General features: G+C 67.5%; 34 protein-coding genes. 17 read left to right on the top strand and 17 right to left on the bottom strand.

Annotated features, from left to right (window positions below; genetic code table 11):
- The 3 genes from VGK32_04840 to VGK32_04830 all read left to right on the top strand — a co-directional run.
- The coding region (locus tag VGK32_04840; protein ID HEY3381071.1) for a 6-bladed beta-propeller at window positions 1-986 on the top strand (986 nt) is incomplete at its 5' end.
- 7 nt (window positions 987-993) lie between these two features.
- A complete protein-coding gene (locus tag VGK32_04835; GenBank protein HEY3381070.1) occupies window positions 994-2,835 on the top strand; it encodes a cytochrome c3 family protein in 1,842 nt (613 codons plus the stop codon).
- A gap of 42 nt (window positions 2,836-2,877) precedes the next feature.
- A complete protein-coding gene (locus VGK32_04830) occupies window positions 2,878-3,999 on the top strand; it encodes a 6-bladed beta-propeller (protein ID HEY3381069.1) in 1,122 nt (373 codons plus the stop codon).
- A 75-nt stretch (window positions 4,000-4,074) separates the two neighbouring features.
- On the opposite strand, the gene VGK32_04825 is transcribed toward VGK32_04830, so the two are convergent.
- The 3 genes from VGK32_04825 to VGK32_04815 form a co-directional block, all read right to left on the bottom strand.
- On the bottom strand, window positions 4,075-5,865 hold the full coding sequence (locus VGK32_04825; protein ID HEY3381068.1) for a hypothetical protein: 1,791 nt from the start codon (window positions 5,863-5,865) through the stop codon (window positions 4,075-4,077).
- 362 nt (window positions 5,866-6,227) lie between these two features.
- A complete protein-coding gene (locus tag VGK32_04820) occupies window positions 6,228-6,815 on the bottom strand; it encodes a DUF4337 domain-containing protein (GenBank protein HEY3381067.1) in 588 nt (195 codons plus the stop codon).
- A 411-nt stretch (window positions 6,816-7,226) separates the two neighbouring features.
- Window positions 7,227-8,309, bottom strand: a complete 1,083-nt coding sequence (locus VGK32_04815; GenBank protein ID HEY3381066.1) for an ATP-dependent 6-phosphofructokinase — start codon at window positions 8,307-8,309, stop codon at window positions 7,227-7,229.
- 130 nt (window positions 8,310-8,439) lie between these two features.
- On the opposite strand from VGK32_04815, the gene VGK32_04810 reads away from it, so the two are divergent.
- Window positions 8,440-9,054, top strand: coding sequence for a hypothetical protein (locus VGK32_04810; GenBank protein ID HEY3381065.1), 615 nt, complete (start codon window positions 8,440-8,442; stop codon window positions 9,052-9,054).
- A 1-nt stretch (window position 9,055) separates the two neighbouring features.
- Here VGK32_04810 and VGK32_04805 read toward each other — a convergent pair whose 3' ends face one another.
- On the bottom strand, window positions 9,056-10,150 hold the full coding sequence (locus VGK32_04805) for a M24 family metallopeptidase (protein ID HEY3381064.1): 1,095 nt from the start codon (window positions 10,148-10,150) through the stop codon (window positions 9,056-9,058).
- 95 nt (window positions 10,151-10,245) lie between these two features.
- Here VGK32_04805 and VGK32_04800 point away from each other — a divergent pair, with 95 nt between their 5' ends.
- The gene (locus VGK32_04800) at window positions 10,246-12,495 is read left to right on the top strand and encodes a S9 family peptidase (protein HEY3381063.1); all 2,250 of its coding nucleotides are present in this window, start codon (window positions 10,246-10,248) and stop codon (window positions 12,493-12,495) included.
- A 100-nt stretch (window positions 12,496-12,595) separates the two neighbouring features.
- Window positions 12,596-14,578, top strand: coding sequence for a glycoside hydrolase family 97 protein (locus tag VGK32_04795; GenBank protein HEY3381062.1), 1,983 nt, complete (start codon window positions 12,596-12,598; stop codon window positions 14,576-14,578).
- A gap of 34 nt (window positions 14,579-14,612) precedes the next feature.
- Here VGK32_04795 and VGK32_04790 read toward each other — a convergent pair whose 3' ends face one another.
- Both VGK32_04790 and VGK32_04785 read right to left on the bottom strand, forming a co-directional pair.
- On the bottom strand, window positions 14,613-17,846 hold the full coding sequence (locus VGK32_04790) for a hypothetical protein (protein ID HEY3381061.1): 3,234 nt from the start codon (window positions 17,844-17,846) through the stop codon (window positions 14,613-14,615).
- Between the two features lie 662 nt (window positions 17,847-18,508).
- A complete protein-coding gene (locus VGK32_04785; protein ID HEY3381060.1) occupies window positions 18,509-21,004 on the bottom strand; it encodes a right-handed parallel beta-helix repeat-containing protein in 2,496 nt (831 codons plus the stop codon).
- Window positions 21,005-21,383: 379 nt separating this feature from the next.
- Between VGK32_04785 and VGK32_04780 the strand changes: the two genes are divergently transcribed.
- Window positions 21,384-23,399: a tetratricopeptide repeat protein gene (locus tag VGK32_04780; protein HEY3381059.1), complete on the top strand. Its 2,016-nt coding sequence runs from the start codon at window positions 21,384-21,386 to the stop codon at window positions 23,397-23,399.
- A 36-nt stretch (window positions 23,400-23,435) separates the two neighbouring features.
- Here VGK32_04780 and VGK32_04775 read toward each other — a convergent pair whose 3' ends face one another.
- The 3 genes from VGK32_04775 to VGK32_04765 are packed head-to-tail and all read right to left on the bottom strand — an operon-like array spanning window position 23,436 to window position 27,551.
- Window positions 23,436-24,659 (bottom strand): glycosyltransferase family 4 protein, encoded by a 1,224-nt coding sequence (locus VGK32_04775; protein ID HEY3381058.1) that lies wholly within the window; start codon window positions 24,657-24,659, stop codon window positions 23,436-23,438.
- On the bottom strand, window positions 24,656-26,029 hold the full coding sequence (locus tag VGK32_04770) for a hypothetical protein (protein HEY3381057.1): 1,374 nt from the start codon (window positions 26,027-26,029) through the stop codon (window positions 24,656-24,658). Before VGK32_04770 ends, VGK32_04775 begins: the two co-directional genes overlap by 4 nt.
- Window positions 26,016-27,551 (bottom strand): DUF362 domain-containing protein, encoded by a 1,536-nt coding sequence (locus tag VGK32_04765; GenBank protein ID HEY3381056.1) that lies wholly within the window; start codon window positions 27,549-27,551, stop codon window positions 26,016-26,018. The genes VGK32_04770 and VGK32_04765 overlap by 14 nt, the downstream gene beginning before the upstream one ends.
- Window positions 27,552-27,926: 375 nt before the next feature.
- Between VGK32_04765 and VGK32_04760 the strand changes: the two genes are divergently transcribed.
- From VGK32_04760 to VGK32_04750, 3 genes are all read left to right on the top strand, one after another.
- Complete coding sequence (locus VGK32_04760; protein HEY3381055.1) at window positions 27,927-28,469, top strand: hypothetical protein; 543 nt, start codon at window positions 27,927-27,929, stop codon at window positions 28,467-28,469.
- A gap of 95 nt (window positions 28,470-28,564) precedes the next feature.
- Entirely contained in the window at window positions 28,565-32,068 is a 3,504-nt protein-coding gene (locus tag VGK32_04755; GenBank protein HEY3381054.1) for a carboxypeptidase regulatory-like domain-containing protein, read from the top strand.
- 7 nt (window positions 32,069-32,075) lie between these two features.
- The gene (locus VGK32_04750; protein ID HEY3381053.1) at window positions 32,076-34,202 is read left to right on the top strand and encodes a VWA domain-containing protein; all 2,127 of its coding nucleotides are present in this window, start codon (window positions 32,076-32,078) and stop codon (window positions 34,200-34,202) included.
- Between the two features lie 22 nt (window positions 34,203-34,224).
- Here the strand turns inward: VGK32_04750 and VGK32_04745 are convergent, their stop codons facing one another.
- The 3 genes from VGK32_04745 to VGK32_04735 all read right to left on the bottom strand — a co-directional run bounded on the left by VGK32_04745 (window position 34,225) and on the right by VGK32_04735 (window position 36,584).
- The gene (locus VGK32_04745; GenBank protein ID HEY3381052.1) at window positions 34,225-34,578 is read right to left on the bottom strand and encodes a hypothetical protein; all 354 of its coding nucleotides are present in this window, start codon (window positions 34,576-34,578) and stop codon (window positions 34,225-34,227) included.
- Between the two features lie 100 nt (window positions 34,579-34,678).
- A complete protein-coding gene (locus VGK32_04740; GenBank protein HEY3381051.1) occupies window positions 34,679-35,386 on the bottom strand; it encodes a hypothetical protein in 708 nt (235 codons plus the stop codon).
- 133 nt (window positions 35,387-35,519) lie between these two features.
- Window positions 35,520-36,584: a penicillin-insensitive murein endopeptidase gene (locus VGK32_04735; protein ID HEY3381050.1), complete on the bottom strand. Its 1,065-nt coding sequence runs from the start codon at window positions 36,582-36,584 to the stop codon at window positions 35,520-35,522.
- A gap of 342 nt (window positions 36,585-36,926) precedes the next feature.
- Here VGK32_04735 and speA point away from each other — a divergent pair, with 342 nt between their 5' ends.
- Window positions 36,927-38,837, top strand: coding sequence for a biosynthetic arginine decarboxylase (gene speA, locus VGK32_04730; protein ID HEY3381049.1), 1,911 nt, complete (start codon window positions 36,927-36,929; stop codon window positions 38,835-38,837).
- A gap of 31 nt (window positions 38,838-38,868) precedes the next feature.
- Here the strand turns inward: speA and VGK32_04725 are convergent, their stop codons facing one another.
- Window positions 38,869-41,082: a S46 family peptidase gene (locus tag VGK32_04725; GenBank protein ID HEY3381048.1), complete on the bottom strand. Its 2,214-nt coding sequence runs from the start codon at window positions 41,080-41,082 to the stop codon at window positions 38,869-38,871.
- Window positions 41,083-41,938: 856 nt separating this feature from the next.
- Here VGK32_04725 and VGK32_04720 point away from each other — a divergent pair.
- Both VGK32_04720 and VGK32_04715 read left to right on the top strand, forming a co-directional pair.
- Complete coding sequence (locus tag VGK32_04720) at window positions 41,939-44,392, top strand: ABC transporter permease (GenBank protein ID HEY3381047.1); 2,454 nt, start codon at window positions 41,939-41,941, stop codon at window positions 44,390-44,392.
- A 188-nt stretch (window positions 44,393-44,580) separates the two neighbouring features.
- Window positions 44,581-47,307: a hypothetical protein gene (locus VGK32_04715; GenBank protein ID HEY3381046.1), complete on the top strand. Its 2,727-nt coding sequence runs from the start codon at window positions 44,581-44,583 to the stop codon at window positions 47,305-47,307.
- 412 nt (window positions 47,308-47,719) lie between these two features.
- Here the strand turns inward: VGK32_04715 and VGK32_04710 are convergent, their stop codons facing one another.
- Together VGK32_04710 and VGK32_04705 are read right to left on the bottom strand one after the other, a co-directional pair.
- Window positions 47,720-49,774: a hypothetical protein gene (locus VGK32_04710; protein ID HEY3381045.1), complete on the bottom strand. Its 2,055-nt coding sequence runs from the start codon at window positions 49,772-49,774 to the stop codon at window positions 47,720-47,722.
- 188 nt (window positions 49,775-49,962) lie between these two features.
- Window positions 49,963-50,223, bottom strand: a complete 261-nt coding sequence (locus tag VGK32_04705) for a hypothetical protein (protein ID HEY3381044.1) — start codon at window positions 50,221-50,223, stop codon at window positions 49,963-49,965.
- Window positions 50,224-50,792: 569 nt separating this feature from the next.
- On the opposite strand from VGK32_04705, the gene VGK32_04700 reads away from it, so the two are divergent.
- Together VGK32_04700 and VGK32_04695 are read left to right on the top strand one after the other, a co-directional pair.
- Window positions 50,793-51,758, top strand: coding sequence for a hypothetical protein (locus VGK32_04700; GenBank protein HEY3381043.1), 966 nt, complete (start codon window positions 50,793-50,795; stop codon window positions 51,756-51,758).
- Between the two features lie 116 nt (window positions 51,759-51,874).
- Window positions 51,875-52,789: a hypothetical protein gene (locus tag VGK32_04695; GenBank protein ID HEY3381042.1), complete on the top strand. Its 915-nt coding sequence runs from the start codon at window positions 51,875-51,877 to the stop codon at window positions 52,787-52,789.
- A 251-nt stretch (window positions 52,790-53,040) separates the two neighbouring features.
- Here the strand turns inward: VGK32_04695 and VGK32_04690 are convergent, their stop codons facing one another.
- Both VGK32_04690 and VGK32_04685 read right to left on the bottom strand, forming a co-directional pair.
- Window positions 53,041-53,268: a hypothetical protein gene (locus VGK32_04690; GenBank protein HEY3381041.1), complete on the bottom strand. Its 228-nt coding sequence runs from the start codon at window positions 53,266-53,268 to the stop codon at window positions 53,041-53,043.
- Between the two features lie 54 nt (window positions 53,269-53,322).
- Window positions 53,323-54,318, bottom strand: coding sequence for a DUF4365 domain-containing protein (locus tag VGK32_04685; GenBank protein ID HEY3381040.1), 996 nt, complete (start codon window positions 54,316-54,318; stop codon window positions 53,323-53,325).
- A 201-nt stretch (window positions 54,319-54,519) separates the two neighbouring features.
- Between VGK32_04685 and VGK32_04680 the strand changes: the two genes are divergently transcribed.
- Window positions 54,520-55,107, top strand: coding sequence for a DUF6088 family protein (locus VGK32_04680; GenBank protein HEY3381039.1), 588 nt, complete (start codon window positions 54,520-54,522; stop codon window positions 55,105-55,107).
- The coding region (locus VGK32_04675; GenBank protein HEY3381038.1) for a nucleotidyl transferase AbiEii/AbiGii toxin family protein at window positions 55,107-55,606 on the top strand (500 nt) is incomplete at its 3' end. The genes VGK32_04680 and VGK32_04675, both read left to right, overlap by 1 nt.

Here is a 55,606-nt window from a genome sequence, read left to right as displayed (position 1 = left end):
CTGTTGGCGCCGGTTCCGCGGCGTGGTCACCGCCGGCCGGGCAGGGACCTGTCTGGCCCGCCGCGCCCGATCCTGCCCGCGTGCGATTCGTCACCGCGATCAGCGGGCCGCACGACGTGGGCGCCGGCCGGTCATGGCTCGCTCGTGCGCTGGCCGTCGTGGTGGGCGGACGGCGCCAGCCCAGATTCCTGCACCCCCGCGGTCTCGCCACGGATGCGGCGGGGCGCCTGCTGATTGCGGATCCCGACCAGCGCATGGTGCACGTGGTGGACGTGGGCGCCCGCAAGTACTCCTACCTGGAACCGGCGCCGTTCGTGTCGCCGGTCGGCGTGGCGGTTGGCGTCGATCAGGACATCTATGTCGCGGACTCGGCAAAGCGGCGCATCTACCGGTACGGTCCGGACGGGAAGCGGAAGACGGTACTTGGCGTCGTGAACGGCGAGGCCATCTTCTCGCGGCCCACGGGCATCGCCGTGGCGCCAGACGGCCGCCTCTTCGTTGTGGACACACTGGCGTGCCAGATCACGGTGCTGAGTCCAGGGGGACGCGTCCTGCAGGTCTTCGGCCGCCGGGGGGCCGCTGCGGGAGAGTTCAACTACCCGACGGACATCACGGTCGCCCGCGACGGTCGTCTCTACGTTGTCGATTCGATGAACGCGCGGCTCCAGGTGTTCGCAGCCGACGGCACCTACTTGCATGAGTTCGGCAAGCGGGGCAACGGCACGGGCGACTTCGACAAGCCGAAAGGGGTGGCCGTGGATTCCGACGGCCACATCTACATCGCCGAGGCGATGCACGATGTCGTGCAGATCTTCGGTCAGGACGGAGCCCTGCTGCTCGTCGTTGGGCAGAGCGGAACGGCGGCCGGCGAGTTCTCGCTGCCGAGCGCCCTGCACATCGATTCGTCGAACCGGATCTTCGTCGCCGACACGCTCAACGGGCGAGTGCAGGTGTTTCAGTATGTCAGTCGGCCAGATGCGCACTGAAGGTCGGATGAGGCGCGCCGGAGCGGTCGCGATCGCGGCCGTCCTCGCCGCGACGGTCGCGGGCGGCCAGGGAAAGCCGAGCGACGTGGTCGGCTCCAAGCACGACCTCTCGGTGACTGGCGGCGCCGCGAGCCGGGCGACGCTGGAGACACAGCCGTGTGTCTTCTGCCACACGCCGCACAATGCCTCGCCGGCACGCCAGCTCTGGAACCATGCGCCGAGCGCCGCCAGCTACACGACCTACGGCAGCAGTTCCTACCAGTCCGGCACGACCGCGGGGACATTCAACACGTTCCCGGGCACGAGCGCTCCACAGCCGTCGGGATCGGCCAAGCTGTGCCTCAGTTGCCATGACGGTACCATCGCCGTGAACGCGACCGTCAACAACGGAACCATCGCGATGGCCGGAGGACCGTTCGTTCCGGCGACTGCCAGTCTCGGGACCGACCTGTCCAACGACCACCCCGTGTCGTTCGCTCGAAACCCGGCGAACACGGAGGTCGTCGATCCGCCGTCGAGCGACGCCGTGCGCCTCGAGTCCGGCACGCGGATGGTTCAGTGCGTCGCCTGCCACGACCCGCACAGTCAGCGACTCGATTCGACGACAGGCAAGTTCCTCGTGAAGGTGAATCAAGGATCGGCCCTGTGCGTGACGTGCCACCGGCGCAGCGGCAGCGGCTGGTCGTGGACGTCGTCCTCGCACGCCACGTCGACGAAGAGTTACACGACGGCGAGCACGGGCGGCATCGCCGGCTTGGGTGCACACACCGGCTATGGGACGGTCGGCGACAACGGCTGCGAGGCCTGCCATCGCCCCCACTCGGCGCCGCAGGCAGAACGCCTGCTGAAGGCCGTCAATCAGCGCGACGTCTGCTTCCAGTGCCACGGGAGCACGGCGGTGGCCGCCAAGAACCTCGCGCCGGTGTTCGCCAGGACCTACAGACACCCCCTCGAGACGTCGACCGCGACCATCGTCCACGATTCGACCGAGGTCCGCACCTCGCCGTCCAACTTCTCCGGCGCCCGGCGGCACGTGGACTGCGCGGATTGTCACAACTCGCACGGCGCCTCATCCGGGCTGCACGCATCGGGAGTCAATTCGATTGCCTCGGGGGTGCTTGCGGGCGTCTCTGGCGTGGAGCCGGCCACGTACCCTGCCGCGCTCCCGCTGACCGGCACCTACCCGATGACCTCTGCGTCGCAGTCCGGCTATACGATCAGTGGTTCGGCGGCGCGCGAATACCAGATCTGCTTCAAGTGCCACTCGTCGTACGCATTCGGCCCGACGCCGCCGAACGCCCCGTCGGGCGGTCCGGAAACCGACGTCGCCGCCGCCGTCAATCCGAACAACCGGAGCTACCACCCGGTCGTCGGTCCGCCCCACCTGCGAGTGCCGGCCACCAACCTTCTTGCCCCGTGGAATACCACGACGAGCGCGACGAGGATGTACTGCACCGACTGCCACGGGAACAACGAGACGACGGGGGCCTCGGTCCCGCAGGGCGCGCACGGCTCGACCAACGCCTACATGCTCCGGTTCGCCAACGCCACCTGGAACACCACCAGCCCGACGATATCGGTGGCTACCGGGTTCTGTTTCAACTGCCACAGCGCGTCGACGATCCGAAGCACGAACACCGTCCACAACGTCAGCAGCCACGCGTCGCGCCCGTGCCAGGCGTGTCACTCGGCCTCCCCGCACGGCAGCTTCCGCCCGTTCCTGATCGCGCTCAGCTCCGATCGGGCCCCCTTCAACAACGGCGCGGCCCGGATCACGGCGTTCACGGCCGCGGCGTCGCCGAACGGATATCAAATGAGCAACTGCACGACGGCCTCGGGCTGTCATTGACGACTCGCGAGCGCGTACGCGCCGGCGTTGGGGAGCGACAGGATGATGATGAGCCACGACAAACAAGACACGACGAACCTCGCACTGCGGAAGGAACTGCCGCTCGTGGCGTTTCTATTCGTGGGACTCGTTGGGATGGCCGCCTCCGAGCGGAAGGCCCCGGCGCCGGATCTCAGGACGACGCCTGTTCAGACCGTGTGGCCGGGACCTCCCGACGAACCACGAATTCGCTACGTCAGGACGTATGCCGGCGGTGATGACGTCGGGGCCGTTCGCAAGCCCAAGACGATGTCGCTCAAGGAGGCGCTGCTCGGGAAGGACCGATTAGCCGGCGAGAACCGGAACGCGAACGGCTTCATGAAGCCGTTTGGCGTCGCCGTGGACGGCTTCGGCCGGGTCATCGTCAGCGACACGGCCCAGGCCGCCGTCTTCGTCATGGACGCGGAGCGGCGCTCGTTCACGGCCATCGGGGCAAAGTCGGGCCAGGCGATGTTCCGGGTGCCGGTCGGTCTGGCGGTGGACGCGTCGAACAACATCTACGTGGGCGACAGCGGCCTCGGTCGGATCCTCGTCTTCGGTGCCGACCTCGGCTTCCGGACCGCCATCGGCCAGCGGGCGGAACTCGTCGCCCCGAGCGGGCTCGCGGTGGACGATACCCGGGGCCGTTTGTACGTCGTCGACTCTCGGCGGCACGCGCTGCTCGTCTTCGAACTCAGTTCCGGCAGACTGCTTCGAACCGTCGGCCGGCGTGGCACGGGCCTGGGCGAGTTCAATTTCCCGACGGGCGTCGCCAGCGGTCCCGACGGCCGCGTCTACGTGACGGATACCATGAACTGCCGGGTGGAAGTGTTCGACGTCGACCTGCACGTGATCGCGAGCTTCGGATCCCTTGGCGTCCGCCCCGGACAGTTCAGGCGGCCGAAGGGAATCGCCGTGGACGCCGAGAATGTCGTGTACGTCGTGGACTCCGACTTCAACAACTTCCAGATGTTCACCACTGACGGCCAGCCGCTGATGTGGGTGGGAGAACTCGGGGAACGGCCGGGGCAGATGCAACTCCCCGCCGGCATTGCCGTGGATCGCGCCCGCCGGCTCATTCTCGTGAGCGAGCAGGTGAACAAGCGGATCCAGTTGTTCGAACGCATCCCGGCGTCGCTGCCCTGATTCGCGCGGTCGTGCCTGCGGGCCCGCTGCTGGCGGCCATCGAGCCCCAAGGGGCTGCGGGCGACGCGGTCGGAATCACGGGTGACATTCGAGGCAGGTTCGGCCGACCTTGAGCCGCATCGCGGTGCCCCAGCCCGCCGGGAACCGGCCGGTCTCGACCTTGTGGCAGGCGCGGCACGGAAGGTGCGCGTGCGTGGCCACGCCGAACAGGTCGTCCAGGCCCGAGTGATCGTAGGCGGCCAGTGTGAACGAGGTCAGCGTGTGGCACCGCGCGCAATCGGGATCCGCCTGGCCCATGTGCGGGTCCTGGTGACAGGACCGGCAGTCTCGCGCCACCGGCCTCAGCCGCATGGCCGTCCCGGCGCCAGCCGGGAACACGGCGGTCTGGAGAGGGTGGCACTTCGCGCATGCAATGCTCGCGTGCCTGCCCGCGAGCCGGAACGATCCGCCGTCGTGGGAGAAGCGGGTGGGCGCGAACTTCGCGGCATCCACTGCGTGGCATCGCTCGCACGGCGCCTCCACCTGGCCGAAGTGCACGTCCACGTGACACCCACTGCAGGCCATCGATGGCGGCAGCGCCTGCCCCCGGCCGGACACCGGCTCGATGCGGGCGCCGCGAGGATCGGACGCGCGCACGTGGCACCGCACGCACGCCAACCCCTGATGTCGGCCCGCGAAGAACCCGGGTGAACGCGGGTGCACGAACCCTGCGGCCTTGAAAGTCGCCGGTCCGTGGCATGCGTTGCACACGAGACCGAACTCGCCCTTGTGCTGGTCCCTGTGACACGACGCGCAGCGGCCGGTCGCCCCGCGGAAGTCCAGCACCTTGAGGGCGAGCGGCACGTCCGGGGCCGACAGCCCCGTGTGGCACTTGCGGCACGGGAGCCCCTCGTGCCGCCCGGCGAGTGCGAACCCCGTCCGGGCCCCGTGATCGAAGCTGGCCTTCCGGAAGCTCTCCTCGTCATGGCACTTGTGGCAGTCCTCTCGCACGCTGGTGCGGTGCGCGTCCGCGTGGCAGGCGGCGCATCGGTCGTGCGCCAGCGGGGTCCGCACGCCCGCCACGTGACACTTCGCGCACGCCATCCTCGCGTGCGCGCCGGCCAGCGCGAAACCGGCCTTCGCGTGCTCGAACCCGCGCGCGGCGGTCGCCCACCGTTCGGTGACGTGGCACGACCCGCAGGTCGGCCCCAGCGACCGACGGTGAGAGACCTTGTGGCAGCCCGAGCAATCCTCGAACTTGAGGCCGCGAAACACGCCACCGGCGTGACACTTCTCGCACGCCGCCACGAGGTGCGCCCCGGTGAGGACGAACCGCGCGCCGGCGTGGTCGAAGTCGTTCCGCGTCTGCTTGAATGGAACCGTCGTCCGGTGGCAAGGCGTGCAGGTTCGCCCGAGCGTGCCCTTGTGCGCGTCGGCGTGGCACGAGCCGCAGTCGGATCGGACGTCGACGAAGCTGCGACTCTTGTGGCAGGAGGTGCAGGTGACGCCGCTTCGCGCGTGCTGGCCGTCGAGCACGAAGCCGGTCTCGGCAGCGTGGTCGAACGTCTGCCGGTCGAGGCGCCGCAGATCGCCGTCGACGCCACGGTGCTCGGTGTGACACCGCCGGCAGTCGTCGGTCACTCCGCGGTGCACGCCCTTCCTGCGCACGATTCGATCGGCAATCGGCTTGTGACAGGCAAGGCAGCGCTCGGCTGCCAGCCCGCGGGCCGGATCGTGGCATCGCCCGCAGTTTGCAAGGTCGTCGAGCTTGGCGTGCGCGGCAGAGAGCGGACCAGGCGACACGCGCACCTGGGGTGCGCCCATGGTCCGTGCGGGGGTCGCGGCGAACAGCGCCAGCGCCATGACCGCGGCCAATCCCGTTCTCATCGGCGCGCCTTTCCTCGCCACGGTCGTCTCCCGGGATGCAGCGATCTGACGAGGTACGCGGCCGGCCGGGGGCAGGCTGGGCCAGAGCGGGGGGCGCTGGACTCTGAGCATGGGCTGTGCCAGATCTGGGCGACGGCCAATCAGCCACTGTCATCGACATTCCCGGTCGGTAGTGGCCGGTCGCGCTGCCAGGTCCGCGTCCACGTTCGGTCTGGTTGGCCGAGGCAATCGCGTCTGCCAATTTCGGCGGCGCGGTGTCGGAATCGTCAGTCGCGGATCGGCCCGCCCGACCAGTCTGTCGGGATCGGGTGTGAAGGCTTCACACCCCGCGACGCTCGTTGGGGGCGAGTCGTTCGTGGCTGCTAGGCCAACCCCAGCAGCGTCACGAGCCCCAGGGCAAGCCCGGCGATGCCGATGCCGACAGAGCCGATCCAGACGAACCGGTTGCGGGTGAGTGCCGCGACGGCCCCAAGCGCAATCGACACCTGGAAGAGAGCCACGGCGTCGGCGTACCGGTGATGGTGATGGAGCAGGGCGTCTGCCTCGCGCTCCTTCTGGTCGCGCTCCCGCTGCTTCTCCTCGGCGGCCTTCTTAATTTCCTCCTGCTCACGCGCGTAGCGGGCCTGCAGCTCGGCATAGGAGGCCGGGGGTTCCTTCCCGATCGCGAGCCAGGATGTGCGCGACGCCTCGGCAACCGCCGACTTCACGCCCTTCGCCTGGTAGTAGGCCCATTGATCGGAGGCTTCGGCCTGCAGGCGCGTGGCATCGGCTTTCAGCAGAAGCGCCTCGTTGATGGTTCCGCCTGCCTCGAGTGCGGCGACGGCCGCGCACGCGGCGAGCAACGCTGTCGTGAGTGCGGCCAGCTTCAGCAGCCGGCCACCCTCGTGTTCGAGTTCCTCCTGGATGGCCTCGTGCAGCTTCTCGGTCGGGACTTCAACTTCTTCGGGCACGGCGTCCTCCTCCGCATGACATGCAGTCGACCAGGTTCACATCGTAGCGCAGACCAGCAGTTGCCCGTGAACAGCCCCGGCGTCGCCGCCGGCTGTCCGACGACCCGCTCTTCGGCCTCATGGCGTACGGCGGCACCTTGACGGAGCAGGGCGGCCAGACCAGCGTCGTACCGCGCGACGGTCTGCGCCAGAGGTTCTGCGCGATGCTCTCCGGCGGCTCCCCTGTCCGGACGCTCCGCCTGGAACTCGATCGTGACGGCTTTGCGGCGGACGCCCCGATCGTGTTCGATCGTGCGCTCGGCCGCGTCTCGGCGACGCTCGAGAATCGAACCGCGGATCGTCACCGAACGGTACTTCGGCTGGAGGTGCCGCCGGGCGCGTCGTACGAACTGCGGGTGGAGGGCCGACGCGTCAGTCGCCGAGGCAGATGCCGAGCGCGCGCGCGGTGAGTGACATGTCGCTGCCGGGAGGCACGGTCTTCAGCTTCGCGACGGCGCGGGCGATGGTGATCGCGCCAACGTGCGTGCCGAGATACGCGACCATCTTCCCGAAGTCTCCGGCCACTACGAGGTCCATCGCTTCGGTGCCGAACATGGAGCACAGCGCGCGGTCGAATGGCGACGGCGTGCCTCCGCGCTGCAGGTGGCCGAGCACGCAGACGCGCGATTCCTTGCCAGTCCGACGCTCGAGTTCGGCCGACACGACGGCGCCGATGCCGCCGAGTCTCGCTTCGCGGTTCTGCGGCTGTTCGGTCAACGTCACGAATCCGCCGCCCTTCTCCCGCGCCCCCTCGGCGACGGCGACGAGAGTGAAGTGCTTGTTCCTGGCCTCACGCTCCTGGACCTTCGCGACGATGGCGTCGTAGCTGAACGGCACTTCCGGGATGAGGATGACGTCTGCGCCCCCCGCGATGCCGCCGTAGAGTGCGAGCCATCCCGCATACCGGCCCATCACCTCGACGACCATCACGCGGCCGTGGCTCTCTGCGGTCGTGTGCAGCCGGTCGATCGCGTCGGTGACGCAGTCCACGGCCGAGGCGAATCCGAACGTGAACAAGGTCCCGCCGACGTCGTTGTCGATCGTCTTCGGCACGCCGACCACGGGGATGCCGTATTCGTGCATCTGTTGCGCGATCGACAGCGACCCGTCGCCGCCAATTGACACCAGTGCGTCGATGCCGAGCGCCGCCATGCTCCGCCTGGTTTCCGCGAGCAGTTCAACGGGCAGTTGGCGCTCCTGGCCGTGGCCGGTCTTCGCCGAGAATCGTCCGCGGTTGGCCGTGCCGAGGATCGTGCCCCCGCGCACCAGCAGGCCGTCGAGCGCGTGGTAGTCGAGGGGCAGGGTGCGGGGCGGCTCGAGCAACCCGTCGTACCCGCCGATGATGCCGATCGCCTCCCATCCGCGGCGCGCCGCCGCCTTCGCCACGGCCCTGATCACGGCATTGAGGCCCGGGCAATCTCCGCCGCCCGTGACGATCCCGACTCTCTTGTCCATGTGTGGTCCTCACCGGTCTCTGCCCGAGAGTGGATTATAGCGTCGGCGGCGGGACATTTGCGGGGCCGGCCGCGCGGCTCTACAATCGATAGGTTTGAAACTGCCTTCACCGGCCAGGAGGATCGGTCACATGCGCGACGAGATGGTGCTGTGCTTTCCGCGGGCGTTGCTCGACGAGATCGGGTCCTTCCATGGCATTCGGACCGACGTGGCCGCCTACATCCCCCGGATCCTCGAGGCCCAGCACACGCGTTTCGTGCCGCGCTCGAAAGCTGAAGAGGATCCCTCCCTCAAGCAGATCATCCCGTACGTCCTGATCAAGAAGGCCAGGACGCTGCTGCACTACGTGCGCGGCAAGGGCTCAGGTGAGAAGCGGCTGGTGTCCATGGGATCGATCGGCATCGGCGGCCACATCAACCATCGCGATGAGAGTCTGTTCGCGGCGGGTCTCGACTTCTACGAGGAAGCGCTCCAGCGGGAACTGCACGAGGAATTGCGCATGGACGGGCACTTCCGCACGCGGCCACTTGCGCTGTTGAACGACGACACGACGCCGGTAGGCCAGGTGCACTTCGGCGTCATCCACCTGTGCGAACTGACCGACGAGAACGTCTCCAAGGGCGAAGCGTGCATCACCGATCTGCGCTTCCTCACGCTGCCCGAGTTGCTCGAACGCCGCGAGCAGATGGAGACCTGGTCGCAAATATCCCTCGACCACGTCGTGGCGGCGAACCTGCTCGGCTGACCTATTCGATCGCGACGACCTCGATCTCATAGACGAGCGTCGTCTCCGGCGGGATCACGAACCGCTTCTCGCCCACCCGCATGCCGAGGAGGGCCTCGTCGAGAGCGGGAGTGATGCGCGTCTGGCCCTCCTTGGCCACGGCACGTTGCCCCGGCGACGCACGACGTACTTCACCGCCGTTGCCGGCGTCTTCGCGCCCCGCCACCGGCGTCTTCTCGAACTCCAGCTGCAGCGTGATCAAGCCCTTGCTCGTGCGGAGTTCGGCGTACAGGCCATCCTCGTACGGTGCCCGCGCCGGCGCGCTCGATCGGATCACGTAGAACGTCTCCTGCCGCGGCCGGAAGAACTTCCATCCCTCGTCTGTCAGGCAGGCCGGATCCTCGGCCATCACGGTGACCTTCTGTCCGTTCCATTCGGGCAGCGGTGCCTGGGTGTTGAGTTCCATCGCCAGGAAGGACCCCTTCCGCAGCGTCTTCGGCGCGGCCTTCGGGTCGCGTGCCGCGGACCGCATGTCGACCGATGCGCCGAGTCCGTGCCCCTGGTTTCCGAGTGGGTGCGAGTAGATCTGTGCCGTGATGCCCTTCGCCTGCATCTCCGCCATCGTCTCGTCGTAGACCTGGCCCGCCGTCTTGCCGGGCCACGAGATCCGGGCGAGGGTGTCCTGGCGCGTGTTCGTGTCGGCCATCGCGCGCTTCAGGCCGTCGGGCACGTCGGTTTCCCCGTCGCGCAGCACGTACGCCATCTTCTGCCAGTCGCTCGACAGGCCCATGTAGGTCAGGCCGAAGTCGAGATGCAGCACGTCGCCCACTGTCGTCTGGCCGGGCGTGATGACCTCGTTCGACAGTGCGCGCCGCGCGAGGTGCTCGGCCCACTCCACGATCAGGTTGTAGTGCGACGTTTCATCCGGGATTCGGGTGTCGAGGAACTCCTCGATCAGGGGCTCGGCCGGGACGATTCGCCTGGCCGTTTCAGCGCCCGGCGCCTCGACGATGAAGAGATAGCCGTCGTGGGTGAGGCTATGCGTGACACCGCGACCGCCGCCGCCGCGAGACCCAGCACCAGGACGATCCGACGAGACGACAGGGATCTTGCGCATGCGGGCATAGGTGTCACCTCGATGTGCATCGGGACTCCGGCGCCGGAGTGTAGCACGCTACAATAGCGCTCCAGCGATTCCGAGCGAGGACCCTTATGACGATCCGACCCGCACTGCGCCCCGCCCTCGTCGTCCTGGTCACCACCGCCGCGCTCCTCGGAGCGGTTCCAGCGACGGCGCAGCTCTCGAAGAACATGGAGGCCATGATTGGCCGGGTGAATGCCGAGTTCGGCGCACGGCCCCGCCGCGCCGGTGCGGGCGGACGATGGGTGGATGGCGGGCAGGCCTACGAGGCGGTGGAACGCGACGCTGCCGGCGCCATGGAAATCGTCCGGTACGACCCGGCAACCGGGGCACGATCCGTCGTGATGACGGCGGCGCACTTGACGCCGCCGCAACTCGGCAAGCCGCTGGCGTTCGACGACTACCGCGCGAACTCCGATGGCCGCCGCATCCTGTTCACTGCCAACGCGCGACGGGTACTGATCCGAAAGACGGCGTACGACTGCTGGGTCCTGGATCGGACGGACCAGTCGTGGCGGCGGCTCGGGGGCGAATCGAAGTCGGGGCTGCTCTTCGCCAAGCTCTCGCCGGACGGCACACGCGCCGCGTATGTTCGCGACAACGATCTCTACGTCGAAGACGTCAAGACGAGCGCGGTGACCCGGCTCACGATCGATGGTTCGGGTCACATCATCAACGGCGCCTCGGACTGGGTCTACGACGAGGAGTTCTCGCTGCGCGACGGATTCGACTGGAGCCCAGACGGTCGCCAGATCGCCTATTTCCAGTTCGACCAGAGCGGCGTGCCTGAGTTCGCACTCATCAACTACACCGACTCCCTCTACCCGGTCATCACCCGGTATCCCTATCCCAAGGCGGGGCAGACGAACGCGGCAGTTCGCGTCGGCGCGGTGAGTGCGACAGGCGGGGCCACTCGGTGGGTGAAGGCCCCGGGGAACCCGCGCGACATCTACATTCCGCGAATGGCGTGGGCCGGCAACTCGCAGGAACTGGTGCTGCAGCATCTGAACCGCCTCCAGAACACGAACACCGTCCTCATCGCGAACGTCGCGACCGGCGACGTGAAGGAAATGTTCCGAGACCACGACGACGCCTGGGTGAACATCAATGAGTCCTTCGTGTGGCTCGAGAAGGGTGCGCGACTTCTCTTCGTGAGCGAGCGCGACGGCTGGCGCCACGCGTACGCCGTTTCGCGGAACGGCCAGGCGCGACTGGTCACGACGCAGCCCTTCGATCTGATGTCGATTGCCGGCGTGGACGAGGACGGAGGCTGGTTGTATTTCATCGCGTCGCCCGACAACGCCACCGAGCGCTCTCTCTATCGGGCGCGGCTCGACGGCAGCGGGAAGACCGAGCGTGTGACGCCGGCCGGCGCCGGCGGCACGCACAGTTACACGATGTCGCCAGACTGCCGCTGGGCGTTCCACAATCACTCGGCGTTCGATTCCCCGGGCGAAGCCGACCTGGTGCGGCTGCCCGGGCACCAGGTGGCGCGGGTGTTCCAGGACAACGCCGACCTCAAGGCGAAGGTCGCGCCGATCCTCGCCGGCCGAACGGAGATGCTCCAGGTCGACATCGGGGACGGCGTGAAGATTGACGGCTGGCTGATTCGTCCCTCGAACTTCGATCCGTCGAAGAAGTACCCAATCGTCGTCAACGTCTATGGCGAGCCGGCCGCGACCACGGTCAACAACAGTTGGGGCGGGGCTGCACGGATTCTCGCCGCAACGCTGGCCGACGATGGGTATCTGATCGCGAGCTTCGACAATCGGGGGACGCCGGCGCCAAAGGGGAGGGCGTGGCGGAAGATCATCTACGGAGAGGTCGGCGTGCTGGCATCGAAGGAGCAGGCGGCCGCGGTGCGGGCCCTGGCCGCGTCACATTCGTACGTGGACCTGTCCCGCGTCGGCGTCTTCGGCTGGAGCGGCGGCGGGTCGATGACGCTCAACCTGCTGTTCCGCTCGCCCGATCTCTACAAGGTGGGCGTGGCTGGCGCGCCGGTGCCGGACCAGTCGCTCTACGATTCGATCTACCAGGAACGCTACATGGGGCTGCCGCAGGACAACCCGGATGGCTACCGGAACGGCTCTCCCATCACGTTTGCCGAGGGCCTGCAGGGCAAGCTGCTGATCATCCACGGGTCGGGCGACGACAACGTCCATTTCCAAGGTACGCAGCGGCTGCTGAACAGGCTGATCGACCTCAACAAGCAGTTCAGCTTCATGGAGTACCCGAACCGGCAGCACGGGATCAGCGGCGTGCACCTCGAGACGCTGCGCTACGGGTTTTTGGAGCAATATCTGCCGGCCGGGCCGAGATAGCACACGGTTCCCGACCGAGGGCACGCAGAGCGCGCAGGGGCGATTCACTCGCCCGGCGCCCGAGCCGGATGGAATCGGGCCTTCCAGAGGAGGAACGCCAATGACGGTGCGCACACTGGGCCGGATGGTGATGTGTTCGATGATGGCGATGATGGCGGCGGTGTCCGCCGTCAGCGCGGCGCCACCGGCACGGCCGCTGACGGTCGCGTCGCCGAACGGAGCGATCGTGGCGACGGTCGAGGCCGGCGAGGCGCTCACCTGGGCGATTGCCGTTCGCGGCCGCGAGGTCCTCCGGCCGTCCCGGTTGACGCTGACACTCGACGGCAACCGGGTGCTCGGCTCGCACCCCTCGGTCGTCGGGACAAGCACTCGCACCATCGACCAGACGCTCCGGCCCGTCGTCCAGGTCAAGCGCGCGGAGATCCGCGACCGGTTCAACGAGCGCCGCGTCGACTTCGCCGGCGACTTCTCTCTCGTCGTTCGCGTCTACGACGACGGGGTCGCGTACCGGTTCGTGTCGAAGCTGCCCGGCGAGATCGAGGTGCGCGGTGAGGAGGCGACGTTCTGCTTCGCCGGCGACCATCGCCTCTACTTCCCGGAGGAGACGAGCCTGATTTCCCACCAGGAACGCTCCTACAAGCGGATCCGCATCAGCGAGGTCGGCGAGAAATTCTCCTCGCTGCCCGCGCTCGTCGAGGTCGGTGACGGACTGAAGGTGGCGATCACCGAAGCCGACCTGCTGGACTATCCGGGCATGGACCTGACGACGGGACCCGAGCCGAACAGCCTCAAGGGACAGTTTCCCTATCATCCGGTGAAGGTTCAGCTCGAACGCGACCGCACGGAGAAAGTCCTCGAGCGCGCGCCCTACATGGCCCGCACGCGCGGGGCGCGCGAATTCCCCTGGCGGGTGCTCGTCGTCGCCGAGCGGGACGCGACGCTGCTCGAGAGCGACATCGTCTACCGCCTGGCGTCGGAGAGCCGCGTGGCCGACACGAGCTGGATCAGGCCGGGGAAGGTCGCGTGGGACTGGTGGAACGCGAACAACGTGTTCGGCGTGCCGTTCCGCGCGGGCGTCAACACCGACACCTACAAGCACTACATCGACTTCGCGGCCGAGCAGAAACTCGAGTACATCATCCTCGACGAGGGCTGGTATCCGCTCGGTGACCTGCTGGCGGTCGTGCCGGCGATCGACATGGAGGCCATTGCCGCGCACGCAAAGGCCAGGAACGTCGGGTTGATCATGTGGGTGGTCTGGAAGACTCTCGACGATCAGCTGCAGCCGGCGCTGGACCTGTTCCAGAAGTGGGGCGTGAAGGGGATCAAGGTGGACTTCATGCAGCGCGAGGACCAGTGGATGGTCAACTTCTACGAACGGGTGGCGCGCGAGGCCGCAAAACGCCGGTTGCTCGTCGACTTCCACGGCGCGTACAAGCCGACCGGCCTCTACCGGACGTACCCGAACGTGCTTACCAGCGAGGGCGTGCTCGGCCTCGAGCAGAGCAAGTGGAGCGAACTCGCCTCACCCGACAACGCCGTGACCTTCCCATTCATGCGGATGCTGGCCGGCCCGGTGGACTACACGCCGGGCGCGATGATGAACGCGACGAAGGCCGACTTCAAGCCGATCTTCAACCGCCCGATGAGCCAGGGCACGCGCTGCCAGCAGCTCGCGATGTACGTCGTGTTCGAGAGCCCACTGCAGATGTTGGCCGATTCGCCGTCCAACTACCGCCGCGAGCCGGAAAGCCTCGCCTTCCTCTCGGCCGTCCCCGTCGTCTGGGACGAGACACGGGTGCTGTCTGCAGCGGTCGGGTCGCACATCCTCGTCGCCCGCCGCACGGGACGGGACTGGTACGTCGGCGCGCTGACCGGCTGGGAGCCGCGCGACCTGGATGTCGACCTGTCGTTCCTCGGTGCCGGCGGATGGCAGGCGGACATCTACCGCGACGGTCCGAATGCAGACCGGGTCGGCGTGGACTATGCGCGTGAGGCTCGCGGCGTGGCCGCCGGCGATCGCCTGCGGATTCACCTCGCGCCGGGCGGAGGCTGGGTAGCGCGGATCACCCCGGCACGGTGACGTGCGGGGGTGGTCCGCGCCGCCTCAGGCTTGTTCACTTCAACGGTGCGAGCTTGGCGGCCCTCAGCGCTGCATTCAACCTGGAGAGATCCACTGCGCGTAGCGCGCTCCACCGCGACATCACGCGCATGGCCGCGCCTTCCGCCGCCTTTGCCGCCTCGAGCGTCGCGGCCGTTGGCGCCACGTCAGCCGCCTGCATGGAGTTCATGCGAGCGGCCAGCAGCGCGCCAAGCGCCCACAACGTGTCGGGCGGCGGAGCCGGCAGCTGGGCAGCTCCCGGCGTCGCGCCGCCGCCCGGGCCGCGAGCCCCGCTGTCTGCGGCTGGCCGCTGCCCCTCGAGGGCCGCCGCCGCCGTCTCGAACGCCGCCAGCGCCTGGGCCGTGGCTCCCTTGGCGTTCGGCACGAGCGCCGCGACCTGTGACCGCAGCGCCGCGAGGTCCATCGCCGCCACCTGTGCATCCACGGCGTGGAAGTACATCGACCGCGTCAGCGCGTAGGCCTGCTGCATCACCAGCGATGGCGTCTTCACCCGCGGATCCTGCTTGACGGTGATGGGCTGCGTGCTGGATTTGCCGTTGACCGTCAGCGTCACGGTGTAAGCCCCGGGCGAGACCCACGGGGTGGAGGGCGCAGCGCCGCTTTCGTGCGGGATCGCGCCGATGGGCAGGCCGCCCCGCCCACCGCCGCCCCCGCCGGCCGGCAGCGGCTGATAGTGGACGTCCCACAGGAACCGGTGAATGCCGGCGCTCGCGCTCAGTGTCTGCGGCGGGCGATACCAGTAGAGGGGCACCGCGGCAGCCGCCGCGTCAGGCAGCTTCGGCATCGGGTCGTCGCTGGCATACCTTCGGACCAGCTTGCCGTCCCGCTCACGAATCTCGAGCGTGACCGGTCCGTTCGCCGGCGACTTCAGGTAGTAGTCGATGATCGCGCCGTCCGGTGGATTCGGCCCGGTCGGTTCCTCCAGCGGCCAGGGCATGTCGGGGCTCATGTTCCAACGGACGCGCCACGCCGTCGTCGGCTTGAAGAGGATCGCCTCTTGCTGGTCCGATGTCGCGGCCACCTGGCGCAACGGCGTGATGTCGTCGAGAATCAGGAATCCTCGACCGTGCGTGGCTGCCGCGAGATCGTCGTCTTTCACGACGAGATCGCGAACCGACGTGACCGGCATGTTCAGACGCAGTGACTGCCAGTGCGTCCCGTCGTCGAACGATACGTAGACGCCGCGCTCGGTGCCCGCGAACAGCAACCCCTCGCGCACGGGATCCTCCCGAACCGCGTTCACCGTCTCGCCGTTCGGGATGCCCGCGACGATCTCGGTCCACGTCTTGCCACCGTCGTGCGTCCGGTAGATGTGCGGGCGCAGGTCGTCGAGCCGAAGCGTGTTGACCGCCGCATAGGCCGTGAGCGGGCTGAAGCGCCCGGCGTCGATGAGCGACACCTTGGCCCAGGCGCCGAGTCCGGCAGGCGTGACGTCCGTCCACGTCAGCCCGGCATCCGCGGTCGCGTGGATCAGCCCGTCGTCGGTTCCCACCCAGACGTGCACCATGTCCTGGTAGGAGGGCGCGACGGTGTAGATCACCCCTCGCTGCTGGGGTTTCGCCGTCGGATCGTCGCTGTACTGGCCGACGCTCTTTGGCGTCTCCCAGGTAGCGCGCGTCAAGTCTCCGCTGATCTGCTTCCAGTGCGCGCCACCATCGACCGTCTTCCACAGATGGTTGTTCGCGAAGTACAGCGTGCGCTTGTCCACCTGAGAGAAGACCACCGGCATCGTGCGCACCGAGCGGAAGCCCGCCTGCCCGACGCGGCCTGCCATCGGGCCGACCGGCGACACCTGGCCGGTCCTCCGATCGAAGCGGGTCACGCTTCTCCCGCCGTAGACGATGTCGGGGTCGAGCGGGTCGGGGGCGACGTAGCCGTACTCGTCCACGCCGACAGGCAGCCAGTCGCGGTCCGAGATTGCGCCGTAGTTGCCGCGGCTTGCGATGCACACCGAACCGCTTTCCTGCTGGCCGCTGCAGACGCGGTAGGGGAAGGCATTGTCCGCCACGACGTGGTAGAGCGCTGCCGTGGGCTGGTTGTACCAGGAACTCCAGGTATCCCCGCCGTTCAGCGTCACGACCGCTCCCTGGTCCACGGTGAGCAGCATGATGGCGGGATTGTCGGGGTTGATCCATCCGTTCTGATAGTCCTCGCCGCCAGGCGCGCCCTTGAACGGGGCCCAGGTCCTGCCTGCATCGATCGATTCCCAGGACACCGTGCTCGCCACGACGATCCGGTCCGGGTTCTTCGGGTCGGGAAGCGGCATCGGCAGATCGCCTCCGCCGATTCGACCCGCGGGCCGCGCGTCGTCGGTCGCCTTCACCCATGTGGCCCCCGCATCGTCGCTGCGGTAGATGCCGGTGGTGCCGCGGCCGGTCACGCTGCCGCGGGCGGCTCCAGCGGCTACGCTCGCGTAGAGACGCTTCGGGTTCGACAACGAGATGGCCAGGTGTGCCTGCACGACGGGCGGCAGGCCCTCGGTCAACGGTCGCCACGTGGTGCCGCCGTCGGTGGACTTGAAGATGCCGCCATTCATGCCCGCCCAGGCCGCATTCTCCCAGGGCCCCTGCCGCTCCTCCCACAACGTCGCGTAGACGACGTCCGGATTGGCAAGGTCGATGTCCACGTCGTTGCCGCCGGTGTTCTCGTCCTTGTAGAGCACCTTCTCGAACGTCCGGCCGCCGTCGGTGGAGCGGAAGATCCCGCGCTCCACGTTCGGCCCGTAGGGATGGCCGAGCGCGGCGACGAACAGGCGGTCGGGGTTGCGGGGATCGACGTCGATGCGAGGAATCTGTTGCGCGTCGCGCAGACCGAGATGCGTCCACGTCCGACCGGCGTCGATCGACTTGTAGATGCCGTCGCCGGTGGAGAGGTCGGGGCGGTGCAGCCCCTCGCCGCTGCCGACGTAGACGATGTTCGGATCGGATGGCGCGACCGCGATCGCGCCGATCGAGCCGGTCGGCTGGTCGTCGAAGATCGGCTTCCACGTCCGCCCGGCATCAGTGGTCTTCCACACGCCGCCGTTGACGGCGCCCATGTAGAAGGTGAATGGCTGTGCGCGATGACCGGCGGCCGCCACCGTGCGGCTCGCCCGGTGCGGGCCGATCGCCCGCCACTTCATGGCATCGAAGAGGGAAGGGCTGACTGGCGCCGGTTCCTGTGCGGGAACGGACGCGAGAAGCCCGGCAACCATCAGCACGACAGCAAGAACCACTCGGCGCATGAACATCACGGCTCTCCTCGGATGGCCGGAGTATATCAGCGCCGCCCGTCGATCACCGGTCTGCACGGAGACCCCCGAGCCCGAGAGCCCGCGGAGAACCCGGCCACAGAGGCACGAAGCGCACCGAGGGTCCAGTCCCAGGCCGACGGGCAGGCCTTTCCCTACCGATGGTCGACGGCCAGGGAATCCCCGCCGCGGTCGGAACAGGTTTCCGAGGCCATGGATCATCGGTCGGACATGGCTCCAGCCATGCCCGAGGGGCGCTTGGACGACCTGATGCAAGGAGATACGTGCCGGCCATCGTCACCGAAGCGCCGCCGAGCGTGGAGCCGCGCGCCGAGTGGATGGCCATCAGCGTCGGCCCGGACCCGGCCCCGACGATAACCGTGCCGGAGTGGCGGGATCCGTCCGTGAAGGTGCGGGCGCCCGCCTCCGCGAATTGCCGGTGGGACACCTGGCTCGGCACGAGTGTCCCGCTGTCGACGCCCGGCACGCTCGTGACCGCGGTGAACGGCGTGCCGTCCTTCGCGTTCGCCGCGGCTTGCAGCACCGGGTTCTCGGTATGGGTCATCACGTCGGCCGCAGACGCGGTGTCGGACAGCGACGAGATCCACTCGACGGTCCCGCCCAGGGGATTGACCGGCTCGCCGGTGTCATGCCCGCGGGCGTCAGCGGCACATTGGCGTGCCACCAGCCACCGGGCTCGGCGGCGTGTAGGCGGGTGCCCGCCTGCCCTCATGGGTGTAGACGTCGTCCAGTGCAGCGCGCATCTCGGTCAGATGCGCCACCTTGATGACGATGACGCCCGGGACCAGGGTGTCATCGGTCCAGGGATGGGTCCCCAAGCCAACGCGCGTCCGTAGCTGATCGATCCGCTGGCGTAGTTCGTTGAGGTGCGCCCCCTTAATGCGCGTGGCGCCGGCCGAGGCCGTCAGGGTCCCCCCCGTTCCGTCCGTGAGCGTGAAGTCGGCGGTCGCCTGGTTGGTAATCGTCTTGCGGACATCCTCCGGGCCCGCCTCGCCCACGATGCTCGCCCACGCAATGCCTCCGGGAGCCAGGTTCGTAGTGGCGTGCCACGAAAGGTCGCTGCCGGCGCGGGCAAACGACATGCCGGACGCGTGGCTCTCGCCGCTGAAGACGAGGTCTGCCGGGAACGTGTCGGTCATCGAGAACGACGCGGACGTCGGAGCGGTCGTCGGGTTCGACAGCGCGATGAGGAACTCCTGACCGATGCGGTGCGAGGGGGCCGACGCGTTGTCCGGCCACCAGGTGAGGAGCCGTGGCTTCGATGCCGTTTTGGTCAAGCCGAACGCCGCACCGGTGTACGGCCTCGAAAACGGCGATTCGTCGGCTCCGATATCCGGCGCGCGGCCCTGCGGCCGTTTCGGCACCGCTCCGTCGATGTCGTCGATGACACCGACGTCCGACCCGGCGTCCACGGCCGCCGACGTCGAGGTGAGGTGATACCCGTCCACATCGAAGGCAGCCGGGCCATCGATGTGGCCCACGTCCTCGGTGACGCTTCCGCTGATGTCAGCCCCGTTGCCGTCGAAGAGCGTCTGACGCAGGGACAGGCGCTTGAGGTACTGATTCCGGACATCGAAGCCGAGCGTGCTGCCGGCGACAATGTTGTTACGGAAATCGGCCGTGCCCGACCACACGTAGACCGCCGAGTTCCCTCGGGACCCGGCGATCGTGTTGTGGTTGAACGTCGTCAGCGGGTCGTTCACGGTGGCCCAGTTTCCGTGGTGGATCGCCGTGCCGTCCGCCCCGTCGCTTCCGTTGTTCAGGAACAGGTTGTTCTCGATGAGGCCGTATCCCTTGTTGCCAATGCCGATGCCGCCCCCCGGGTTGTCCGTCATGAGATTCCGCCTCACCGTCACGGTCCCGGTCCACGAGATCACGGCCCCGACGTTGTTGATGAATCGGTTGTCCGTGACCTCCACCGGTCCGGCCCCCGTTCCCGACACGACGATCACCGTGCCTCCGTTGTTGGGCGGGGCGCCTCCGTTTCTCGAGAAGGTGTTCTCGACCAACGTTGCCGCGGTGCCGCCGGTGTAGACGGTCCCGACCGGCGTGTAGTAGCCCTGCCAGCCGCTCTCTCCGCCGCCGAGGTTGTCGAGGAATTGATTGTGGCGGGCAACCAGGACGCTGTTCTGCACGTAGATCGCGTCGCCCGAGCCGTAGAAACGCGTGTTGGAGTTGTTGGCGCGAAGGACGGAATCGGTCAGTGTGACATTGCTGGCCGTGGCGAACAGCCCTCCACCGGCCCCGTTCTGCTCGCCGTTCCAGGGGATCAGCGCACCGGAACCCTGCGAGTAGGCGTTGCTGCCGATGTTGTTCTCGATCCGCAGGGTGTGCAGCATCACCGTCGCGTTCGCGATGTAGATGCCGCCCCCCGACCCGCCGTAGGGAGCAGAGAAGCCGAACGGACAGGTGCCGCTCTCCGTCGAATTGCCGTGGATGAGCTGAAGACCATCGACGGTGACCGTGGCGCCCATGATCGTGACCAGTCGCCCCACCATCAGCAGCCGCTGGCTCACGATCGTCGCCGTCGCACCAGAGGTCGCGCCGGTGATGAGTTCGTTGTTCTGAAACGACCCGGACGTCACCGCAATCGCGACGCGGTTGCCGACGACGTCGACGTAGTTCCCAACGGCGCCTGACGTGCCGCCGGTCACCGTTTCGGAGAGCTGGAAGGTGCCCGTCCCAGGCGTCAACGTGTAGGCATATCCGACCTGGGCGGTGGCTCCCGAGGTGCCGCCCGTGACGGTCTCATCCGCCTGGAGCGACCCAGCCAGTGGGACAATCGTGTAGATGAAGCTGCCGTCGAGGATCACGGGGTTCGCGGCCGCGTCCGGGGTCGTCCAGTTCGTGGTCGTGTACCCACCGGTGATGGTCACGGCGTTCTTGATGCTGACGACCTGTCGCTGTGTGCCGTCCTCGTGGGTGGCTGTGTAGAGATCGGCTGCGACTTTGACGTGGTCGCCCGGCGTGGCCTGGTCAACCGCGTACTGGATGGTTCGACACGGAGTTGAGGTGCATGCACCGCTGTCGGCACCAGCCGTCGAAACGTAGCGGGTCGTCTGTGAACTGGCCGGGCCGGCGATTCCGAGCGCACAGCCCAGTGCCACCAACGACAGGACGCGAGAACTGGTGCCCATGGCTGGTCTGGCTCCTCGGGCTGCGCCTCGAACCGTCGTCAGGCCGTCAGCGCCCGGCGGCGCAGAATAGGCCGTTGACCCGGTGTGCGAATCACGGTTCACGGAGGCAACATCGTGCCCACGGATCATGAGATCAACCCTGAGGACGCATGTCGACCATAGCTGGAACCGCGGTGCCCTCGGTGCCTCTGCGGTCTGGTTCTCTGCCGCGTGCGGCCGCGATCAATGTGCGCCAAGGGGTCGGGCGGCGTGAGGATCCGGGGGGTAGTACCACGGCAAAACCAGGGAATCCGGAAGAATCGCCAGCGTGGGGCGGTCCACGGTAGAATGCGGATCCGCCGATCGACGACCCTGGGCTTTCGCCTGGGGGCATCCACCGATGGCCGGGCCAGAGATGGGGCAGATCATGGGCTTTCGCGGAGCGCCGGGGGAGGGTGACCGTCGGGGCCAGGCCCCGGACGCCGGCCCGCCCACGCCTGGCGAGGTGCGTGCCGCGCTCGAGGCCGTCCTGGCCTGCACGCCCCTCAAGGGGTCGGAGCGGCTGCGCCGGTTCCTGCAGCTGGTCGTCGAGGAGACCCTCTCCGGCCGCGGCGACCGGCTCAAGGAGTACGTGATAGGAGTCGAGGCGCTCGAGCGGCCGGCGTCGTTCGATCCGCGGACCGATCCGGTGGTGCGAGTCGAAGCCATGAGACTCCGGGCCAAGCTGGCCGACTACTACCGCGCGGAGGGAGCGAACGATCCGGTCATCATCGATCTGCCGAAGGGCAGCTACGTGGCCTCGTTCAACCGGCGGCCTGGCGAGTTCCTCGCGGCATCCCGGCCGGACGAAGTCGGCAGGGCTCCTGCGCCGGACGCCGGGGTGGCGCCAGCGGATTCGCCGTCAGGCGGTCCACTCCGGATCGGTCCGCCGTTGGCGCGCCACCGCCCGCGTGCTTGGTGGGTAGGCCTCGCGATTGGCCTGACCGTCGTGCTCATCGCCGTGGCCGCCTCTCTGTTCATCGGCCGACAGCGATTGCACTCGCCGGCCGAACCCACGATCGCGGTGCTGCCGTTCGCGAACGCGAGCGTCGATCGTGACAACGACTATTTCTGCTTCGGCCTCGTCGAGGATCTGACGACCGCGCTGGCACAAACACGGGGGTTGCGGGTCATCGCGCGGACCTCGTCGATGCAGTTCACGCGGAACGTGGATGTACGGGAGATCGGCCGCCGGCTCAAGGCCGACTTCATCGTCGAAGGCAGCGTCCGCAAGGTGGCCGGCCGGCTTCGCATCAGCGCACAGTTGATCGATGCCGGCGACGGGGCGCACGTGTGGGCGCAGGTGTATGACCGCGACGTGCGGGACCTGCTTGCGACGCAGACCGAGATCGCGCGCGCCATCTCCGGCGCGCTCGGCCCGCGGATGGTCGCCACGCCGGCGGCGGCGGTGGCGCCGCTCGATCCGGACGCACAGGAACTCTTCCTCAAGGGCCAGTACTTCCTGAACACGATCGAGCGTGGCGCGCCCGAAAAGGCTCTCGGCTATCTCCAGGAGGCCGTGCGCCGCGCACCCGGGTACGCCCCTGCGCACGCCGCGCTGGCCGCCGCGTATGCGAAGATCACGCTCGATCGGCCAGAACCCCGCCCCGAGGAGATTTCCCAGGCGAAGGCGTCCGCCCGCCGGGCGTTGGAACTTGATGAGAACCAGGCGGATGCGCATGCGTTGCTCGCGTGGATGGCGTTCTTCCACGACTGGAACTGGCCCGAGGCGGAGCGAGGCTTTCGGCGCGCGCTCGAGGTCAATCCGAACTCCGCCGTCGCCTATCACCGGTACTCGGTGCTGCTGATGGCCGAGCGTCGCTTCGACGAAGCGCTGACGCTGTCGCGGAAGGCGCTGGACCTCGACCCGCTGTCGGCGCTGTCGGCCAGCAACCGGACGCTGATCTTCCTGTGCGCCCGCCGCTTCGATGAGGCGATCGCGCAGGCGCGGGATGCGATCGAACTCGCGCCGAACGCCTACGCCACTCAGATTCTGCTCGGTTCGAGCTACGCGGAGAAGGGGATGGTGGCCGAGGCGGTGGCTGCGTACCGGGCGGCCCTGGCGGCCGCTCCGGGGGACACCGACGCGGCCGCGAGCCTCGGCTGGACGCTGGCCCGCGCCGGCCGGCGCGACGAGGCGCTGACGATCCTCGCCGACCTCGAGAATCCCGCCCGCGCCATCCGGCCGTCGCACTACCAGAGGGCGTTCCTCCAAGCCGCGCTCGGCCGGGCCGACGCCGCGTTCGCATCGCTCGATGCGGCGCGCGCGCGCCACGAGACCGAGTTGCTCTATCTCAACGTCGATCCGTTGTTCGACGGGCTGCGCGCCGACCCGCGCTTCAAGACCTTTCTCGACGACCTCGGTCTTCCGCACTGATCGGGAACCACGGCCGGGACTGTCTTCTCGAGACGCTTACAGACTGGTCGTGTCGACAAGCGGTCCGCCGCGCTTGGCCCGGACGCCGTCGCGATAGAGCGCCGTCAGTCGGCGAATCAGGTGTTCGCTCTGGTAGGTTGCGGCGGCCCGTCGACCGGCTTCGCCGAGTCGCCGGCGGTACTCGGCTGACTCCGCCATTCGAACCATGGCGTCGGCGAGCCGCGCGGGATCCCCGGCGGGCACGAGCAAGCCGGTTTCGCCGTGCTTGACGACGTCCGGCACGCCGCCCACCTCGGTGGCAATGGTCGGCCGCCCCGCCGCCATCGCTTCGATCAGCGCCACCGGGGTTCCCTCGTTCCGAGAGCTGAGGGCAACGACATCGAGCCCCGTGTAGACGGTCAACAGATCACGCCGCCAGCCCAGGAAGCGGACGGTATCCTGCAGTCCGAGGCTGACGGCCAATTCCTCGAGCGCATGACGCTGATCGCCGTCGCCCACGATGGCCAGTCTGACAGCCGGTGCCCGCTCGCGCGCCAGCACCATGGCACGGAGCAGCGTGGGGACGTCCTTGATTCTCACCAGCCGTCCGATACACCCGAAGAGCAAGGCATCCTCGGGGAAGCCGATCGAGCGACGGAACTGCGGGTCAGGGCCGCCGATCGACAGGAACGGATCGAGCTCGAGGCCCAATGGCACGATCGACACGCGGTCGGGCGCGGCCACGAGGAACCGTCCAACCAGTTCCTCCCGCTGCCGTTCCGATATCGTGATGATGCGGTCGGTGAGGCGGCCCAGCAGCCGCTCGCTCACGCGAACAGCACGCGTGGCCCACGGCCCGAAGTAGCCCTCGAGCACGTGGCCGTGGAACGTGTGCACGATGAGGCACCGGTTCTTCGACGTTCGCGTCAGGTTGTAGAGTGACGCGACCAGGCGACCGAGCGTCCCGGCTTTTGCCGTGTGCGTGTGGACGACGTCGGGATGCTCACGGAAGACGAGCCGCAACAGGCTGGCGAACGCGCGGACGTCGCTCAGCGGGCGGATCGTCGCACCGAGGTCGCGCACCTTCTGCGACACCAGGCCCCGGCTCTGGAGCAGATCCTCGAGGCTCGCCTCGGCGGGACCGACCGATCCGTGCACCAGAACCGTCTCGAACCCCTCCCCGCGCAGGCGGTCGTGCAGGAGGATTGCCTGGCGGGCCGGTCCGCCCACGTTCAGCCGCGCGATAACGCGCACGATCTTCGGTCGCGACAGTTCCTTCATTGGGGACGCGCGGGGCCGGCCGGGGATCTCCACTCGATCCCGGGATGCCGTTTGAGGTACAGGACCTTACCGCCCGCCTCGGGTTCGATGCGATCGACGAGCGCAAACTGCAACTCCATGCCCGGCCCGACGCGCTCGGCCAGCCCCTCGCGCAGCACCTGCAGGTGTTCCTCGGCAAAGCCCGCCCGGTCGGGAACGAGGCGCACCACCAGCGTCCGCGCCTCGACCTGTTCGATCTGCGCCTGCTTGACCACCGGCGGTATCTTCTTGAAGATGTCGATCAGGCCGACTCCCACCATGCCGCGTTCGGGCGACACAATGTAATCCTGCTCGCGCCCCGCGATCGCGCGAACCACGGGGTTCTCGTTTCCGCAGTCGCACGCACCGGGCGTCAGATCGATCTGGTCCCCGATACGATATCGCACGAGCGGCGTCCCGTGCGTGGTGAAGCTGGTCACCAAGACGCTGCCCTCGCCAGGTTCGATGACGCCCGTCCGGAGATCGTAGTGCAATTGTCCCTTTCGGCACTCGACGACGAACGGCGCCCCTTCGGCGGACGCATACTGGTTGCGGGCCTCGCACCGGAACGCTGTCCGAATGATATCGCGCTGGAAGCCGTACAGGTTCTCCGAAGTGGAAAAGACCGCCCGGGGCCGGACCGCGGTCGTTCGGCCGGAGGCCACGATGTGGCCGGCCACTGCGGCAATTGCCGAAGGAAACCCATCGATCGTCTCCGGCTGGAACCTCTCGAGGTCGCGGACGTAGGCGTCGAGATTCTGGTTCGCCAGATGGAAACAGGAATACAGGCGCTGGCGCAGGATCAGGTTCGTGCGCGCCAGCGATCGGTGCCCATCCTGTCCCGGGGGGACCACTATCCGGCCCGAAAACGTCGCACGCCGCCCGAGCCGCGTGGCTCCGTGCGTCGCACGCCAGGCGTCGAGCGTGGCAAATCGTTCCTGGAGGTCGCGCCCGAAGAACACGACCTCGAGCGGCTTGCCCGTCGTCCCGCCCGTGTGGACCTTCACGCCCCTGTCCGTCGTCCGGATGCGCGACAGGTTCACCCGGAAGGTTTCCTTGTCGGTGACCGGAAGCCGCGTCAGGTCCCGCACGCCCCGCACGTCGATTCCCGCGAGTCGATCGCGGTAGAACGGGCTGTTCTTCGACACGAACGCGAGAAACTCGCGCAGTCGCTCGGCCTGGTAGGCCTCGAGCCGCTCTCGCGGCCACGCCGCACTCTCCTCGAGGAACCGCGTCCATCGCCAGTAGCGGCGGCCGCGGCGGATTGCGGCGAGCTTCACGCCGTACGCCGTCACCATCAAGGTCTGCAGCCAGATCGGCGCACGTGCGTAGAGCCGTTCACCGCCGGTCATGCGCGGTTCCTGCGTGACGAATGGGGGGGGGCAGGATGTCGCAAGCGGCGGCGAGCTGCACCAGGAACTCCGGCCGAACCGAATGCCGCAGGCTCGGCCAGCCGCGAGGTGGTTCGAACGCAAAGTGGGCCGCCCCGCGCAGTCGCTCGGCGAGTTCGGGATTGACCGTCACTGGCGTCGCCTCGAGACTGCCCGACGTCGAGAGGCCGTACGACGGCGCGAAGGCCTCCCGAATCTGCGGAATCCGCTCGGGGTCGAACCCCATCAACGCGGCCATCGTGCCGTCGATGGCCGGGGCATCTGTGCCGTGCAGGAGGACGCCCAGGGCGCGAGGGCGCGGCTTCAACGGTCCCTCGCCTTCGCCCGCCACGATGCCGTCCACGATGTGGTAGAGCCGGCGGCGCGGCTCCGCGTGCAGCCGCTGGTCACGAGCGCCGAAGCGCGCAATCCGATTGATGTCGACGACCATCCGCCAGATCGTGTCATTGCCTTCCCAGCTTCCGCTGAGCAGGCCGTACCTGGCGTCGCCACCTCGTCGCCGTCGCAGGCCGCGCTGCGCAAGTTCCGCGGTCCGGCGAAGCGCTCGCCAGACCTGCAGGGGCACGCGCTCCTGCAGCCGTGCGCGCGCCACGGCCGCGAGCCGGTTGTAGGCAGACCGCGGGAACTCGTCCCCGTCGGGTTCTGCGCCCATGCGGAAGTGCGGCAGATAGTCCTTGCTCGTGTTCATGCCCACGACGTTCTTCAGCGCGCCGCTGACCCCGGCCTTCTGGTGGGTCTTCATCTTCGCCACGTTCAGCACGACGTCGGCGTCGAGCACGGTGTTGGAGAAGCGGTAGCGGTGCCGGCCCGGACCGTGGTTCTCGCTCGTGAAGAGCGCCCGGTAGTCGCCCACCGCGAGCCGCGTGCGCGGACCTGAGATCGGATCGAGCGCGCTGTCGTCCGCGAGGTCGAAGAGCGTGGCGCCAGCCGGATCGCCCGGCAGCGGCACTCGCTCCTGGATGAAGGCCGACCGATCGTCCACCCGCGCCCACTCCGATCGCAGGTCGATCAGCGAGACATCGAGACCCGACTGGCTGAAGCACCCTTCCACGATCCGGTCGAGCCCGGACTGCTCGACCAGACGGCCGAAGTCCGCGCCCTGGATCGGCGCGTCACACACGACGATGCGGCCGCTCCCTTGGAGGGCGATGCGCGTGTAGTCGAGCAGACAGCGCACGACGGCGCCGTGCGTCCGGACGTCGGCGACACCCTCGCGGTCGTGGATGACGAGATTCGGCTTGATGACGACGACGTCGCCGGGGGCCACCAACCGGCCGAACGGGTTCCATCCGGCCGTGCCAAAATGATCTCGGTCGTAGCAGATGAACGCGTCCCGGACGAGGCCGTAGGCGGTGTTCTCGGGATCGATCCGTGCGGCAAGACCGTGCAGTTCCGGGTACGCCCGGTCGGGATCGAACGGGGCCCGTCCGTACCGGGCACCCTCGCGTTGAACCGCGACAACAGGGCGTAGACTCTCGGACAACGCCTCCGCCTCCCCAATTCTCGGCTGTCCCCTCGGCAGGCCGCTGAAACACTCCGACCCGGCCGCCCAATCTCGAACGGAGAATGGAGGGCGCCTTCTCCAGCACCCTGGCCAATCGCCGTCTCCACTCGCGCGTGTCTGCGGCGGATGAGGACCCACACAGCCCAAACCCGTTGAGTCCCGATAGTGGCGACTATCTTACCGCAGGGAATCCCGGCCAGCGCACGGCGATTGCACTTCCGCGGTCGGGGTGCGAAGCGCCTTCGACGCGCCGCGTCGCGACGGCAGAGCATGGAGCGGTGGGACGCGGGCCGGCCTGTCGGCATCCTGCTAGAATGTCCGCGGGCCTATATCTGGAATCGACAGGAGGACCCTATGAAGAGAGTGGTGATCGTGGGTATCGCCGTGCTGGCACTGACTACGTTGGCCTCGGCGCCGCGCGCCCAGGACAAGGGAGCGTCGGGCATGTCGGTCCGGCCGGTGGCGCAGACGCCGGAATGGCAGAAGCTCCGGACGTTGGTGGGTGAGTGGGATGGGTCGATGGAGGAAGGTGGCAAGAAACTCGCGGCGCACGTCGACGTGCGGATGACGGGCGACGGCTCCGCCGTGATGCACGTGCTCGGCCGGGACACGCCGCACGAGATGGTGACCATGTTCCACCCGGACGGGCAGCGGTTGCTGGCGACGCACTACTGTGCCGCGCACAACCAGCCGCGGATGGAACTCATCAAGGCGCCCGCAGCCAACCAGGTGGCCTTCGAGTTCGTCGACGGGACGAATATCGGACCGGGGGACGGCCACATGAAGCGGCTGGTGATCACGTTCACGGATCCCGATCACCACGACGAGGCGTGGACCTCCGAGGTGGGTGGAAAGGACATGCCCACCGCCGTGTTCAGCTTCACGAGGAAGAAGTAGGGCGCCGCACCGAGGCTCGGCCGTCACGTGTCTTCGCGTTGTCACCCTACTGTCACAGTCCTGACACGAGTGGATCGTAAGGAGAGGATGTGCGGGTGACAACCGACTGGATTGTATCGCGTGCGGCGCGTGCGCTGTCGATCTGGACCGCGGTAACGCTCGCGCCGTTCGTTGCCTCTGATGCCCGCGGGCAGGTGCCGGTGCCAACCGGTTGGCCTGGCGCCGCCTCGACACGGCCGTCATGTTCGCTCACCGGGATCGTGACGGCCGGACAGTCCGGGCAGTCCGGGCTGCCAGGCGTGGCCATTTCAGTCAAACAGCACGACGCAGCCGCGGCGGCGGTCGCCACCTCCACGAACACCGACGGTACGTTTTCCCTCGCACCTCCGGGGCCGGGTCGGTACGTCCTGTCGGCCGAATTCGCCGGATTCGCACCCGTCAGCAAGGAACTGACGGTCGATGCGTCGTGCCAGGTCCGCATCGAACTGGCGATGACGCTCGCCTCTCGCGTGGCACCACCGGCGCGGCCGGTCGGACCGGAGGTGACGCCCCCGGGCGTGCCGTCCGCGACTGTCAAGCCGCGTCCCGAGGCCACGTCGGGCCTCCCAGCGCGAGCCCAGCCGTCGGGTACCGGAGCGGCCCGCTTCCAGCGTGTGACGCCAGCCGCCGGGATCGCTTCGGGTGCTGGCAACGGTCCGACCGACCAACTTGGAGCGTCGGCGGACGACGCCCGGGCGCTGGCCGAACACCTGAGCCTGCCACCCGGCTTCACCCCGGAGACGATGTCCGACACCGTGACCGCATTCGGCAGCGCGGGCCAGACGAACGAGATGATGCTGTTCGGGCCGCGGGGCGATGGCCTGCTCGGCGGCTTGCCCGGCCAGCCGGGTTCGGGGGAAGACAGGCTGCCTGGAGTGGGCGCGGCCTTCGGACCGGGCGCCGGGGCAGGCGGATTTGGTGGACCGGGCGGGCGGGGTGGGATGGGCGGCGGCCGCCCGGGAATGGCCGGCCCAGGTGGACAGCGGGGCGGCCTGAACGAACGACTGGCGATGGCCAACCGCTTGCGCCAGGACCAGCCGCACGGCCAGGTGTCCTACACGGTGGGCGGGTCGCCGTTCGACGCGGCGCCCTACTCGCTCAATGGACAGTCGACGCAGAAGCCCGACTACCTGCAGCAGCGCCTGGCGGCAACCATCGGCGGTCAGTTCAAGATCCCACGTCTCTTCGATCTCGGACCGCGCACGTACTATTTCCTCAACTACACCGGCAATCACTCGGCCAACGCGTACAGCGCGTACTCGACCGTGCCCATTGCCGCTCAGCGTGCCGGCGACTTCTCCTCGTCGCCCGTCCTGCTCGTAGATCCGCTGACGAACCTGCCGTTTGCGGGCAACCGGATCCCCGCCAACCGGCTGAGTCCATCGGCGCAGGCGCTTCTCCAGTACATCCCACTGCCCAACCAGGACGGAACCGCGCGAAACTACTACTACTCGACCACGAATACGACGTCTGCTGATGACCTCAACTTCCGGTTCGTGCGGACGTTCGGCGCCACAGAGAACCGGCGGGGCGGGCGGGGCGCCGGAATGATGGGTGGACCGGCCGGGGGAGGGCGCGGCGGGCCGATGGGCGGCGGGACCACCTTCAACGTGGCGATTCACTACCACCGGCAAACGAGCACACAGAGTGCCGCGTTCCCGACGATCGGCGGCGAGTCGTCGCAATCGGGCTGGGACATTCCGGTCGGATTCTCCTTCACGGCGTGGCACATCGTGCACGCGGTCCGCACGCAGTTCAACCGCAGCGATTCGACGACGACGAACCGGTACGCCTATCTCGCCAACGCGGCGAATGACGCCGGCATCACGGGAGTGGCCGCCGATCCGTTCGACTGGGGCGTGCCGAACCTGTCGTTCTCAGGGTTCACCGGCCTGCGCGACATCACGCCGTCCACGCGGTCCACCCAGACGCTCACCTGGGCCGACTCGATGATGCGCGTGTACAAGAAGCACAACGTCCGCTGGGGTGTCGGCTTCAAGGACGAGCGGCTCGACAGCCGTACGGACAGCAGCGCGCGAGGCGCGTACACGTTCACCGGCCTGTTCACGGGCGGCAGCACGGCGCGCCTCAGCGGTGCGGACTTCGCCGATTTCCTGCTCGGAATGCCGCAGCAGGCGTCGGTCCAGTTCGGGCCGGGACTGGTGCGATTCCGGTCGCAGTCCTGGAGCGCGTTCGCGCAGGACGACTGGCGCGTGTCGTCGAACCTGACGCTCGACGTGGGAGTGCGGTACGAATACCAGTCGCCGTACTCGGAGGCGGGCAATCGCCTCGTCGACCTGGACGTGGCGCCTGGCTTCGCGGCCGCGACGGCCGTGCAGGCCGGGCAATCCGGACCATACACGGGGCTGTACCCGTTGACCGTCGTCGAGCCGGACCTGAACAACTTCGCGCCGCGAATCGGCCTGGCGTGGCGGCCGCAGCGGCAGGTCGTGATTCGCGGCGGCTACGGGATCAACTACAGCTCGGTGCCGTACCTGTCGATTGCGCAGAAGCTCGCCGCGCAGCCGCCGTTTGCGACGACCGACACGCGGATCGGGACGGTGACGGCTCCGCTATCGCTGTCGAACGCGTTCGGCACCCCGTCCACGGCGACGACGACGAACAACTTCGGCGTCGATCCCTCGTACCAGATCGGCTATGTGCACCTGTGGAACGTGGACGTGCAGCGGGAGTTCGGGCGCACGCTCTCTGCGGGGATCAGCTACACCGGCACGAAGGGCCGAAGCCTCGACATGCTGCGTGCGCCCAACCGCGGATCGTCCGGGCTCCTGATGCCGGGAGTGCAGGCGTTCATCTGGGAATCATCGGGCGCGGAGTCGATCCTGCACGCGCTGTCGCTGCGGGTGCGGAAGCGGCTCGCGCGGGGCCTGTCGTTCGGTGGCGTCTACACGCTGTCGAAATCGAGGGACAACGCCTCGACGCTCGGCGGTGGTGGCGGTGTGGTGGCGCAGAACGACAAGGATCTCGATGCGGAATGGGGGCTGTCGAGCTTCGATCAGCGGCATCGGTTCACCGGCGATTTCAGCCTCGAGCTGCCGTTCGGGACGAATCGTCGTTGGCTGAACGAGGATGGTGCGGCGAACATCCTGTTCGGGGGCTGGGCGCTGGCCGGGACGGTCTCTCTCTCGTCGGGCCAGCCGTTCACCGCGCGCGTGGCCGGTGCCGTGTCGGACGTGGCGGGCGGCGTGAACGGGACGCTGCGCGCCAACTACAACGGACAGCCGGTCGCGCTCGACAACCCCACGCTCCAGCGGTTCTTCAACACGTCGGCATTCAGCGTGCCGCCTGCGGGGACGTTCGGCACGTCCCAGCGGAACATGATCATCGGGCCGGGGTCTCGCACGCTGAACATGGGCCTGGTGAAGTCGTTTCCGATTCGCGGCACGCGCGGGCTGATGTTCCGCGTCCAGGCGAACAACGTGTTGAACACGCCGGTCTGGGCGGCGATCGACACCGTGGTGAACTCGCCCACGTTCGGGCAGGTCGTGTCCGTTCGCCCGATGCGCAGCGTCCAACTCGTCGTCCGTCTGATGTTCTGAGCAGGGCATGATCAGTAAGTCGATCGTGAACGCACTCCGGGCTCCGTTCGCCGTCGCGCTGGCCGTCGCGGGATGGTCCGCCTCGGGCGCGACGATGGCGCAGCAGCAGACCGGGGCGCCACTCCAGCGACCGGCCGCCGTCTTTCGTTCCGGAGTGGACCTCGTCACGGTGAACGTCGTGGTCCGGGATCGGAACGGCGCGGTGGTGCGCGGCCTGACCCGCGACGACTTCACGATACTCGAGGACAACAAGCCGCAGACGATCGCGACATTCGACTTCGAGGAGATCGAGTCGCCACCGAGCGAGGCCGTCCCGGCTGCCGTCCCGACCGTGCTCGGCCGCGTGGGACAGAGTGGCACGGGCGTCCGATCGAGTGGCACGGGCGTCCAATCGAGTGGCACGGGCGTCTCGCCCGTGTCTCCAACCCCGCTCGATCTCCACGGCCGGCGACTCATCGCGATGTTGTTCGACCTCAGCTCGATGCAGCCCGGGGAGATGATCCGGTCCGCGGCGTCCGCGCGCGACTACATCGAGAAGCGGCTGACGCCGGCGGACATGGTGGCGATTGCCACGCTCTCCACGACGCTGCAGGTGCTGCAGGACTTCACCTCTGACCGCGACGCGTTGCTGGGGACGATCGACCGGCTGAGCGGCGTGGAAGGCGCGGGCTTCGACGAGCCGGTCGCGACCGATCCCACCGACGACAGCGCCACCGCGTTTGCTCCGGATGACGCCGAATTCACCTTGTTCAACACCGACCGCCGACTGCAGGCGCTCCAGGCGCTCACCGACGCGATGGCCGGCATCGAACAGAAGAAATCCCTGGTCTACTTCAGCAGCGGGATGGCTCAGAGCGGCATGGACAATCGCGTCGCCATGCGCACGGTCATCGACCATGCGGTGCGCGCGAATGTCTCCATCTACGCCGCCGACATGCGAGGGCTGCAGGCGCTCGGGCCTGCGGGCGATGCCAGCCAGGCCAGCACGCGCGGCCAGTCCGCGTTCTCGGGGCGGGCCGTCTCCGGTCGCTTCGACACGATGGCGGCATCGCAGGATGCCCTCTCCTCGCTGGCCGAGGATACGGGCGGACGCGCATTCTTCGACCAGAACGACGTCAAGGCCGTGTTCGATCGCGTGGTGGCCGATTCGTCCGCGTACTACCTGCTTGGCTTCACCAGCAGCAACCGTGGGCGTGACGGCCGATTCCGCCGGATCAAGGTCGGCCTGAAGCGACCCGATCTCGAGCTGGAATACCGTGCCGGCTACTATGCGCCGCGTGACTTCGCGCACTCCGGGCGCGACGACCGCGAGCAGCAGCTGACCGAGCAGTTGTTCTCGGACCTCTCGGTCACCGACCTGCCGGTGTACGCCTCATCGGCCTACTTCCGACTGCGCGGCAACCGCTACTTCGTGCCGCTGTGGGTGGTCGTGCCAGGGTCGAAAGTGCCGTTCGCCACTTCGCGTGACAAGGATCGGGCGACGATCGATGTGATGGGCTTCGTCCGTGACGGAGAGGGCCGGCCGGTCGCGCGGATTCGCGACACGATCAGCCTGTCGGTGGCCGCCACCGAGGCGATCCAGCGGAAGAACGTCCAGTACCAGAGCGATCTCGAACTGCCTGCCGGCACGTATTCGCTCAAGGTCGTGGTCCGCGAGAACGCCACGGGCACGATGGGATCGTTCGAGGGCGCGCTGAACGTGCCCGACCTCTCGCGTGTACCAATGCGTGTGAGTTCCGTCGTCGTCGGCACGCGGCTGCAAGCGGCGCCGAAGAAGGAGGCGCGCAATCCGCTCGTCCAGAATGGCCAGGAACTCGTCCCGAGCATCGCCCACGTCGTGCCGGCCGGCCAGCGGCTCTACTTCTACTACGAGATGTACGACGCTGCGGCCGCGGCCGGTTCCGTGCGTGTCCTCTCAAACGTGGTGTTCTTCCGGGGACAGAAGAAGGTGTTCGAGACGAGCCTCGTGGAGGCGACGGCCGTGTCCGCCCCGGACCGAAAGGCCGTGACGTTCCAGCTCGACGTGCCGACCGATGACCTTCCGCCGGGTCTCTACACGTGCCAGCTGACCCTCATCGACGACATCGCCGGGACCTTCGCGTTCCCACGGCTCCCCGTGTTCGTGCGGCGATGATCGACACGCAGGAACAAGGTCACTACTCCAGTTCGACGTCCGTGACCGGTACGTCCCAGTGTGCGTCAACCAACTCGAAGCGGCGGCGCTCCTCGCGTGTGAACGCCTCCTGGTCGGGAAAGAGGCGGCGGGCGATTTCGTCCTCGCCCGAGGGGCCAACCATCGCCGCCGTGTCGCGGAAGGTCAGTTCCATCACGAACGTCCAGTCGGCGCGGCCGTCGCCGTGATAGGCGGGCACGAGCGGCCGGATCGCCGCGATGCGGCCACCGAGCTGCGCTGTCAGCACCGGATAGTGGTTCTTCTTGAACAACGCGAGGAACTCTTCCTGAGCGCCCCACTTCACCTTGTAGAAATACCAGACGGTCCGTGCGGTCATGGGTGCCCTCCCTGGAGCAACGAACTCCATGATGCATCAAGACCGACAGGATCGAGAGCGGAAGTCCACCCGGCGCCGGATTCGGCCGCAGGGGGCGCTGCTAGTCGTGTTCCTCTACCTGGGCGCGATCCTCGGAGAGCGGCTGCGCGATCGCCTCGGCCTTCCCCGCGTCGTGCCGGTTCTCGCGCTGGCCCTCGTGGTGGTCGCCGTGCTGCGCTCCGGCGTGGAAGAGGATGTTCGACAGCATCAGGAACGTGAAGTCGCCGATGGCCGTCTGCTGACCGGCGGCCGGCCGCTCGCCTTCGGGCTTCGATGTCGCGGGTGGTGCGGGAGGCGCGGGAGGAGCCGCTGGCGACGGTGCGTTTCCCACCAGGGGCGCGGCGGTCGCGCTCACGTCCATCGTCTCGACGACCGTCTCCACGCTGGCGCTTCCCGTGACTGACTTGATCGTGTCGAGGTTGCCGTGCGACAGGCTCTCGAGGAACTGGCGGGCGTCGCCCTTGGCGGCGGCCTTCTCGAACGCCGTGATGACCTTCTTGAGGTCCGCGAGTTCCTGCTTGTTGAGGTTGCCATCCACGCTCAGCGACACCGAGTCCGAACTGCTCAGTTGAAGCGCCGCCGCATCGAGTCGGGTGCCGCCGGCGCTTCCGCTCGCCCCGGCAAACCCAACGGCCCGCATGCTGTTGGTGGACAGCGTCACCGTGTCTCCCTCGGCCGTGACGATCGAGAGGTCCGAGGTTCGGGTCGTGCGAAACCCGAACTGCGTCAACTGTCCGCTCACGGGGCTGCCGATTGAACTGATCTGCATGACGCTGCTCCTGGCGATGTCGCCTAGACGCAGAATCGACGCGCGCGATGAAGACTTGAGCGTTTGGCCTCAGCTCAGCCGTGCTGCCGTTGTAGGTGATGTCCGGGTGGGTGACGGCGCGTAGGGTGGCTGATCAGCGGTCCGACGTCGTACCGTACAACGTTTCGGCGCTCGGCCAGGCGACTGCCGCCAGCGCCTCCGGCGTCTGGGGCGGCAGCAGGCGCTGCCGCACGACCACCGGCTCTGTCGGGGGAATCGCGGCCTGCCTGGGAATGCGATACGCGCGGCCTGCCCGAAGCTGGATGGCTGCCAGCCCGTTGGCCTGCATGATGGCGCGAATCGTCGTCCCGTAGCGCGTCGCCAGGTGGCCCAGCGTCTCGCCCCGACGGACCACGTGGCGAACGGTGTAGACCGGAGGATTCAGGAGCCCGGCCTGAACGAGCAGCGGACGGGCCCGTCGCCCGAGTTCCTGGGCGACGCCGTTGAAGAACCGGACGTGGTAGTGCGTGCGGTGGCCTGCGACGTGGCAGATGATGGCCCCGCGCGAGCCCTTGGAGAACTGGAAGACTCGGTCGAGCCATTCCTTGTCTTCGCCAAGGCCCAGTGCGTACTGATACAACGACCGTTGGATCCGGGTGTCGAGCAGGATCGTTTCGACGTCGGTGCGCGTGAGGAAGGCGCGAACGAGCGCCCAGTTCCGCGGGAGATCGAGGTTGGCGGAGGTGCCCGGGGCGAACCAGGTGCTCTTGCCCGTCTTGTAGTAGAACCCAAAATCGACGTCGCGCCCGCCCTGGTGCGTCGTGTGCCGCTTGAGGTGCCCGCCACATCGCGCGCTGATGTCGCCGATGACAATGGGCGGGGTGTCGGGGAACAGCTCGTGGACCGTATCCACGGCCGTCTGAATCGCCGCCATCGTTTCGGAGGTTCCCCACGAATCGGCGTTGGGCGCAGCCTCCCAGCGGGGCCCGGCAGGCAGGGCCACCGCGTTGACGAGAACGGCGCCACGCGGGATGCCGATGGACAACGAGCCGAGCGAGTTCGGATCCGTTTCGATCCGGTTCAGCAGCTCCTCGTCGTTCAGTTCGAGCAGCGCTGCGGGGCTGTCGAGCGACCTCGCGGCAGCGGGTCGTTCTGTGGCACCTGGTGCCGGCAACACTGCCAGCCACAGCCCGGCGATCAGTCCAATGGTCATCAACATGCCGTAGTCGGGAGAATTTCTCCCGGATGGCTGCCGCAAGTCAAGATGTTTTCGAGCGTTCCGGTCTGGGGTGACGCCGCCGATCCACCGACGGCGCGGCCCGAGGGCAGACCGAAAGCGCTGGCATGAACGAATTGATGGAGGTTTTTTTTTCGCGTCGCCCGTGACGCTGTACACTCAATGGCGCGCACCGCCTGCGCACGTGTCGAGGCCCTTGGACGCACACCGACGGCGGGGTGGGTGTGCCCTCCGGGCTTCGTATTGAGCGAGTGTAACCGGCCACGTTCGGCGACGACGAACGGTGGCCGAAATGACGAGTCGAAACACGAAGGGGGCAGGAAGTTGCAAACCGATCTCAGGGCTTGGACGATCAAGGACTCGACCGAGCTCTACAACGTCAGCGGGTGGGGCCGCGACTTCTTCTCGATCAACGAGAAGGGCAATGTGTCCGTGACGCCCGGCGGGCCCGGTTCGCTCGAGATCGATCTCAAGGAACTCGTGGACGATCTCCGCAGCCGCGGGCTCAACCTGCCGATCCTGATTCGCTTCTCCGACATCCTGCGCACGCGCCTGATCCAGCTGTTTGGCGCGTTCCAGCAGGCCATCGTCGAGAACGAGTACAAGGGCACGTTCCGCGGCGTCTACCCGGTCAAGGTGAACCAGCAGCGGCACGTGGTCGAGGAGTTGCTGGAGCACGGACGTCCCTTCAACCTCGGGATCGAGGCCGGATCGAAGCCGGAGTTGCTCGTCGCGCTGGCGCTGCAGGAGAACCCCGAGGCGCTCATCCTGTGCAACGGCTACAAGGACCGGGCGTTCATCGAGACGGCGCTCCTCGCGCAGAAGCTCGGGCGACGCGTGGTCATCACGATGGACCGCCTCGGAGAACTCGAGACGATCCTCTCAGCGGCGGCCGAACTGGACCTTCGGCCGGTCATTGGCGTCCGCGCGCGGCTCACGACCAAGGGCGCCGGCAAGTGGGTCGAGTCCACGGGTGACCGTTCGAAGTTCGGCTTGACGACGGCCGAGATCGTCGCGACCGTCGAGCGGCTCCGCGAAGTCGGCATGCTCGACTGCCTGCAGATGCTGCACTTCCACATCGGGTCGCAGATCACGAACATCCGCGCCGTCAAGGACGCGCTCCGCGAATCGAGCCGCATCTACGTCGAGCTGTACCGGCTCGGCGCGAACATGCACTACCTCGATTGCGGCGGCGGCCTCGGCGTGGACTACGACGGCAGCCAGACCAACTTCCACTCGTCGGTCAACTACACGCTGCAGGAGTATGCCGCCGACATCGTCAGCCAGGTGGCCGAGGCGTGCAACGCGAAGGGCGTTCCGCATCCCGACCTCGTGACCGAGTCGGGTCGCGCGCTCGTCGCGCACCATTCAATCCTCGTGTACAACGTCCTCGCGACCAACGAGATCCTGGGTGGCCACACGCCGGCCCCGCCCACCAAGGACGAGCATCACGTGGTGCACCTGCTGTGGGAAACCTACACCGGCGTCTCGCGGAAGAACTTCCAGGAGGCCTACCACGACGCCCTCCAGATCAAGGAAGAGGCGATCACCGCGTTCAACCTCGGCGTGCTCGACCTGAACGCCCGGGCCCGCGTCGAACAGATGTTCTGGGCGACCTGCGAGAAACTGCTGAAGATCGTCCGCGAACTGACCTACGTGCCCGACGAACTCGAGGGCCTCGAGCGGCAGCTCAGCGACACCTACTACTGCAATTTCTCGCTGTTCCAGTCGATGCCGGACCACTGGGCCGTCAAGCAGCTCTTCCCGACGATCCCGATCCATCGCCTGAACCAGCAGCCGCTGCGCCGGGGCATCATCGCCGACCTCACGTGCGACAGCGACGGCAAGATCGACGAGTTCATCGACCTGCGCGACACCAAGGGGTTCCTCGAACTCCACAGCCCGAACGGCGGCGAGTATCTCGTGGCCACGTTCCTGGTCGGGGCGTACCAGGAGATCCTCGGCGACCTGCACAACCTCTTCGGCGATACCGACGCGGTGCACGTGAAGATCGACGGCGACGACTACAGCGTCGAGAAGGTCGTGAAGGGAGACTCGGTGGCGGAGGTGCTCTCCTACGTGCAGTACGACAAGGAGACTCTCGTGTCGCGCGTCCGGCGGTCGGTCGAAGCCGCCCTCCGCGAGAAGCGGATCACGATGGCCGAATCAGGCCGCTTCATGAAGCGGTACGAGGAGGCGCTCGAGGGGTACACGTACCTTGCGGTGGGAGAGTAGGTCCAGTCGCGAGCCCCAGGGCGCTCCTCTCTTACTTCTTCCTGCCGGCTGCGGCCGGCGCGCGGACGATGGTCATCTCCCCGATCAGGTGCGTCGCGCCGTCCACCTCGGCCATGTTCCACAGCATGTAGCGGCTGTCTGCGTGGATCGACCGCGTCTTCACCTCGTCGAAGAGATAGTCGGACGATACCGATTCGTAGGTCCCGTCGAACAGCAGGCCGACGAGCTCACCCCTCGCGTTCAGGGTCGGCGATCCGGAGTTGCCGCCGGTCGTATCCACGGTTGAGAGGAAGTTGACCGGCACGTCCTTCAGGCCGGCGTCGAGATACGGGCTCTTCCTGTGCTTCAGGAACGCGCCGATCGCGTCGAGTTGCTTGCGGGGCGCGTTGAAGTCTCCTGCGCCCGTCTGCTTTTCCAGGATTCCGGCCAGGCCGGTCTGCGGCTTGTAGAAGAGACCGTCCTTCGCGTCCACGCCCTTCACCTGCCCGTAGGTCACGCGGAGCGTGCTGTTCGCGTCGGGAGCCACCAGGCCGCCGGCCTTTGCGAGCAGCGCCTGCATGTAGCGCGGGCGCAGACGCGCCGAGGCGCCCGCCCGGGTCTTTGCCGCCTCGCGGATCGATTCGGCGAGCGGCTCGAGCGCAGCCGCGAGGGCGATGAACGAGTCGTTGGTCGCCGTGAGCTCCGCGGTGCTCTTGTCGATGAGCGCCAGACGCACGTCGCGGTCGCCGACTTTCGTCCCCGCGTAGAGCTTCTCGAGATAGGCGTCGATGTTGTGGTCGGCCTCTGCCGCCGGCAGACCGGCGCGCAGCCCGACCGCCGTGTCGAGCGCTTCGATCCGCTGCCCGGCGGGCAGCACCGCGGTCAGGCCAAGGGCCCACCGGAGGAACGCCCGGTCGGCCGTGGCGTCGAGCGAGCGTTGCAGGCGATCCTGGGCCTCGCGGATCCGGCTCCAGTCGCGCTCCTGGAAGCCCGCCTCGCGGTCGAGGTCGTTCTTCGGACGCTGCACCGACAACCGGTAGAGTGTCTGCGCGGCGCCGAGGTACTGCGAGGCAGACGAGAGGTTCGTCATCACGGCGCTTCGTTCGCGCACCTGTTCGCCTTCGGCCTGTAGTGCGGCAAGCGCGGGCAGCACGTCGCCGTACTGCTTCTGCCGCGCTGGCGTCGCCGCAATCCACGACACCAGGGACTTCTCCTGCGCCTCCTTCAAACCGAGCGCGCCGCCCTTCACCAGGCCCTCGAGCACGCCCTTCGTGTTCGTCAGGCCGTTGTTGAGCCCCTGGATGCGCCCCGCGAGCTTGATGGCCAGTTCCTTGTTGCTGGCCGTCAGCTTGTCGATGAGGGCGAGCTGCTCCTGCGCCAGGCGCACCGACCGCGGGAGTGTCCACTCGGTCGTCTCACGGATCTCCGCGAAGGTGCGGTTCCGGAACGTCCGGCCCGGGTAGCCGACGACGAAGACGAGGTCGCCGGGTTTGGTGCCCAGCGCCGAGACCTTCAGCCAGTGCGCCGGCTTGTAGGGCACGTTGTCCTTCGAGTACGCCGCCGGCTTGCCGTCCTTGCCGACGTAGGCGCGGAGGAAACTCCAGTCGCCGGTGTGGCGCGGCCACCGCCAGTTGTCCGTCTCACCGCCGAATACGCCGATGCCCTCGGCCGGCGCGTAGACGAGCCGAACGTCGCGGATCTCGAGCTGGGCGATTTCGTAATACTTCAGTCCTTCGAAAAACGGCGTCACGCTGCAGCGCAGGCCGTTCTGCTCGCACGCGGCGACGCGCTCCTTGATCCGTCGCTCGATCGTGCCATTGCGCTGGCGGTCGGTGGTCGCCACATCGATCGTTCCCGTGATGGCGTCGGTGACATCCTTCACCGACGTCGTCACGAGCACCCGGGAGCCGGGGCCATTGGAGAGCTCCTCGTCGCGGGTCTTCGCGAGGTAGCCGTCGGTCAGCAGGTCACGCTTGGGCGTCGAGTTGAACTGGAGACCGCCGGTCACGCAGTGGTGATTGGTGACGATCAGACCATCGGGCGACACGAACGACGCCGTGCATCCACCGAGCGACACGATGGCGCCCATGGGCTGGCCGGTGAGGTCGGCAAATGCCCTGGGGTCGCCGGTGAAGCCGAGCGTCCGCAGCCTGGCAGCCAGGTCCGGAATCTGCTGCGGCATCCACATGCCCTGTTCGGCTCGAAGGCCGATCACGGCCGCGAGCAGGATGACGGCGCCGAGGATGAGCTTTCGCGATCGGGACATGGTGGCGTCTCCTGATGTGGAATCGGATGTCACTGCGGAGGATAGCCCATGTGGCCGGTCGATTGCGATGCCCCTCGGCTGCGCGGTCGGCTGCCCGGTGCAGGAGAACAGGCGCCAAGCCCATGAACGCCGCGGAGGCAGCCTGAGTCAGGTCGGCAAACATCAGCCGGGAGGCCGCGAGTTCGACGAGTTCGGCCTGGGCGCAGCCCACGGCGTGAACAGGTCGAATGTGCCACGGCGGGCGCCCTCGAGCCGTATCTCGATCATCGGCGCCACGAACGGATCGGGAATCAGATCTCGGGACGCCGCACGTCGAACAGCGTGGCCAGGGCGTGTCGGCACTGGGTCGGGGAGTCGTCCGATCCCCCGCTCCTGCCAGCGTCACGGGGGATGTCGGACAGGGATCGCACGACGGCATCGATGACAGAGGCGGGCTTTGGATATGAGGTTGCGGCGTTGTTCAGAAACGCCGTGGCAGGAGTGTGGATTCGGGACACGGGTAGCGCGATTGACTGGTCGCCTACGGTCGGCAGTGTACTGAGGGTGTCGTCGTGAAACATAGGTGGTGATTACGACTGAGTGCCAGTCGACTCTTCAAGAAACGGGCCGACTGTCGGGCGACTCGGAGTGGCCGAAATCGAGGAGTTTCCTGCTGCGGCCGGCTGGACGCCCGGTCGAAAACCCGGCCGCCCGGTCGGCGGGCCGTCATGAGGGGCGCGTCACCTGGGAGAGAACGCCCAGGCGTGCATGACAATCGCAGTGACTTCTGGGTAGACTGAGGCGCTACGCATCACCGGCTATCCCGACCCACGGTTCACCGAGCCGGGTAGACGCCTCTGCCCGGATGAGGGCTGCCATGACGATCGTGCAGGACCTGCGCTACGGATTGCGTCTTCTGCTTCGGAGCCCCGGTTACACCGCCGTGGCTGCGCTTTCCATCGGCCTCGGGATCGGCGTCAACACGATGACCTTCAGCGGCATCAACACGGTGCTGCTGAAGCCAATTCCGGTCGCGGAGCCCTCCCGCACTGTGACGATCTTCACAACGGACCCGCGAAACGCCGACTTCGTCGGAGCGATGTCGCGGCTGAATTTCCTGGACTACCGGGCCAAGAACCAGGTGCTGTCCGGGATGGCGTCGATGATGGGCGTCCAGCTCGCCTTGTCGGACACGGGCACGCAGCCCGAGATCTTGCAGGGACAGCTCGTCACCGGCGACTTCTTCGACGTGCTGGGCGTCAAGCCGGTCCTCGGTCGGACGTTTCGACCCGACGAAGACCGGACACCCGGCACGCATCTGGTCGCCGTTCTGAGCTACAACGGCTGGCAGCGGTACTTCGCGGGCGATCGGTCGGTGGTCGGGCGCACGATCACCCTCAATCGGCAACCGTTCACGATCATCGGCGTCGCGCCGAACGGGTTCCGCGGCCTGAACCCCTTCGGGCGGCCGCTCGTCTGGCTGCCGAGCATGTGTTACCAGCAGGTGCTCGCGGGCTTCCTGCTCGAGAACTTCGAATCGCGGCGGGGTCTGGTCTGGCAGGCCGTCGGTCGGCTCAAGCCCGGCGTCAGCATCGAGCAGGCGCGCGCGAACATGACGTCGATCGCCAGCCAACTCGAGCTCGAGTACCCGACCGACAACCGCGGGCGATCCGTCCGTCTGCTGACCCTTCCCGAGTCACGCATGGGGCCCGACGGCCGGAACGTCCTTCTGGCCACCGGGATGCTGATGACCATCGTGGCCCTGGTCCTGCTGGTCGCGTGCGGCAACGTCGCGAACCTGCTGCTCGCGCGGGCGAACGCGCGGCGACGCGAGATCGCGCTGCGCCTCGCGCTCGGCGCCACCCGCGCACGGATCGTGCGGCAGCTTCTCATCGAGAGCCTTGCGCTCGCCACGGTCGGAGGGGTGCTCGCGCTGCCGCTGTCGTACTGGGGCCAGTTGCTGCTGCTCGCCGCCCGGCCCCCGTTCCTGCCGGCCGATACGCTCGATACGGTCCCCGACGCGCGGGTGCTCGCCTTCACCGCGGCAGCCACGGTCGTGACCGGCGTGTTGTTCGGCCTCGTCCCGGCGTTGAGGGCTTCGCGGCCGAGCCTGGTCACCGAGATCAAGGAGGGCACCGCGGACCCTGCCGGCGGCGAGCGATTGTTCGGCCTGCGCAACGTCCTGGTGCTGGCGCAGATCGCGTTCTCGCTCGTTGCCCTCATCGTGGCGGGACTCTTCGTGCGCAGCCTGAACCGGACGATGGAGATCAATCCCGGATTCGACGTCGAGCGGCTGGCGTCGTTGACCGTGGACCTCGGAACCAGCGGCTACGACGAGGCGAGGGGCCGTGAGTTCCAGCGGAAGATGATCGAGCGGGCGACCGGAGTGGCCGGGGTACAGTCGGCAGCCCTGGCGGATTTCGCACCGCTGATGGGCGGCGGCTTCTCACGCACGGTGTTTCTCGCCGGCCAGGACACCAAGGATCCTCGCAACGGGAAACTGGTCCAGATTCAGAACGTGAGCGACGCCTATCTTCAGACCGTGGGTATCCGGCTGCTCAGGGGAAGGAACTTCCTCGCCAGCGATCTGCCCACCTCGCCCCACGTCGTCATCATCAACGAGACGATGGCCAGACGTTTCTGGGCCGGCAAGGATCCGATCGGTGAGCGGTATCACTATTTCGGTATCGACGACCCCGCGGAGGTGGTCGGTGTGGCCGCCGACAGTGACTACAACGGCGTCGGCGAGGATCGTCAGCCGTTCATCTACCAGCCCCTCAGCCAGATCTACCAGCCGGGGGTGACGCTATTGGTACGCGCCGGCCAACCCTCCGCGGTGCTGGGCACGGTGCGCGGTGAGATGAGCCAGCTCGACCGACAGCTGCCTCTGCAGTTTGTCATGACGATGAGCGACGCGTTCAGCCAGTCGCTGTTCGTTCAGCGGTTCGGCGCCGGGCTGCTGGCAGCGTTCGGCGGCCTCGCGCTCGTGTTGTCGATCATCGGCGTGTACGGCGTGATGGCGTACTCCGTGAGCCGGCGGACGAGAGAGATAGGAATTCGGATCGCCCTCGGAGCGTCGCAGACGTCACTGGTTCAATCGGTGCTGAGACAGGCGGCCAGGCTGGCCCTGGTTGGTGCGGCGATCGGGGTCGCTGTGTCGCTGCTGCTGGCGCGCGTCATCGGCAGGCTGCTCTACGGCGTCGGCGCCGCCGACCCCGTCACCTTCGTCGGGGTGCCGACGGCACTCGTTGTGGCCGCGATCGCGGCGTCGTACCTGCCCGCCCGCCGCGCGGCCACGGTCGACCCGCTCGTGGCGTTGAGGCACGAATAGGAGTCGGTGGCCAGACCACCACAACTCCTTGTGTCCTGACCGCGAACGGCGCTATTCTCTGGGCCGATGGCCTGTCCCCTGGATTCGTGGTCCCGGGCTGGCGGACCGGTTGCTCCGCCCGCACGTCAGGACCTCGAGTATTCACGCCGCTGCATCGCCCTTCTCACAGGGCCTCGGGAGACACATCTATGTTCGATGGGCTGAAGAAGATCACGGGAATTGGGAAGGGGATCCTCTCGCGCAGCCCCTCCGAGGAATTGCAGGCGCTGCTGGACGCCGCGCGCGAGGAGCGCGTGGCGCTCGGTGCCGTGCTCGCGCAAATCGAGATGCGCGGCGGCAAGGTCGCACAGGTGGGGAAGTCGCTCGAAACGGTCGAGCAGAAGATCACTGCGGCGCTCACGCGGCTCGATACCGTCACCTCGAAGCTGACGGACCTGGACGCTCGTGGGAAGGCTGTCGACGCGATCGACAAGAAGGTCGCGAGCCTCACTGAGGCGACCGATACCATGCGCCGCGCCGTCGACAAGGTGATGGCGCCCGACTCCGAGCTGCAGAAACACAAGGAGTCGGTGCAGACGCTCTGCTCACAGGCGCTGCAGACACAGGCGACGCTCGAGACGATCCGCAAGGAGCGGCTCGCGCTCGACGACGTTCGAACCGAACTCCGCCAGGTGCAGGCAGAAGTCAAGCAGTCGCTGGACGGCGCGACCGCTTCCCGCACCGAACTCGAGCAGATGAGGACGCTGTCGGCGCAACTCGCGCAGGAGCACGCCCGCTTCCGCGACACCTCGCGCGAGGGCCAGGAACGCGCCGCCTCGGCCATGGAGACGGTGAAGGAGGTCGAGAAGAAGCTCGGCCCGCTGGCGAGCCTCCAGGAGCTGTCGAAGACCACCGACGAACGCCTCTCGTCGCTCAACGCGCTCGCCGAGCACGTCATCCTCAAGACGAAGTCGCTCGAGAACCAGAAGCACGCCATCGAGCGCGCCGTGGTCGAGGCCAATCGCCTGAATGAGATGGTCTGGGCGATGGATCTCCAGATCGCCAAGCTCGCCGAGGGGAACAAGCAGGGCACGAAGACCGAGGAGACGCTCGGCCGGCTCGAGAAGCTGGCGCAGGAGACCGGCTCCCAGCTCGAGGCCGCCACCCGCGCGAAGGAGGACTTTGCGAGGGAGATCGCGCGGGTCGAGAAGGACAGCGCCGGCATGATGGAGTTCGGCCGGCAGTACCTCGAGCAGTTGGGGGTGCAGAAGAAGGAGGTCGAGGAGGCCGCGCAGCGACTGAAGGCGATGCGCGACGCCCTCACCGACTCCGAGGCCCGCATGGAGACGATCGCCGCCAAGGACAAGGGGCTCGCGACGATCAACCAGCGGATCGACCTCCTCGCCAAGAAGACCGAGGAGATGCTCGGTCAGGCCGACGAGCTGGCGAAGAAGCAGGCCGCCCTCGAGGAACTGAGCGCGCGCTTGACGCAGGTGGACGAACTCTCGAAGCGCACCACGTACCAGTTCGAGGCGCTCCGGACCAGCCGCCAGGACGTCGACGCGCTCAGGAAGGAAATCCAGGACTTCTACAAGTCGTTCGCCGAGGTCACCCAGATGCGCGACCGCCTCGGATCGGACCGGGCCGCGCTCGAGGCGTTCGGGGAGCGCATGACGGCGTTCGTCGTCCGGGTGCCCGAGCTCGAGGCCAAGATGGACGGGCTCGTCTCCCGGCTCGTGACGATCGACGAGGCCAACAAGCGCGCGTCCAAGCTCGAGGAGGTGGCCGCCGATCTCGACCGCCAAATCGGCAAGGTCGCAGCCAAGCTGCCGTTCGTCGAGAAGGTCGAGACGAGGCTGAATTCGCTCAACGCGCTCAGCCTGGATGTCGACGCCAGGCTGAAGGAGCAGATCGAGCGACGTGCGGAACTCGACAGCCTCAGGACGCTGCTCGATGGCGTCGCCGCGCAGACGCTCGACGTGCAGCAGAAGCTCCGGGCCGTCGGGCTCGTGCAGTCCACGTTGATCCCGATGACCGAGCAGGTCGAGGCACTCAAGACCGAGTTCGAGCAGCTTCGGGGGGCTTCCGAAGCGGCACGGCACGAGGAACGAACGCTCGCGGAGCAGGAGAAGCGGCTCGACGAACTCACGAACTCCAGCCGGGCGCTCGCGACCGACGTCGCCGAGAGGATCCGCCAGCTCCAGAGCCTCCTCGAGGAACTCAAGCGGTCGGCCACCGTCAAGGACGAGCTCATCGCGGAGCTGTCGCGCGTCCAGGGGCGGCAGCGTGACATCGCATCGCACGTCGAGGCCTCGGACGACCAGCTTCGTCGCCTCGAGACCATGCTGGCGCAGCTCGAGCATCGGCGCTCCCAGCTCGCCTTCGCGGGAAAGAAGATCTCCGCCTTCGAGTCGGTCGTCACCGACCTGAAGCGGTCGGTCGAGGACGTCGATCAGCGCATGCAGGGCATCGCCGCTCGCGAGGCGGTGGTGACCGCCGTCCGGGGCCAGGTGGAAGCGATCAGCCAGATCAGCGCCAGCGTGAAGGCCGACCTCGAGCACGTGACTGCTCACCGCGCCGACGTGACGCGGCTGCGGAAGACGGTGGACGACCTGCTGGGGCGCATCGGGCAGACGGATGAGAAGATGGGGCAGATCGTCGCGCAGCGCAGGTCCGTGGACGAGATCCACGTCAAGACGAGCATGGTCGTCAACTTCCTCGACGACGTACGGGTGAGCCTCGAGACGCTCGGCGAGCAGCGCGCCGTCGTGGACGACGTGGCGGACAAGCTGGCGCGACTCGACTTCACCGTCCAGGAGGCGCAGACCACCTTGCGGACGTTGCAGCGCGAGCGCGAGCTGGCGGAACGGATCGAGCAGAGCATCAGGCAACTGCGGGCCAAGACCGGAGCGGACGAAAGCAAGCGACTCGCCTGACCGAGTCGCGGGACCCGCGCCACGCGGCAGACCAAGGGCGGAGCACCTCGCGGTGACTCCGCCCTTCCTGTCTCAGGACTCTCTCGGTCTCAGCTTCTCATGGAACCTTCTGTTCCTATCGACACGCTGAAGAAGAGAACCGCAGGCCGCCAGCCGACAAGACCGGCCTCCCCCTGGGCACGCTCGATCTGCTGGTGCTGAACGTTCTCGACCATGCCCGCCGCGCGGCAAATGGCCGGCAGATCCTCGCCCACAGCTTGGAGGTATCGCAGAAACCGTCCAGGAGCGTCTTCCACGTCGGGTACTCGTGCAGTTCATCGAGCACGACGATGGGTGACCGGGCGCGCAGCCGATCGAACTGCAGCCGGGCGACCTGGCTCACCCAGACTCGCCCCGAGGACGGAAGAACGGGTCAGGGCGCGGGCGTCTTCTTGGGCACGACGACCTCGCTGCTCGTCTCGACCTGGAATACGCGGAAGTTCGAGTAGGTCGCGTGTGCCTCGAGCCGCTCGAAACGCTGGGTGTACCATTCGTGCATCTCGGCCGGCACCCAGAGGTCGAGCGCCGCGCTCTTCCGGTAGACGACGGTGGTTTCCATCGTGAGGCCCGGGTCGCTCGGTGTGTAGCCGGGATGTCTCGCGCGTAGCAGGGTCTTGAGGACGCGGCCCGTGGACGGCTCGAGCCAGTAGCTGCCCGAGCTTGGCACGTCCGCGTTCGATTGACCGCGAATGAGCGTCGGCCGCGCGACCTCCTCGAAGTCCACCCGCCACGCGACGATGTTCTCCACCGTCTCGACGCCGCCGCGACGGAAGCGGAACCGCGAGGCGACGTCGGACGCCAGGAACAGGAGCGGCTGCATCGGCACGTTGATGTTGCGCGTGGACCGTCCGAGGTTGTACCGAGCCGCCTCGGCCCGCACCTGCTGCGCGGCGTCGATGGCCGTGGCCGGCGTCTCGAGGAAGAGCCTGCGCAACCGGTCGTCCCGGTCGCGGACCTTCTTCCCATCCACCTCGAAGACATCGCGGAACGGGATCCAGCCAGTGCCGTTCGCGACCGTCACCATCAGGAAGTCCGATCGCGTCCGGCGGAGCTGTCGGTTGGAGCCGTTGACCTGCGTTCCGGTCAGCGTCTGGAAATACTCCTCCTCCGCGACGACGTTTGCGATGGCCCTGCGGTAGCGGATGAGGTATTCGAGGCTTCGTGCCAGCACCGCGTCGAGTTCCGGCTCACCGGTGACGACACCTCGGGAAATCGCGGCCCCCGAGACTGGCGGCCCGGCGGCGGCGGCGACGGATGATCTGGCCATCGTCGCCGGCTCGGCTGGAGGCGGAGCTGCCGGCGGTCTTCCCGGCGCTGAAGGCGAAGCCAGCGGAGCGGGGGAAGGGGAGGAAGCGGGCGGCGCGGCGGGTGCCAATTCGCGGTGGACCGTGTACCGTCGCGGCGCGCGAAGCTCGAGGTCGGGCCGCGCAATCGTCACCTGCAGAACGTGTGGCCCCGCCTGGTCGTCAATCGCGGCGGGCGCGAGCGTCAGCAGGTAGGGGGGCGACAGGGCGCGCACGAGCCGGTTCACCGGCTCGTCGAGCTTTCGGCCCGCTGATGTGAGGACGCCGCCGGTCGATGCCGCGAGCTGCTCCAACTCGGTCCACCCCATCGCGGGCCCCGAGGCCGAGGCGAGGCCCAGCACGTGGATGGTCGTGCGCGACTCGACGGCGGCGCGCTCGAGCGTCTGCAGGAGGTTGCGGCGTCCGATCGTGCGCCGTTCGTCGCGCACGGGATCCGTCTCGACCATGCCGGCCGATAGCAGCACGATCTGTTTCGGGCCCGGGGCTCCGCGCAGGGCGTCGAGCAGGATGGCGAGCGCCTCGAGCGAGGGCTCGCGGACGTCGGTGGCGGACGTTTCGCGGGCGTAGGTGCCGAGCGCGAGACGCTGCGCATCGACCGGCTGGTTCGACGCGCGGCCCGTCTGGGCATTCGCGTCAGCGAGCGGGGGCTGGCCGGCCGACCCGTCGTCGCGGCGTGCCGCCATGTCGACGGAGGCGGCGCGGCCTGCCAGTTTGCCGAGTGTCTTGCGAATGGGAGTGCGGTCGGTCGCCAGTGACAGCGGTCCGCGCGGCTGCGGCAGCGTCACGAGCGCCACTCGGTTCGTGGGGTCCAGGCGATCGACGAGCTTCGACCCGGCGTTCGAGAACGGCTTCTCCGATCCGTGGACGAAGCTGCCCTCGTCCACGACGATGACGATGGTCTGCGGCGTGCCGGTCGCGTCGGCCGCGAGAATGGTGCGGCGGACGCCGGCCGTGACGACCTCGAAGTCCTGCGCGCCAAGACCGGTCGTCGGCCTGTCCGTCCGATCCGACACGAACACGTCGAGCACCACGCGCTCCCTGCCCGCCTGCTGCGCGGCGATCGTCGACATCGCGGGCGCCGCCGCGACGGCGACCAGCATCAAACCGAACCATCCCTTGTTCATCGAACGCACTCCTGAACGGCGGCAAAGGGATCCGACGACAGACGAACCGCACCCTGTCATGTGCCTCGTGCGCTGTCGATGTTACACAGCTCTATTCTGCACCTGGACCGTGGGGGCCTGCAGTCGGCTCCACCAGGCCGCGCCGGCGCTGTCCGATCGGGAGATCGGCGAACCAGGCCCGAGCGCCTTCACCGAGCGGACTGGTCTTCGAGGATCTGAAGGGCTTCGCGGACCCTGGCGACGTTGTCTGGAGACGGATCGACGAGGAGGTCGATGTCCTTGATGGTGCGCGCACCGCCGTGCGCGATCACGGCAAACCCGCCGATCAGCACGCAGCGGACATGGTGGACGTTCGGTGCCCGGCCGAGTCGGGCGAGGTCCTCGAGTTGCGGCTCACGTGAGTACGCGCCGTCGTGCGCTGCAGAGCAGCCGGATCGTGGCCGTCGCACCGCCTCCTGCCGACGCTCGTCTCGGCCATGGCTCGATGGTAGCAGGAGTTCAGCTCGCCCTCGCCTTCATCTGGGAACGCCTGTCCGGAGTCCTGGCACGCCAGCCCGACCCGTGAGCCGACGAGCCCGCTCGCGGAGATCGACTATCCAGCCGGTGAGATCCGGCCTGTCGGCCCGCCTGACGTCGTCCTGGCTTGCGACGGCGAACTGCACGGCTGCTCCGCCGCTTCCGCTGAATGCGCCGACCTTCACGTACCCGATCGGGGGGCGCCTCGGCCGCCGATGGCTTCTGATCGAGACAGTTGCCGCGCGGGTTCAGGCGTGAGGCCGTCGCGACTCTCCTTGATGCCCCGCTTCGCAGCCAAGCCGCAGGCCGAGAAGTACGCCAGGCGAATCCCGCTCCGCCGTTGACACCGGGCCGGCCGCAACAGAGAATGGCGCGGGTCTCGGGCCTCCCTTCTCCAATCCGTTCGTTCGTCTGTTTCGCGTCGCCCCGGTTCTATCGCGTCGTCGACGATCTGATCGCCGTCATCCGGCGGTTCGTTGCGCGCCTCGTCAAAGGAGCAGTCATGACCGTTCACCGAGCTGTCCTCCCGTTCATTGCCGTCGTGCTGATCCTGTGCGGCCGGCCCGCCGCTCAGGAACCCAAGAAGGCCGCCACGGCGCCGCCGAAGCCAGTCAACGCGTTTGAAGTCACCAGGTTCGAAACTCACAAGGCCTCCGACCCACGGCTGCTCGACTTCGACGGCGAGCTGACCTTCGACGACGCGTCGAAGAAGTTGACGTTCGACGCCGGCCGGCGCGCGCGCGATCGGGCGTTCGAAGGAACCTACGACCAGGTCCGTCGGGTGATCTTCGACGTCTCCACCACGAGGCGCGGCGGCTTCTGGGACAAGCTGGGCGGCGTGGCCGGCGGAATCCTCTCCGACATCACCGTGGCGAACTACTGGATGTGCATCGAGATCGCCGCACCGGACGGATCCCCGAAGATGTACGTGGTCGAGGTGGGCAAGGACGACTCGAAGGCCGTGATCGAGAAGGCGAAGGCGACGTTCGGCGACCGGGTGACGATGGCGGAGTTCAAGGCCGGGCAGGAAATCGGGATCGACAAGCTCAAGGACCGCGATTCGAAGCACAACTTCGAATACGGCGAGCTGACGAACCATCCCCTTCCCGAGCTCAAACCCGACAAGGGGCTGATTGTCGTCGTCTGCCCTCTGGAAGCCGGGAAGAAGCATGCCGAGCCGCTCGAGTTCCAGCGGAAGCTGCACGCCAACGACCGCGTGATGCTGGTCAACAAGGCCGGCACCTACGGCTTCTTCTACCTCGACCCGGGCGAATACCTGGTCGTCGATCAGATTGGCAAGCGGACGAGCGGCCTCCAGGTGAGCGTTGAAGCAGGCAAGGGATACTACCTGCTCCAGGACCAGACGAGCGCCCTCGCGCACCTCTCGCAGCACAGCCGCGAGTACGTGACGCACGAGCTGACCGGCGCCATCCCCGGCGTCTGGTCGCGCAAGCCTGACAAGAAGTAGCGTCGGCCTGACTTCGTTTCGGAGCGGGCCGGTTGCTCAGGTGCGGGACCCGGCTTCATTCCTCTGCTGGCATGGTGGCGCGCCGGGCCCGACGGCCCGCGCGCCCGGGAGACACGATGACCGGTACCCGGGGCGCCCTGCTCGCCGCTGCGGTCTTCTCAGTTGTCGCCATGCCTGCGGCTGCCGGGCGGCTTCCTGCTCGCGGCCAGGACGGATCCTCAAGACTCGACGACGTGCAGAGCGGCCCCGTTCGGGACGCCCCGACGCCGCGCCTGCTTCCCCCGCCCACCTCCGCGCCAAGACCGGCCGGCAGGGCCGGGGACGTTGCGGATGCGGTGGAGACGCTCATCTCGTCGATCGATGGCCGCTGCCTTGCGAAGGTCGCCCGGCTGGGGGACGTCGGCAAGCTCCGCTCGGGCCTGTCAACGAGGCTGAAGATCGAGAAATACGCGGAGGCGCGGGCCATGACGTGGGCGACGGACTCCTTTGCCTCGTACGTGGGAGTTCACGGGGCCATGGCAGCCAGCCTGTACGTGCCGGTCGATCTGAGGAAGCTCCGGCTCGCCAAAGCCGATCGCGTGATGCTGTGGCGCGAGACGACCCACCACCTCGAGTGGCTGAACGGCAACGACTCCTACCCGGACTCCCGCGCGAAGGGGGCGCAGGAACGGAACACGATGTATATGGAGGGCGTCGAGGCGGCGCTGTCGTCCTGGGCCGCGGTCGAAGCCGAGTTCATGGACGGCCGGCGGTCGCCGGATGTCTCAGCCGACCGCGACCCGTGGCAGGCGTTCGCGCGACGAATGGACGATCTGGAGCGGGGAGCGGCCACGTCGAAGGCAGAGAGGGCCGAGGGTCGGTGGTGGCCGCCGGATGCGAAGCTCGAGCTCTGGACCGGCTTCCGCGCGAGGTTCGCGGACGTCCGCGACCTGTACCGCAGCGGAGCGTGCGGCGGGGCGTTGCAGCGGCTGGCCTGGGGCGATTGGACGCCGGCGGAGGGCCCGGGGTGGTGGGCTGTGGGACCGCGCTGAACGCGACCCGCACGATTCGCCAGCCGTCCCCGAGGTCGCCATCGTGGCCCGTCAACCGAACCCACTGGGCGTCAAAGTGGTCGTCGAGCACACAGAGCCAGCCTCGACGCCAGCGGCAATCGCGTAATTTGCTGATGTAAGTGGTGAGCCTGATTTCCAGGAGTTGGAACCAGCTGGACGGGTGGTTGCGGCAGAACGAGGGCCTGAGGCGCGCGGCGTAGGGGCTTCAATCGGCCACTCGGGACGACGAGCTAGCCTGGCCTGCTGACGGGCTTAGAGGCCGGAATCGTCATCGTGGCGAACAGGGCCACAGTCTGCCGCATCCGTGCGCGATCCCGCGTCAGCTTCTCGATCCTGCCGGCAGCCTTGCACAGATCGAGACCGTAGGTCTTCAAGCTCTGAACCGCGTCCTCGCGTCCTTCCTGCTCGAACTTGAGGCATGCCACTCCGACCGACATCGCCAGGCGAGATAACGCCATTGGCAACACCCATGCTTGGCACGTTCGCAGTAGTCGATTGACGATTCGGGCGCTTCATGCGAGCGTCAAGTCAAGCCGACGGTCCAACTGTTGCCGTGACAATAGGAACGTGGCCCTTGCTTGTACCGCGACTCGTTCCGCCATCCCTAGAGCATGTGCGTCGTGCGCCAGCGCGCTTACGCGGGCAGCGAACGCGAACACGGCCACGTAGTACTTGAGGTGGGTGGTGCCATCTTTCGTCAGTGCCTGGAGTTCTCCGGCGACCCGGTCGCTGGTCTCGACACGACTCCGATCACCGAGGCCGGCGGCAATCTGCCGATTCAGTTCCGCCATCTCCCAGATCAGCCACGCTTTGAACTTGTCCTCGAGAGCACTTCCAGGAGCCTCCAGCAGTTGGTCGATCAAGCTGACGGCCTTGTCGAGGTTTCCTGCGACTGCGCGACCGTGCGCCTGCGTCAGGCGTAGAGCGTCCGAGTGAGACTGGAAAGCCCGGATAGCATCGTCTGCATCGCTCCCGAGTACCTCCTCGTCCAGTTCTGCCACCAACGTTGGTCGCACTCTGCGGGCTGCGCGAACAGACAACGCCGCGTCTGCACGTTGGAGCGCTTCAACGAACGCGGCTTTGGAAGCAGGCAGTTCATTGGTGACAGGGAGGTGGAGAGTGACGGATTGGTCGTCGTCGAGCGAATCTAGACGGCCGACGACCGAAGCATCGAGCTGGGGCAGGAGCCAATACGAATGCCCCCCGGTGACGTCGCAGTGCACGACCACAGGCGGAACTCTGAGTTCGTGCATCAAGTACTTCGCGTTTGCGACCCGGATCGGCTGCGAGACGACCGTTCCATCAGACGAGTACTGCGTCGCGGCCGAACTCTTCAGTTGAACCTTGAAGGTGGCGCCGGTGGATATGCCACCTTCGAAGATCTCAACCTCGTAGTCAGCACCGTAATCGTTCTCAATGGCGTTCACGACCCAGCCGAACCCCTCGAACGCCGCGCGCAGCAGCCGTTGACCGGCAGCATCGGTTTCATGCTGATCTGGGCGCCTCATCGACCTATCATAACCATCCCAGGCGGCGACGCAGCGAGAGGGTCGCCCGTTCGCCGCTCTCCGGTCGTGCTGATCGACACACTGCTCGTCCGCAGCACTCGGCTTTGACCATGGGATCACTGTTGTGCTGGACTTTTGACAGAAATACGTCCAATATTTCTGTCAACAATGGGCAAGCAGACCGCCTCCGTGGACTCCCAGGTGCTTGAGAGGATTCGCCGACATGGGCCGGGGACTGTCTTTACGCCCGCGGATTTCGTCGACCTCGGCCCGCGCAACGCCGTAGATCTGGCCCTGAGCCGGAATGCCCGAGCCGGCACGATCCGCAAGCTCGCCCGTGGCGTCTACGACCTGCCACGTCGTGACGCTCGCCTCGGCGACCTCTCACCCTCGCCGGACGCTGTGGCCTCGGCCCTGGCCGGGCGTGACGGCGCGCGACTCCAGGCGAGCGGGGCGCACGCCGCGAACCTCCTGGGCTTATCGGATCAGGTGCCCGTCCGGCTCACGTTTCTGACCGACGGCCGGTCACGTCGGGTGCAGCTTGGCCGACAGCAGATCATCCTGAGGCACACCACGCCCCGGCAGATGGCAACAGCCGGCCGAATCAGCGGTACCGTCATCCAGGCGGTGCGCTGGCTCGGCCGGGACCATGTCGATGACCAGGTGGTGGCGACACTCCGCCGCCGGCTGTCCGACGCCGACAAGCGCCAGCTTCAGCAGGACCTCCGCTACGCGCCCACGTGGGTCGGCGACGTCATGCGCAGAGTTGCGACCTCCTCGGTGCAGTGATGGATGCTTTCCTCACGCAGCCTATCGAACGCCAGCGCGTCATCTACGAAGAGGCGGGCCGACGACTCGGGCTCAGCGCCGGCAGCGTGGAGAAGGACCTCTGGGTGTGCTGGACACTCCGCACCCTGTTCCGCCTGCCCTCGTCTGGGCCGCACCTGACATTCAAAGGCGGTACGTCACTCTCCAAGGGCTGGAAGCTGATCGAGCGCTTCTCCGAGGACATCGACATCGTCATCGACCGCGAGTTCCTGGGATTCGGCGGCGCTCTCGCTCCTGAGGGCGCTTCCAGCAACAAGCAGCGCGGAAAGCGGCTCGAAGCCCTGATGCTCGCGTCGCAGCACCACATCCGTCAGGTACTCGGCCCGGCGCTTGAACAGGAGATCCGGCACCTGCAGCCCTCGACCGACCGATGGAAGCTGGAACCCGACGCCGACGATCCTGACGCCCAGACGCTGCTGTTCCAGTACCCGCCAGCCATCGGAGCTGCGGCGTACGTCCG

The organism is Vicinamibacterales bacterium (assembly GCA_036504215.1).
Taxonomy (GTDB): domain Bacteria; phylum Acidobacteriota; class Vicinamibacteria; order Vicinamibacterales; family Fen-181; genus FEN-299.
Note: the sequence above shows the minus strand (reverse complement) of the source record. Positions and strands in the feature narration are given on the sequence as shown.

Coding starts and splice junctions, on each gene's coding strand:
- VGK32_04835 (HEY3381070.1), top strand. CDS start 994: ATGAGGCGCGCCGGAGCGGTCGCGATCGCGGCCGTCCTCGCCGCGACG.
- VGK32_04830 (HEY3381069.1), top strand. CDS start 2,878: ATGATGATGAGCCACGACAAACAAGACACGACGAACCTCGCACTGCGG.
- VGK32_04825 (HEY3381068.1), bottom strand. CDS start 5,865: ATGAGAACGGGATTGGCCGCGGTCATGGCGCTGGCGCTGTTCGCCGCG.
- VGK32_04815 (HEY3381066.1), bottom strand. CDS start 8,309: ATGGACAAGAGAGTCGGGATCGTCACGGGCGGCGGAGATTGCCCGGGC.
- VGK32_04810 (HEY3381065.1), top strand. CDS start 8,440: ATGCGCGACGAGATGGTGCTGTGCTTTCCGCGGGCGTTGCTCGACGAG.
- VGK32_04805 (HEY3381064.1), bottom strand. CDS start 10,150: ATGCGCAAGATCCCTGTCGTCTCGTCGGATCGTCCTGGTGCTGGGTCT.
- VGK32_04800 (HEY3381063.1), top strand. CDS start 10,246: ATGACGATCCGACCCGCACTGCGCCCCGCCCTCGTCGTCCTGGTCACC.
- VGK32_04795 (HEY3381062.1), top strand. CDS start 12,596: ATGACGGTGCGCACACTGGGCCGGATGGTGATGTGTTCGATGATGGCG.
- VGK32_04790 (HEY3381061.1), bottom strand. CDS start 17,846: ATGTTCATGCGCCGAGTGGTTCTTGCTGTCGTGCTGATGGTTGCCGGG.
- VGK32_04785 (HEY3381060.1), bottom strand. CDS start 21,004: ATGGGCACCAGTTCTCGCGTCCTGTCGTTGGTGGCACTGGGCTGTGCG.
- VGK32_04780 (HEY3381059.1), top strand. CDS start 21,384: ATGGCCGGGCCAGAGATGGGGCAGATCATGGGCTTTCGCGGAGCGCCG.
- VGK32_04775 (HEY3381058.1), bottom strand. CDS start 24,659: ATGAAGGAACTGTCGCGACCGAAGATCGTGCGCGTTATCGCGCGGCTG.
- VGK32_04770 (HEY3381057.1), bottom strand. CDS start 26,029: ATGACCGGCGGTGAACGGCTCTACGCACGTGCGCCGATCTGGCTGCAG.
- VGK32_04760 (HEY3381055.1), top strand. CDS start 27,927: ATGAAGAGAGTGGTGATCGTGGGTATCGCCGTGCTGGCACTGACTACG.
- VGK32_04750 (HEY3381053.1), top strand. CDS start 32,076: ATGATCAGTAAGTCGATCGTGAACGCACTCCGGGCTCCGTTCGCCGTC.
- VGK32_04745 (HEY3381052.1), bottom strand. CDS start 34,578: ATGACCGCACGGACCGTCTGGTATTTCTACAAGGTGAAGTGGGGCGCT.
- VGK32_04740 (HEY3381051.1), bottom strand. CDS start 35,386: ATGCAGATCAGTTCAATCGGCAGCCCCGTGAGCGGACAGTTGACGCAG.
- VGK32_04735 (HEY3381050.1), bottom strand. CDS start 36,584: ATGTTGATGACCATTGGACTGATCGCCGGGCTGTGGCTGGCAGTGTTG.
- VGK32_04725 (HEY3381048.1), bottom strand. CDS start 41,082: ATGTCCCGATCGCGAAAGCTCATCCTCGGCGCCGTCATCCTGCTCGCG.
- VGK32_04720 (HEY3381047.1), top strand. CDS start 41,939: ATGACGATCGTGCAGGACCTGCGCTACGGATTGCGTCTTCTGCTTCGG.
- VGK32_04715 (HEY3381046.1), top strand. CDS start 44,581: ATGTTCGATGGGCTGAAGAAGATCACGGGAATTGGGAAGGGGATCCTC.
- VGK32_04710 (HEY3381045.1), bottom strand. CDS start 49,774: ATGAACAAGGGATGGTTCGGTTTGATGCTGGTCGCCGTCGCGGCGGCG.
- VGK32_04700 (HEY3381043.1), top strand. CDS start 50,793: ATGACCGTTCACCGAGCTGTCCTCCCGTTCATTGCCGTCGTGCTGATC.
- VGK32_04695 (HEY3381042.1), top strand. CDS start 51,875: ATGACCGGTACCCGGGGCGCCCTGCTCGCCGCTGCGGTCTTCTCAGTT.
- VGK32_04690 (HEY3381041.1), bottom strand. CDS start 53,268: ATGGCGTTATCTCGCCTGGCGATGTCGGTCGGAGTGGCATGCCTCAAG.
- VGK32_04685 (HEY3381040.1), bottom strand. CDS start 54,318: ATGAGGCGCCCAGATCAGCATGAAACCGATGCTGCCGGTCAACGGCTG.